This is a genomic window from Spirosoma radiotolerans (genome assembly GCF_000974425.1).
GTDB lineage: Bacteria > Bacteroidota > Bacteroidia > Cytophagales > Spirosomataceae > Spirosoma > Spirosoma radiotolerans.
The window spans coordinates 5713944-5771614 of sequence record NZ_CP010429.1 but is presented as its reverse complement, the minus strand read 5'-3'; the positions used below and the strand labels follow the sequence as shown (position 1 = coordinate 5771614).

Here is a 57671-nt window from a genome sequence, read left to right as displayed (position 1 = left end):
TGGCAAAGCTTTCGCTTTCGCCCGTAGCCAGCAGCGTAATGGTTTGGGCAGGCAGATTTACTTCCAGCTCAGTTTTAGGGTCGGCGTCTATAGCTGCAAAGATCTTCTCCAGAAATTCGGGGCTAACCTTCACCGGCAGGATACCGACATTGATGGAATTATTCTGAAAAATGTCCGCAAAGAAGCTCGATACAACACACCGGAAGCCATAATCATAAATAGCCCAGGCTGCGTGCTCACGGCTCGATCCGCTGCCGAAATTTTTTCCACCAACCAGGATTTTGCCCGAGTAAGTTGGGTTATTCAGGACGAAATCGGCTTTGGGCGTATTGTCATTGTTATACCGCCAGTCGCGGAAAAGATTGTCACCGAATCCCTTGCGCTCAGTGGCTTTCAGAAAACGGGCAGGGATAATTTGATCGGTGTCGACGTTCTCATTAGGCATGGGAACGGCACTGCTACGAAGTATAGTGAATTTGTCGTAAGCCATAGTAGGTTTGTAGTTTGTAGTTTATGGTTCGTAGTTGCTGACGCAGATTAGTTGATGCGTCAGCAACTACGAACCATAAACTACAAACTGTTTAGATGAACTGTCTTGGATCGGTTACTACACCTGTAACGGCGGCTGCTGCCGCGACCAGTGGACTTGCCAGCAAGGTACGCGCTCCTGGTCCCTGACGACCTTCGAAGTTACGGTTTGAGGTAGAAACGGCATATTTGCCCGCTGGAACCTTGTCGTCATTCATGGCCAGACAAGCCGAACAGCCCGGCTGACGCAGTTCGAAACCGGCTTGGGTCAAGATATCGAGAATGCCTTCTTCCTGAATTTGCTTCTCGACAATGTGTGATCCCGGTACTAGCCAGGCTGTTATGTTATCGGCCTTTTTACGCCCTTTCACAATCGATGCAAACGCGCGGAAATCTTCAATCCGGCCATTGGTGCAACTGCCGAGGAACACGAAGTCGACCGGTTTGCCAATCATGCTTTCGCTCTCCTGGAAACCCATGTATTGCAGCGATTTCTTGTAGCTGGCAGAGCCATCTTTCACGCTGTCGGCGGTTGGGATCTGGTGAGTTACACCGGTGCCCAGCCCTGGGTTTGTGCCGTAGGTAATTTGGGGTTCAATATCAGCAGCATCGAAGGTAAGGTCCAGGTCAAACGTAGCACCTTCATCTGTTTTGAGCGATAGCCAGTAAGGGACCAGTTTGTCCCATTGCTCGCCTTTGGGCGATAGGTCGCGGCCTTTCAAATAGTTGAGCGTCGTTTCGTCGGGGGCAATCATACCACCGCGCGCACCCATTTCTATGGTCATGTTACAAACCGTCATCCGGCCTTCCATAGTCATGTTCTCGAACACTTCACCGGCGTATTCCACAAAGTAGCCCGTGGCTCCACTGGCCGATGTTTGCGAGATGATGTACAGGATTACGTCTTTAGGCAGTACAGCTTTACCGGGCTTACCATTGACAGTAATCCGCATTTTCTTTGGTTTTGGCTGCATAATACATTGCGTGGCCAGCACCATTTCAACTTCCGACGTACCAATACCAAAGGCAATGGCGCCGAACGCACCGTGCGTCGAGGTGTGCGAATCGCCACAAACGATGGTCATGCCGGGTAATGTGATGCCGTTTTCGGGACCTACGACGTGTACAATACCATTTTTAATGTGGCCGAGACCCCAGTGCGAGATACCATACTGAGTGGCATTTCGCTCTAATGCCGCCAGCTGATTGGCCGACAGCGGGTCGGCTACTGGCAAATGCTGGTTGATCGTCGGGGTGTTGTGGTCGGCAGTGGCAAATGTCCGGTCGGGATACAATACCGATGCGCCCCGGTTTTCCAAGCCCAGAAAAGCCACCGGACTTGTTACTTCATGAATGAAATGACGGTCGATAAACAACACATCGGGGCCATCTTTAACCTGCCGGATGACGTGCGCATCCCAAACTTTATCGAACAGGGTTTTTGGAGTACTCATAACTATGGAGGATAACTATTCGCGGTAATTTCTTTGCTGCTTTCCGGCTATCACGAGGATAGGGAAAGGTGGCTACAAAATTGCCAAATGTTATTCAATAGCGAATCCCGTCATTCGTCCAGTAAATAGCGATTTTAGCCCAAATGTATAAGTTGGGTGTAAAACCGTATTAGCAGGCTAGTTGACAATATAGATGAAGCGATTAGTTTATGAATTGCGTGCGAGTGTGTAATGTAGGATGACAATCCCGCAGTTGAACGAGGTTGCTTTTATAAGAGTGAGATTCTGTTTTTTGTCGAGTTCGCTGAAAATTGGCATTCCATTGCCGATAGCGACCAGATTAACGAATGAGTGAAACTCATTGACTAGGCCATATTTGATTCGCGACGACACGAACGTTCCACCGCCATAGGCAATAATATCCTGATCATCCTGCACTTTTAATTTGTTGATTTCGTGGACGATATTGCCTTTAGCCAAAACGGTATTTTCCCAGTCTGGCTCATCGATTGTTCTTGTGAAAACAACCTTGCTTATTTCATTAATCTTCGTTGCTCCTTCTGTTTGAGGCTTAGCAGCCCAATGTGGGATACGTTCGATCTTAGTCGTGATTCTTAATTATCATAATCTATTCAACCCCTTGTCTGCCCCACGCAATGAAAATGGCAAGGAGGGCGAAGAAGACGTTAATACCAATTTGAGAGATTTCACCTCGTGCTATGTGAAATAGGCTGGCAGCCACCATCAGAACTAGTATTCCACAAGCAGCATAAACAGTGATTCGGGGCCGCACGCGAAGCAACATCGGCAAAACCAGCCCGACACTGGCCAATAAATCCAGAATACCTGTCAATTTAACCAGTGTAGTATGTTCTGCTGTCCAAGGCCACATAACGGCTAATTGGTCGACAGATTGGATTAGCTTCATACTTGCCGCCCAGATTAAACTGATGGCCAAAACAATCTGAGCTGCCCACAGGGCAACATTTAACAGGGTTGATTGCTTTTGTTCGCTTGTCATATCAATATCATTTGTAGCAAAAATATCTACATTCGCTAGCCAAATGATATTACTTCCTGCTTGGATAGCGCTATCCAAGCAGGAAGTAATGCAAACCATAATAAAAAATGCTGACGACAGGTGGTTGCCCCAAAACGATGCTTTCTATTAAAGATGCCCTTGAAGCGGTTGAGGGAAGATGGAAGTTGCTTATCTTATTTTCGTTGTCAGAAAGTCCTAAACGATTCAAGCAGCTAGCAAGAGAAGTCAGCGGAATAACGGACAAAACGCTTTCCAGAGAACTAAAAAATCTGGAAGCGAATAAACTTGTCCTGCGACAGGTACACGATACGTTTCCACCTACCGTTGAGTATTCCATTACGCCACACGGTATGTCGCTAGAAAAAGTGATCGAGGAACTTCATTATTGGGGCCTGGCGCATCGAAAGGAAGTTATAAGACAATAACTTATTTGCTTGGTTAATGCCTTCGAGATTTATGCGGCTGTTTGCCAGGATTGCCGCTCCTGTTTTGTAGCTTGTTGAGTTAAGTCGATTCGAAAAATTGGTGCAGGTTCTACGATCGTAAAGGCGCAGTTTTCCGCCCCTTTCCTAAACCGGATTGCTCTGGTTTTATCGTCTATGGCTGTCCAGATGCTATACATGCCTGATTCATACAGTTGTAGCAATTCGGATAATAACGACTAAGGAAAGTCGTATATCCTGACTCAATCGCTTGAATGATCGTTCATCCGGTTGGCATATCTGGCCTCATACCATTCGCTTTGGTGTAGCGCCGTATTGCTGCTTATACGCTTTGATGAAATGAGACACACTCTCATAACCGATTTCCATACTAACTTCTGATACGTTCTTGTCGGTATTGCGCAACAGAAAATGAGCGTGCTCCAGGCGTTTCTGGCGTATCCAGTGGCCGGGGGATGTATGAAAATGGTTTTCAAACTCTCGCTTGAAGGCGGATAAACTTCGTCCCGACAATTTCGATAACTCACTCATAGATAAAGGTTTGAGGAAGTACGTGTTCATCAGGTAATCGAGATCTGTTTTCTGGCCCTGATAAATATGAAGGAGTGTGGCCCGTAAGTGGCCTGATGTGTCCAGTTCGAGCAAATGCAACAATAACTCCTGAAATTTCAGGCGAAGCAACTCATTTAAAAAGGGCGTTTTAGCGCCAAAGTAAGGCAGTAATGAGTTTATGAAGGTGGTGAACGTAGGCGACGATGAAAACGACAGAATAAGGTCTGCCGGTGGGGGAGCAGGCAGTGCCTGAAACAGAGACAGGTGCTGGCTAACAAATTCTTTGAGGAGTTTCTCATTGACGAAGAACACCAGACTTCGATAGCTGTTGTCTATGGATTCGTTCATCGAATAGCAACCCCGCTGGAAAAACAGAATCTGCCCTTTGTGTACGTGCAGTTCCTGCGTGGGTGAGCTAAATTTTTTCTCGCCCTCCAATACCACAATGACGGCATGTTCTTCAAAGAAAACCTCGTTCCGTTCAGGATATACGTCACTGCGGTAAGCCACGAACTTCATCTCCGACGCGTCGGGTCGCCGAATGTTCAGGGACTCAAACTGATTGGGCTGGATGGATGAGGGGACGCGGAGCATGACTTAGTATCGCTTAGTTAGCTCCTGCTCAATAATTAGATCAATCCATTCTTTATTGGGCGAAACTTCCTGCTGGATTGCATCCCACATTAATTCATTGTCAATTCCCCAATAATGATGAATTAATTTATCGCGCATTCCAGCAAAACCTTTCCAGTCAAACTCCAGATGATTATAACGGATTTCATCCGGCACATTTTTGCAAGCTTCCCCAATAATCTTGCAACTTCTGACAAATGCTTTAGATAGAAATGGATGACTCAGGAACTCCTCGTAGGTAACTCCTTGTGAATATTTCAAAATGTAAGCCAATTCGTCTCGTATGTGCTGTAAGAACTCAATGGGTGAAGGGGGCATATTCAATCTCTTTTTCAGCCTCACGTTTAACAAATGCAGCCATTCCTTCCCAAGTAAGAAGTTCTACTTCCCGGCCCATTACTTTCTCCAGGTAATAAACCATATTAATGAAATTTCGGAATGTCTTCTTCCCTTCCGGAAACTCCACCACAAAATCAATATCGCTCTTTTCGGTTTGCTCTCCCCGGACAAAAGACCCAAATAGACCTAGTCTGGCAGCACCAAATAGCTTTAGCGCCGATTGGTGCGACTGGATACGCTCGAAGGCTTGCGGTTTATTTTGAACGGCTGTTATCATAGTTTCTGTTATACCAAGTTACACCAAAAACTGAAATAAGTCAGGTTGATCGTTGAGGTATTCGAATACGATGTTTTGCGCCTGCATGCGCTGGATGAGCGGCCCAAAATCTTCGCGGTGCTTTAGTTCAATTCCGACTACGGCGGGGCCTGTTTCGCGGTTTGTTTTCTTGGCGTATTCGAACCGACTAATGTCGTCATCGGGGCCGAGTACGTTCAGGAAGTCGCGAAAAGCACCGGCCCGTTGCGGGAATCGGATAATGAAATAATGCTTTAGCCCTTCGTATAGAAGCGAGCGTTCCTTGATTTCCTCCGTCCGGGTAATGTCGTTATTGCCACCGCCAACCAGACACACGACATTTTTTCCTTTGATTTCATCTTTCAGGAAGTCCAGCGCGGCAATGGATAAGGCGCCTGCCGGTTCAGCTACAATGGCTTCTTCATTGTAAAGTTGTAAAATAGTTGTGCACACCTTTCCTTCCGGAACCAGTAGAACACGGTCGAGATTTTTCCGGCAAATCTCAAACGTTGTATCGCCAACACGCTTCACGGCGGCTCCGTCAACAAATTTGTCAATGTGATCGAGCGTGACGACGTGGCCTTCGTCAATGGCCACTTTCATAGATGGCGAACCGGCGGGTTCTACGCCAATGAGTTTGGTTTTTGGGCTTAGCTGTTTGAACACGGCCGAAACGCCCGATGCCAAACCACCTCCGCCAATGGCCATGATCAGGTAGTCGATCTTAAAGTTAGAGTCTTTAAAAATCTCCAGCCCTACAGTACCCTGTCCTTCCATCACTTGCACATCATCGAATGGATGCACGAATACGCTGTCGTGGGTATCGACAAATTCCATCGCTGCGTGATAGGCATCGTCGTAGGTATCGCCAACGAGAACCACTTTTACGAACTCCTTACCAAATAATTTGACTTGCTTAACCTTCTGATTGGGGGTCGTAGTGGGCATGAAAATGGTGCCATGAACGGCCATTTTTCGGCACGCATAGGCTAATCCCTGGGCATGGTTACCTGCGCTCGCGCAGACAACGCCGTTGACCAGCGATTCCGCGGTCATACTGGCCATTTTGTTATAAGCACCCCGAATTTTATACGAGCGCACAACCTGCAGATCTTCCCGTTTGAGGAAAATAGTGGCTCCGTACCGGTCCGACAGGTTAATGTTCTCCTGAAGCGGAGTATGCGTGGCTACGCCCCGAAGCCGTTCGGCGGCCAGATATATATTGTCGAGGTCAGGAAAGGTAAATTTCTTGTCGTCTACTACTGTGCTCATAACGTAAAGTTAAGCAAAATGATACGAACACGGCTGTGACCGATCAGGCAGATCAGAACGGATAAAAAATAAATTCTGATCCGTATGAATTTGCCTGATCGGCCACAGCCGTGTTCGTATCGATACTAGCTCCGCTCTGGGCGCAGCGACCGGACGGCTTTACCAGCCTGCCACATTTCTGAATCGCGCAGTTCGGCTAGTTCGATTTCCAGCTTTTCGCGGTAGTCGGGTTGCGAGTTGCGGGTGATGCTTATTTCGGCCTGCTCCTGCGATTTTACCGAGTTGTATAATTTTTCGAACACGGGTTTTGTCGCATCGTGGAACGGTTTCCACCAGTCGAGGGCACCGCGCTGGGCGGTTGTCGAACAGTTGGCGTACATCCAGTCCATGCCATTTTCGGCGACGAGTGGCATCAGCGACTGCGTCAGTTCTTCAACCGTTTCGTTGAATGCTTCGGAAGGGCTGTGGCCATTGGCCCGCAGAACTTCATACTGAGCCGCAAAAATGCCCTGAATAGCACCCATCAGCGTACCCCGTTCGCCGGTTAAGTCAGACGTTACTTCTTTGTAAAAATCGGTTTCAAACAAATAACCTGAACCCACGCCGATACCCATGGCAATGGCTTTGGTCCGGGCATTGCCGGAAGCATCCTGGTAAATGGCAAAGCTGGAGTTCAGCCCTTTGCCTTCTACGAACAACCGGCGCAGCGATGTTCCTGACCCTTTCGGTGCCACCAGGAATACATCGACGTCGGTAGGAGGAACGATACCGGTTTTCTCTTTGTATGTTACGCCAAATCCGTGCGAGAAATACAGCGATTTACCAGGCTTAAGGGCGGCTTTCACCGTTGGCCATAGCTCGATCTGAGCGGCATCGGAGAGCAGGAAGCAAATGATCGTGCCTTTTTCTAACGCTTCTTCAATTTCGAACAAGGTTTCGCCAGGTACCCAGCCATCGGCAATGGCCTTATCGTACGTTTTGCCTTTACGCTGTCCAACGATAACGTTAAAGCCATTGTCGCGCATATTCAACGACTGGCCGGGGCCTTGTACGCCATAGCCAATTACGGCAATAGTTTCATTGGCCAGCACCTCACGGGCTTTCTCTAACGGAAATTCTTCCCGCGTTACAACTTGTTCCTCAACTCCTCCGAAATTAATCGTTGCCATGTTTAATTGGTTTTGTACTCGTATTGTGTGATTGGTTATAAATAGTAGGCCCATTCGGACTCAGGCAGGTACTCGACCAGCCCTTTTTCTGTTTTGCCAACGGCCACCCGACCGGAGCGAACAAACTCCAGAATATCGTATTGCTTGATATAGGCGAAAAACTCGAAAATCTCGGTGTCATTACCTGTTTTCTCGATAACAACGTAATCCAGTCCCCAATAAACGACCCAAGCCTTATACTCCTTATTGATGGTTTCAACATCCAGCGACTTACTGCCTAGTGGTGTCGAAATCTTGAACAAAGCAATTTCGTTGTAAACAATCTCATCGTTGAGATAACCGAAGACGGCCATCACTTCGACGATCTTACGGATCTGACGGACTAATTTTTCGACCTCCTCGCGGGATTCATGTTTGATGACGATGGTGAATCGGGATACGCCTTTTCGCTCCGTTTCGGACACCGTCAGGCTTTCGATGTTGATGCGCCGACGGGTGAAAATGATGGTGATGCGATTAAGCAGCCCGATGGTATTTTCCGTGAATATGCAGATCGTGTAGGTAGTCATTTTATTTAAGTCTAATCTGCGAAACACTGGCGCCAGCGGGAACCATCGGAAATACGTTCTCTTCTTTTTCGACAATTACTTCGAGCAGAAATGGCCCATCGTGAGCCAGCAGTGTGTCGAGGGCGTCGGAAAGATTTGATCGTTCGTCACAGGTTTGTCCATCCATACCAAAACCACGGGCTATGGTAATGAAATCGGGATTTTGCAGCTCAACGAACGAATAGCGCCGTTCGTGAAAAAGCTGCTGCCATTGGCGGACCATTCCCAAGAAGTTGTTGTTTAAAATGATGGCCTTCACCGGCTGTTTGTTCTGGACAATGGTGCCCAGTTCCTGCAAGGTCATCTGAAAACAACCGTCGCCAATAACGGCCACGACCTGCCGGTCAGGAGCGCCCACTTGCGCCCCGAAGGCCGCTGGTAATGCAAAGCCCATTGTACCCATTCCACCCGAAGTAACCAGGCTGTTGGGGCGCCGAAACTGGTAATATCGGGAGGCCATCATCTGATGCTGACCTACATCGGTCACCAAAATAGCTTCACCTTTGGTTTTTTTCGACAGCATATCGATCACCTCGGCCATTCTGATCTTACCACCCGTATTGGTCAATTCAGGAACCGTAATGGTTTCATTCTCGATGGCGTCATACTTACGAAACTCATTCCGCCAAACGGTATGATCGTTGGGTTTTACAAGCGGTAGTAGCGCTTTTATAACTTCTTTGGCATCGCCAACAACCGGCGCGTCGGCCCGAATGATCTTGTCGATTTCGGAGGGGTCAATCTCGATATGGACGACTTTTGCCTGCTTAATGTATTTGCTGGCATCACCCGTTACCCGGTCGTCGAAGCGCATACCGATGGCGATAATTACATCGGCCTGGTCGGTCATTACATTCGGACCGTAGTTGCCATGCATACCCAGCCAGCCAACGTAAAGTGGGTGATTGGTTGGAATAGTCGACTGGCCCAGCAGGGTCGTTGCGACTGGAATTCCTGTCTTCTCGGCCAACTCGCGCAGTTCGTCTTCCGCTTTGGCGATCTGAACACCATGCCCGACAAGTATGTAGGGGCGTTTGGCCGAGTTGATCAGGGCAGCCGCTGCTTCGACTTGCTCCTGTTTAGGGATGCGCCGTGGCCGGTAGCTCACCAGGCTCTGGCAGCGTTCGTACACGTAAGGTTTTGTCATTAGCTCCAACTGAGCACTCTTGGTCATGTCGATCAGGACAGGACCCGGCCGGCCCGACTGGGCAATGTAGAACGCTTTGGCCAGTATTTCGGGAACCTCATCGGCATCCGTAATCTGATAATTCCATTTAGTGATTGGCATGGTCACGCCCATGACATCGGCTTCCTGGAATGCATCGGTACCTAATAGTTTCTTGCCAACCTGACCAACCAGGCAAACCAGGGGCGTAGAGTCAATCAAGGCGTCGGCAATGGCTGTTACCAGATTGGTTGCTCCCGGACCAGACGTGACCAGGCAGACACCCGCGCGGCCCGTTACGCGGGCATAGCCCTGTGCCGCATGACCAGCGCCCTGCTCGTGGCGTACCAGAATGTGGTTTATCTGGTCCTGATAGTCGTAAAGCGCATCGTATACGGGCATGATGGCTCCACCAGGATACCCAAAAATGGTATCGACGCCTTCGGCCAGCAAGGCTTTCATCAGGGCATGCGAGCCGTTGATGTATGTAGGGGCCACAGTATCAATGGCCGCAACGGATGCGGCAGGAACTGTTTCCGGTTTAATACTGGCAATTGCTTCCATGATGTATGGTCAATTTAAAAGTTGTATTCAGTTTGTTGATTTACTGTTGGTAATAGACTTAAATCCTGCTGTCCATTAGCGGACTGAAAATGGATTCTATGCTTCGTCCGTTACACAGCCTTCACTTGCCGATTTCACATTACGGATGTATTTACCCAGCACGCCTTTCGTGAATGGAGGAGCGGGTTGCTGCCATTCGCTTTTGCGCTGTGCCATCTCTTCATCCGAAATATGAAGCGTCAGTTCGCGGGTAGTGGCGTCGATGGTGATCCGGTCGCCGTTGTGGACCAGGGCAATTGGCCCGCCGTCGAAGGCTTCGGGTGTAACGTGACCTACCACGAAGCCATGGGTACCACCCGAAAAACGTCCATCGGTAATGAGCGCTACTTTATCGCCAAGGCCCGCGCCCATAATGGCCGAGGTTGGCTTAAGCATTTCGCTCATACCGGGGCCACCCTTCGGACCCGCGTTGCGAATAACCACTACCTGACCCGGCAGGATTTCGCCCTTTTGGAGTGCGTCGATCACTTCACTTTCATGTTCGCACACTTTAGCGGTACCATCGAAATGCAAACCCTCTTTACCCGTGATTTTAGCCACTGATCCTGTTGGGGCCAGGTTTCCACGAAGAATCTGAATATGGCCGGTTGGCTTGATCGGATTACTCAACGGCCGTACAATATGTTGGGTGTCAAAATTGAGATCGGGCGCTTCCTCCAGATTTTCGGCAACGGTTTTCCCCGTTACGGTCAGGCAATCACCATGCAGCATCCCATTTTGGTAAAGGTATTTCATAACGGCCGGTACACCCCCAATTTCGAGCATATCCTCCATATAATACTTACCGCTTGGCTTCAGGTCGGCCAGAAAAGGAACCTTGTCACTGATGGCCTGAATTTCATCCAGGGTAAGTGTAATACCTGCCGCCCGGGCAATAGCCAGAAAGTGCAGTACGGCGTTGGTAGAGCCGCCTAAGGCCATCACCACCGTGAGTGCGTTTTCGAGCGATTTGCGTGTAATAATATCGGCTGGTGTGATGTTACGTTCAAGCAGCAGGCGCATGGCTGCCCCAATTTTCTTGCACTCTTCCTGCTTGCCTGCGTGTGTGGCCGGATAGCTGCTGCTGAAGGGCAAACTCAAGCCCATCGCTTCAATACTACTAGCCATTGTGTTGGCGGTGTACATACCACCACAAGCACCGGCACCCGGAATAGAATTCTTGATAACGCCCTCGTAATCTTCGTCAGATATATTCCCAGCGTATTTCTTGCCCAGCGCTTCAAAAGCCGAAACGATATCTAATTTCTGCCCTTTATAGTGGCCCGAACGAATGGTGCCACCGTAGACCATGATACTTGGCCGGTCAAGGCGGGCCATCGCCATTACGGCACCTGGCAGGTTCTTATCACAACCTACAACAGTCACAACGCCATCGTACCACTGAGCCGCTACGACTGATTCAATTGAGTCGGCAATTAAATCCCGGCTGGGTAGTGAATAGCGCATGCCGTCGTTGCCATTGGTCATGCCGTCAGATACACCAATCGTATTAAAGATCAGCCCGACCAGCCCGCTAGCCTGAATACCCTGCTTTACATAAACCGATAAGCCGTTCAAGTGCATATTACAGGTGTTCCCTTCATACCCGGTACTGGCAATGCCAATTTGGGGCTTCTGCATATCGTCCTCACTTAAGCCAACTCCGTAGAGCATCGCTTTGGCGGCTGGATTACTTATTTCCTGTGTGAGAGTACGACTAAAGCGGTTTAGTTCGGTTGTAAGCTGCTCGGTGATCATATTTAACATTTAGCGAAATTTCGCTGATAGTGTAATAACGCCGTAAATAAAACCGATGTTTCTGGAAAAGGCAAGAAAAAACGCATTATTTGTTTGAGAGAATCGGCCTGTGTTAATTTTGAGGTATGACAACTGAAACAACTTCCCATTACGACCATCTGGAGCGAATGTCGGTTCACGACTTGCTGGTGAATATTAATCAAGAAGATAAGACTGTACCGTTGGCCGTCGAACAGGCGATTCCGCAAATTGAAGCACTGGTAACTCAGATCGTTGATCGCATGCGTAAAGGCGGACGGCTCATTTATATCGGTGCGGGTACAAGTGGTCGACTGGGGGTTGTCGATGCGTCGGAGTGCCCACCAACATATGGTGTTCCACATGATCTGGTGATTGGGCTGATGGCCGGTGGCGATGGCGCCATTCGGAAAGCCGTTGAATATGCGGAGGATGATGCAGAACAGGCCTGGAAAGACATCGCCCCGTATCAACCCGATTCAACAGATACGGTGATTGGCATTGCTGCTTCGGGCCGGACTCCGTATGTAATAGGTGGATTGAATGAGGCTCGGAAAGCGGGTCTGCTCACAGGCTGTATCGTTTGTAATGCCGGGTCGGCGGTGGCACAGGCTGCTGAGTTTCCGGTAGAGGTGGTTACAGGACCGGAATTTGTGACGGGCAGTACTCGAATGAAAGCTGGAACAGCTCAGAAATTAGTCCTGAATATGATTTCGACCTCCGTAATGATTCAGTTAGGACGCGTGAAAGGCAACAAAATGGTTGATATGATGCTGACGAATATTAAGCTACAGGATCGGGCGGCCAAGATGGTTATGAGTGAAATTGGTGTTGATCGGGAACAGGCCGAAGCTTTATTAGCCAAATTCGGGAATGTCCGGGGCGCTATTGACGGCTTTACTCAAGCTGGAAAATAGGTAACGGTAAGCTTTCAGACCAGTAAGCCATATGTACTGGTCATGCCTCTTCAGTAAAACGTGGTGCGTTGATCGAGATACCCGCACGACTCGTTCGTTCTTTTGTCTGGGCAAGGGTTGTCAACAGTTTTCCTATTTCTGCTATACAACGAATCAACGAAAAGCAACCCACCATTGGCGTAGCTTTGGCGGCTAGTAAGGGCTGGGCGTGCTGGTCAAGGGCCAGATGCCAGCCAGTTTGTTTGGTGTCGGGAAAGTGCTGGAAGGTGTAATCGTGTATCCGCTTGAACCATTTCAGGCAGTCGGGGTGGCGGGTATGTTCGTACCCTTTAAGCAGGGCTGTCAGCGCTTCAACCTGAACCCAGGCCCATTTTTGCTGCCAATCAGGAAAAATAAAAGGTTGCTGTTTAACGTCGATATATGGATTCAGGCCTGCGTTGGCTTCATCCCATGCCTGCTCACAAAGGCGCAGACACCAGGTGACGACTTGCATCGCTAACCGGCGATTGCTGTTCATAACGGACCCTGTTTTGACAGATGCGCTTTCCGTGTAGAAGTCGAACAGGTAGCAGGCCGTTTGAAAAGAGAGGCCAACGTTCAGTCGTCGGCCCTCAGGCGTGTTCATGAAGGCACCTTCGGGTAAGATAAACTCGCGAAGGGTATCCGTACGCCGATCCATAAAGCCGTGCAGGATGTCCTGTACAACGAGGTCAATCGTTTGTTTCCAGCTATCTTCAGCAAGTAAAGGCTGCATGCCCAGAACCATTTTCAGAACGGCTACCGTTTCGCTCAGATGCCGTATTGGCCGGAAACCACCAAGCATAGTAGCCTGTTCAGCCAGAACGTTGGTACGGTGTTCAAGTACATAGGAAAAGACTTGTTTCGCCAGCATAGCCCATTCATCCTGATTCGTGGCGCGGTGCATCTGTGCATACGCCATAACCGCAAAACTAGCCGGAACGAGGTCAACGGACTGGGCGACGGGACGACCGCGTCGGTCGAGCTGGGCGTAGCAGGCAAGCGAATCGTCGTGGGCGAACTGACTGAGGAAGCTGACTCCATGACTGGCGTGCTCAAGCCAGGCTGGCTGGCCATCGAGAGTGTTATAAAGCCAGGCGAAAGTCCAGGCTTGCTGAGCCTGTAAGGTCACAAATTTGTCGCCTTCTATCTGGTCGCCTGTTGCTGATAAAAGATCAATGTACCCGCCACACTGCTCATCCCGGCTGTTTTTCAGCCAAAAAGGCACAACCTGTCTTAACAAGGCCTGCTGATAAGTGGCGGATAGTTTTTGGAAATCAAGCACAGACGAATGTAGGATAGATAGTATAGGATGTATGTAGTATTTGGCTATGCACTCAAATATATCATATACTATCTATCATACATCCGATCAATATACTTTTTCTACCTCGCGCTGTTCTTTATCTTCAGGCAATATGAACTTCATTGGCTTACCCACTTTACCCGGCAACAACGCTATATCAAGAACCTGGTCGACGGTATCGGCATAGTGGAAAACCAGATCTTTAATATATGACTGGTTGATTTCCTCAATGTCTTTTCGGTTTTTCGAGCAGAGAATCAGCTCCTTGATACCTGCCCGGTTTGCCGCCAGAATTTTCTCTTTGATACCACCTACCGGCAATACTTTACCCCGTAACGTCACCTCACCAGTCATTGCCAGATACGGCTTAACTTTGCGTTGCGTATAAATAGACGTCATTGACGTAAGCATCGTAATCCCCGCCGAAGGACCGTCTTTAGGAACAGCACCGGCTGGAATGTGAATATGCAAATCGTAGTGATTAAAGATGCGGTAGTCGATACCCAGGTCGTCGGCATGGGCTTTCAGATAGGAAAGTGCCGTAATGGCCGATTCCTTCATCACGTCTCCCAATTGCCCTGACAACGTCAGTACGCCTTTGCCTCGGCTCAAACTTGACTCGATCAGTAGGATTTCTCCACCAACCTGGGTCCAGGCCAAACCCGTAACCACACCGGCAATGTCATCGTCGGCGTACAGTTCTTTATCGAAGATTTCGGCACCCAGCATTTTCGGAATATCACTCACCTTGATGGTGTGGTTGTATTCCTCCTCCATCGCAATGGATTTGGCAACCTTGCGGATGAGGGCACCAATTTTCTGTTCCAGATTCCGAACGCCCGATTCGCGGGTGTAGCCTTCAATAATGCGCAGAACGGCTTTGTCGTCGAAGACCAGATCTTTAGGCTTTAGGCCGTGATCCCGGCGTTGCTTGGGAATCAGGTACTTTTTAGCGATCTGGACTTTCTCTTCAACTGTATAACCTGCAATATCAATTATCTCCATCCGGTCGCGCAGGGCGGGGTGAATGGTATCGAGTGAGTTGGCTGTAGCAATGAACAATACCCGCGAAAGATCGAATTCCGTTTCGAGGTAATTGTCCATGAACGTTGAATTTTGTTCAGGATCAAGTACTTCGAGCAAAGCTGACGATGGATCGCCCCGGAAATCAGAGCTTACCTTGTCGATCTCATCCAGAATGAATACGGGATTGGCCGTACCACACTTCCGAATGTTCTGAATAACCTTACCAGGCATAGCGCCAATGTAGGTCTTCCGGTGACCGCGAATTTCAGCTTCGTCGTGCACGCCACCCAAAGCCATACGGCTATATTTACGACCTAATGCTTTGGCCACCGATTTCCCCAGCGAGGTTTTTCCCACGCCCGGAGGACCGTATAAGCACAGAATCGGGGCTTTCATGTCATTTTTAAGTTTCAGAACGGCGAGGTATTCAATAATCCGCTCTTTCACTTTTTCCAGGCCAAAATGGTCGGTATCCAGAATTTTCTGCGCCCGCTTCAGGTCAAAATTGTCCTTGGTATATTCGTTCCAGGGCAGATCGACCATTAGCTCGACATAGTTCATTGTTACCGGATATTCCGGTGCCATTGGATTGATACGCTGTAACTTGGTCAGCTCCTTATCAAAATGAGAACGAACTTCAGTTGGCCACTTTTTGCGGTCGGCTTTGATGCGTAACTCATCAATGTCGCGGTCGGGGTTTTCCATGCCCAGCTCATCCTGCAACACTTTCATCTGCTGACGCAGGTAGTAATCGCGCTGTTGCTGGTCAAGATCCGATGACGCTTTAGACTGTATCTCACGCTTGAGTTCGAGCAACTGTACTTCCCGAAGCATGAATTCGAGCAGAAGATTCGCCTGCTGATTTCCCTCAAGTGTCTCTAAAAGGCGTTGCTTATCGGCAACATCCGCGTTAACGTTCGATGACAGGAAGTGCAACAGGAACGTTGGGCTTTCGATATTATCAAGGGCAATGCGGGCTTCCTGCGGAATCTCCGGGTTAAGGCGCAGCATTTTGTAGGCAGCATCTTTCAGCGATTGAAGCAACGCTTTGCCTTCCTTCTTATTTACGTTCGCAAAGGAATCATCAATTTGGCGCACCTGGGCCGTCATGAACGGTTCTTCCTGCGTAAACTGCTGAATTTCAAAACGTTTTTTGCCCTGTATGATAATGGTAATGTTCCCATCAGGCAGGGTAATCATCTTTATGATATACGCTACCGTACCAAAACGGTATAGATCATCGGCCGTGGGTTCGTCTTTTTGTTGATTTAACTGCGCAACTACGCCTATAATCCGATTTCCTTTGTATGCTTTTTTAACTAACCGTATCGACTTCGACCGGCCAACTGTAACAGGAATTACCATACCCGGAAACAATACCGTATTCCGAACGGGCAGAATCGGCAAGTTGGCAGGTAATTCGTAATCATCATCTAACCCTTCTGGCGACCCAAGCGGTACAATCTCTAAATTGTCCGAATCAAAATCGGTCATCAATAAGCGGGTAGCTAAATCTTGGTCTGAATGCATAAGTACACTGCCAGCTTGGCAGCATTGAATATTTGGTGCCTGAAATATGGGAAAGGCAGGGAATACGAAGTATTTGCAAGGTCCGTGCCAATCATTACCTTGTGACGAACTGGCGGACCCGTCGTTACAATGACAAAATTAACTAATTAGGCTACTTGGTAACCCATAAATTTATTATTCGACTGAAATGTCCTGAATAGGTTGATTTTTACGGAAGACAAAGGTTTTTTTATGGCCTTGATACTGAACATTAACCATATTTACCTGATCGTCAAACATTTCCATCAACACATTTTGTTTCAGTAAGCCACCGCGAAGTGGCTCGGCGAAAGGCATCTCTAGATAAATCCAGTGAGCGTCCGTCTCAACCTCATAACCTACGTATTTTATTGGCTTCGTTTGCTTCTGCGAGTTTACATATGAAAAATGTGACTGCACATATTTTTCGATCAACGGGTCATTTTTTCCGGTTCCGCTCAGATTCACTCTACTTTTAGACGCTTCGGCAAGTGCTTTCTCGAAATCATCGGTAAAAATCCGGATACTTATTTCAAATGTCCGCTCCTTCGCGTTGTATTGCATTTGCGTTACACTGGCATGGAAATCGTGCGCCGGTCGGTTAGCCATCAGGCCAACCAGTAAAATGCCGCTGAATAATTTTTTAAGCACAGGAAGCACAAAGTTGTACCAGAACGAGTACAACGCTACCCAACCTTAGTTAAGTAGCGTTGTGCTTGTTCTGGTTAATTGGTTAAAAAACGGCCTTGAAAACGTCATTAAAGATAGCAAAAGCCATCAAGCCAAGTAGAATAACCATGCCGACTTTTTGGGCTCCTTCCAGGAAACGGTCAGATGGTTTACGACCGGAAATGATTTCGTAACTCAGAATCGTGGCGTGTCCGCCATCGAGCGCTGGAATGGGCAGCGCATTCATAAACGCAAGCGCCATGGATAGTACGCCGGTAACGGTCCAGAAACGATCCCAAAGCCAAACACCGCCAAAGAGATTCTGGGCAATACCAATTGGGCCGCTTAGTGCTTTTGAGGCAGACACTTCGCCCCGGAAGATCTTACCAAACCCTTTAATGTTGTCATACACAACCTGAAATGCCTTTTTGCTTCCAACACCCAGCGCTTCGCCGAACGTGTATTCCTGCTTCGTCAGGGGTAACAAAAACTCAGGGTAGAAGCCAATGGTACCATCGGCAGTGGTCTTTACTGTGAGCGTCGTTGGCTGACCATTCCGGTTAATACCCAGTGTCAGCGGTTTGTCCTTGAGTGGTTTCACAATCTCGGTAAACTCGTGGTAAAACCGAATGGGTTTGCCATTAACGCTCGTAATGATATCGCCTGCTTTGAGGCCCGCTTTGGTTGCGGGTTGACCCGGCACCAACTCGGCTACCTTAAACGGCTCGATGGGTTCGATAAACTGACCAGCCGCTTTCTTGTCGGCTAACTTATCAACAAAATTATTCGGGATGAAAATGTCTTCCAGCTTACCATTCCGCTCAATCGTGTATGAGCTGTTATTGCCAAGGAACACATCTGAGCTACGAATTTCATTGAAGTCGGTGATTGTCTTTCCATTGACCTTCACAATTTTATCCCCCGTTTGTAAGCCGATGCTTTTGGCCAGATCATAGGCGACAATGCCATATTTAGCGTCTTTGGCAGCCAGATACGTATTGCCGTTTTTGTAAGCAATGATCACGAAAATCAGAATTCCAACGATCACATTAACAATAATGCCACCGAGCATCACAATCAAACGCTGCCAGGCGGGTTTGGCGCGAAACTCATAGGGTTGGGGCTCTGTGTTGGTATGGGCTGTATCGAGCGATTCGTCAATCATGCCCGAAATTTTCACAAAACCACCCAGCGGAATGGCCCCGACACCGTATTCGGTTTCGCCCCGTTTGATACTCCATACTTTAGGGGGAAAGCCAATAAAATACTGCTCTACGCGCATGCCGAAGGCCTTGGCGGCCAATAAATGACCTAATTCGTGTAAGCCAACGAGAATGGATAAGCCCAGAATGAGCTGACCCGCCATTATTAAAATCTCTAAATACTTAGGTTCCATGTAGTTAATCCGCTATGGCAGACCGTTGTGATAATGCTAATGTGAGGGTTTTAAAAATACGCTTTATTTAGCGTCGGCTTTTGAGGGCGCGAAGTAAAATAATGCCGAGTACAATACCTACGATAAACCAAATCCAGTAAGTCACGTAAAGTAAAAACGTTGAGCGTGGTTGATACGATACAAACAGTTAAACCAAAGTTTTAATTCGCTCCGTAGCAAGCCGACGGGTTTCTTCGTCGGTGTAGACATAGTCATCGTAGGTCGGCTTTTCGACAAAAGTTACTTTAGTCAAACAGGACTCAATGATATCCGAAATTTCCAGAAAACTGACCTGGTCGTTCAGGAAAGCATCGACCGCTACTTCATTAGCCGCGTTAATAACGCAGGGTGCATTGCCGCCCCGTTTCAGGGCATCGAAAGCAAGCTGAAGATTTCGAAACGTTTTCAGGTCGGGCTGCTCGAACGTCAGCGACGGATAATCTATAAAGTTGAAGCGAGGAAAATCAGATTTCAGCCGATTGGGATAGCCCAGTGCAAACTGAATGGGTAAGCGCATATCGGGCAGGCCCATTTGCGCTTTAAGGCTGCCGTCTTCGAACTGCACCAGCGAATGAATAATGCTCTGCGGGTGAACGATGACGTCGATCTGCTCGGCCGTCAGGCCAAATAACCACTTGGCTTCAATGACTTCCAGCCCTTTGTTCATCAGTGTGGCCGAGTCGATGGTGATTTTGGCTCCCATCGTCCAGTTCGGATGCTTGAGCGCCTGGGCTTTCGTCACGGTCGACAAAAATTCCGGTGTCTTTCCCCGGAAAGGCCCACCCGATGCTGTCAGAATAATTTTCTCGATTGGGTTGTGAAACTCACCGACCAGGCACTGGAAAATTGCGGAATGTTCCGAGTCGACGGGGTAGATGTTGATGCCTTTTTGGGCTGCCAGTCGGGTAATGAGCTCGCCTGCCACCACCAGTGTTTCTTTGTTGGCCAGTGCAATAGCCTTCCCTGCTTCAATCGCTTTGATGGTGGGCAGTAGTCCGGCGTAACCCACCATGGCCGTCAACACCATGTCGATGGTATCCATCTGCACGACCGACGAAATGGCTTTGGCTCCGGCATAGACCTTAATGCCCAACGGGTCGAGGGCCGAGAAAACCTGATCGTAGCGATTCTCATTGCAGATAACCACAACATTCGGTTTCAGTTCAACGGCCTGCTGAATGAGCAGATCGGCATTGTTGTTGGTCGTCAGCACCTCAACCTGAAACTGGTCGGGATGGGATTTTATCACCTCAACGGCCTGGGTCCCAATAGAACCTGTAGAGCCGAGGATGGCGATATGGCGTTTTTTTATGTCAGTCATTTAGTTTTTACTAGGTCGAAATTGACTTTCACTCCTAATTCTTCTTCGATGGCACGGGTGTAATAAACTAGACTCGGTCTTGTCATTAACAAGTCATCAATATACTGTTGAGCCGTTTTGTCTGACAGAATAAGCGTTTCTTTGAGGTTCTCCAAGTAGCAACGTCGTTCAAATGCCAATCCTTCATCATCTAGTTTTAGGAGTTTGATAAGGTTAATAGCCTCTTGATCATTAAGCGAAGCAGCTAAATAGTCACCTTCAAAATAAATAATTCGCTCTTCAAAAGCCTCATCTGTTGGGTTTAAAATGGGTTGATACTGTTCCCACTTCGACGCCTTTTCACCGTTCCATTGAGCCTTAACTAAAAACCAATTCTGATAGCTATCATCAGGCGTGTCTTTTAGCGTGGGGTTAAAGTGCTCTATATCTTTTTTGTCCGAACGTCCCAAATACGTTTCCGTGTAAGCGCAGATATTGTGTTGTTCATCGCAAAGCACATTTGCCAACTTTTTATTGTCGCCCCCGACTCTGTACGTCAACTTCTCTTGCAGAATAACTGAACTGTCTGACTTATTTACTCTGCGCATATTGACCAGCGAAATTGTAGCGATTTCCTAATTCAAGCCGTTCGGCAATAAGTTGATTTTTCTTTTCCTCATCCGTTTCTGCCCTAATCTGCATCGCAAGCTGCCGATACCACTCATATTCATCAAGACCTTTCTGTAACATCAACTCAGCCATCGCGAAATCCTGACGCAAAATATCATTCGGGTCGTCACCTTCTGGTGCAACACCGGTATGATAATTTACTTCGCCATTTTCATCAAAATATAGAACGAACCGTTCGCATGGCTCAAAAGCTGATGCGATGATAGGCGAATGAGTGGCGAAGAAGAATTGTGCTTCAGGGGCAAGGGAAGTGTAATAATCTACCAGCTTTCGCTGAATATCCGGGAATAAGGAGTGTTCAGGTTCATCGAATAAAATAACTCCCTTATTAATTTGGCTTTTATAAATAGGAATAGCTGTTACCAATAGTTGCTTCGTTCCAGTACTTAAGCCATTAAAAGCCAGCTGTTTACCACCCTTCGTTTTTATTACAATTAACGCTTCAGTACCTTCTGTATCAACTTCAAGAAAAAAATCTTTCAAAACAGAATTTAGGCAATTAGTAGCGATATCAACCTTAGGATTAGGGTTTTCAGTTTGCCACTTATTTAGGCTTTCAGATAAGCGATGAGGTGAAAAACTGCCATTTTTCTGAATAAGATCAATGGCAACTTTCTTTAAGCTTTCATCATATTTTTCAATATCATTAAGTAAATAAGACCACAAATAACGTCCATCCAAAGAGTGGAAGGCCAGTGTTTTTGATTGGGCCAGTCTATCAATAGACTCTTGTCTTTTCTCATTAATGAGAAAAAGCTCATCTGTGCTAGCTAAATAGGCCCTGTTATCTTCATTTCTGTTTGCAGTAAGACTGTATGCATAACTAAGAGCAGATTCGTCTATGTACAAGCATAGCTTGCTGTAAGATTTTATAGCATCATAAATATTACTAGGTTGTGACTGAATCCAATCCAAACTGCTACCGGCAATATCTTTGTCATTATTTGTATATAAATCGGAAGGACTACGAAGAAACTCGGATCCAAAACGGATTGCTTGATCGGAGATTTTTGCATGTACAGAAACATTGGCTCTGAATGTATCATAATGACTGACTGTAGGAATCGAAAATCTATTCGTTGAGATTTGATAGCCATCATTTATAACTTGAAAAAAATCCCAAATTATTCTTAGCAACGTCGTCTTTCCCGTTCCGCTCTGCCCGATAAAACACACCTTCTCTAATGGCTGGCCAGCTTTTGGATGGTCATTTGGATAGGTAAAGTCAAATTTTATATTCTTGAACTGGCGGTATTCGCCAATGTCTATTCCGGTTATCTTCATCGCTTACGCCGTTTGTCCTATCTCCAATAATCCTTCGGCAATCTTCCGATCATTTGCCAGACGCGGTACTTTGTTCTGGCCGCCCAACTTGCCCTGCGACTTCATGTACCGCTGAAAGGCGCCACGGGGCAAGCTTGTCAGTTTTAACGGTTGCAGAATCGAACCCGTAATCAAGTCGTCATAATATACGTTTAGCTCGATCAGGCGGTTGTCTACAGCCTGGGCGAATGCACGCATATCGTGCGGGGGTGTGGCAAACTCCACCAGCCATTCATGATACGGCAGGCCTTCTCTAGGACTTACCATGGGCGCTACGGTAAACTCAACCACTTCGGTTTCGGGGTGTTTCTGCATGGCAAATTGCAACGCCTTCTCCACTTCTTCACCAATGACGTGTTCGCCGAAAGCCGAAATAAAGTGTTTGATACGCCCCGTTACCAGAAGCCGATACGGCTCTCTGGAGACAAACTTGACGGTGTCGCCCAGCGAGTAGCCCCATAACCCGGCGTTATTATTGATAATCACCGCGTAATTTTTACCAAGCTCCACCTCATCGATGGTTAATCGGCGCGGATTTTCAGTAAAGTACTCGTCGGCAGCAATGAACTCGAAAAAGATGCCACTGTCTACCAACAGGAGTAATCCTTCTTCCGTCTGGCTATCCTGAAACGCGATAAATCCTTCCGATGCCGGATAGGTCTCGATGGAGTCAACACGCTTGCCGATGCTGTCGAATAACTTGGCGCGGTAGGGCTCGAAATTGACGCCACCATACACGAACACCGAAAAATCGGGGAAGACATCTTTAATCAACTTGCCCGTTCGCTCCTGAATCCGGTCGAAGTACATCTGCACCCAGGGCGGAATGCCCGAAATAAGCGACATCGGCTGGGTCAGGGTTTCATCGATGATGCGTTCGAGTTTGGTTTCCCAGTCGTCGATGACATTGGTTTCGTAACTGGGCAACTGATTGGTGCGCAGATAAGCCGGAACATGGTGATTGGCAATGCCCGAAAGGCGCCCAATGTTGATGCCCGCTTTCTGAGTCAGTTCGGGACTGCCCGATAAAAAAATTAATTTTTTGTCCAGAAAGGCCCCGTTTCCCGTTTCGTTAATGTAATTCAGCAGCGCATCGCGGGCCGAATCAATATGGTTTGGAATCGAATCCTGCGTGATTGGAATATATTTGGTGCCGGATGTTGTGCCGGATGTTTTGGCAAAATAGAGCGGCTTTCCTTTCCAGAGCACATCGGTTCCACCGCTTAAAATCTGCTCGATATACGGTTTCAATTCTTCGTAATCGCGAACAGGGACCGCCTGCCGGAAGTCCGCAACCGTTCGCACATCCTTTAGATGATGATCCTGACCGAAAACAGTGGCCCGGCCGCCTTCCATCAGGCGCTGAAACCAGCGTTGCTGAGCCTCGGCAGGCTGATACATCCAGGCTTGCTGCCGCTCTACTACAAACTTGGCTAATGGCTTACTGACGACTGAACGAATTCCCATAATGGCACAAAGGTAAGGCTTAATCACAAGGATGAATGAGGAACGAAAAAGGATGAATAATCAACTTTATCGTTTATTGCCAGGATGATTCATAATTCATTATTCATCATTCTGATTATTAATCTATATTTTTGCACACTTTTCAATAAAACTGTATTTGTAATAAGGCGTTCTGCGTCAACCTATAATGGGACTTTTTAATTTTTTAACCAGCGACATTGCTATTGACCTGGGCACGGCGAATACCCTGATCATTCACAAAGATCGAATTGTGGTAGATGAGCCTTCGATTATCGCAATGGACAAAGTCAGTGGCAAGGTACTGGCCATTGGCCATAAGGCCATGCAGATGCACGAAAAGACCAATGAGAACATCAAGACAATTCGCCCGTTGAAAGACGGTGTCATTGCCGATTTTACGGCCGCCGAACTGATGATTCGGGGCATGATAAAAATGATCGATACGGGCAGCAAGCTGTTTTCTCCCTCGCACCGAATGGTTATTTGCATTCCATCGGGCATTACCGAAGTAGAGAAGCGGGCTGTAAAAGACTCCGCTGAGCATGCTGGTGCGAAAGAGGTATATATGGTACATGAGCCCATTGCCGCAGCCATCGGCATTGGCATAGACATTACTCAGCCCAACGGTACGATGATCGTCGATATTGGCGGAGGGACCACCGAAATTGCGGTGATTGCCCTGTCGGGTATTGTTTGTGAACAATCTATCCGGATTGCTGGTGATGTGTTTACCCGCGATATTGTCGATTACATGCGTCGGGAACACAACCTGCTCATCGGCGAACGGTCGGCTGAACAAATCAAGATGGAAGTTGGCTCAGCGTTACCTGAACTTGACAACCCACCGGCTGATTATGAAATCCGGGGCCGCGATCTGATGACGGGTATCCCGAAAGAAATTAAGGTTACCTACAGCGAAATCGCCTACGCGCTCGATAAATCCATTTCGAAAATAGAAGAGGCTACCATGAAAGCCCTCGAAATTTCGCCACCGGAATTGTCTGCCGATATTTATACCAATGGCATTCACCTAACGGGGGGCGGAGCCCTGCTGCATGGCCTCGATAAACGGCTGGGGGCTAAAACCAAATTACCCATTCACGTGGCCGACGATCCGCTCAAAGCGGTTGTGAAAGGTACGGGTGAGGTGATTAAGAATCTGGAAATGTACAGATCGGTATTGATTAGCTAATTGGGTAACTGTCGGTTGGTCATTGCCGAAGAATCCGTGCGTTGTAGGTATAGTTTTCATCTACAACGCACGGATTCTTCGGCAATGACCAACCGACTGCGTTGCTTTTTAACATAATGGGAGAGTTAGTCGATTTTTTTGTTCGAAGCCGGAACTTCATTCTGTTTGTGTTGCTGGAAGTACTTTGTTTTTACTTCATTATCAATACCAGCAACTATTGGAGTGTTACGTACTTCAACACGTCGAACCTGTATGCGGCTAAAGTATTGGCCCTGTCAAACGCGGCTAATGAATACACTCACCTTCGTCAGGTTAACTCCGATCTGGCGCTGGAGAATCAACAGCTGAATGCCCAATTGACAAAACTACTCCAGAGTAAGCCAACCGCCCCGGCAGAATATCAGGCTGATTCAGCTTTTGCCGACCGGTTTAAGTTTGTCGTAGCGAAGGTGGTTAACAACACCACGCAATTTGCCAATAATTACATCACAATTGACAAAGGAACAGACGATGGGATTCGACCAGGCATGGGTGTAATCTCACCGACAGGTATTGTAGGTAAAGTGAAGTCCTGCAATCGACGCTTTTCGGTTATCACATCCATCCTGCATTCTGAATATCTGGTGTCCTCTCAATTGGTAAAATTAGGGGAAACCGGCACGGCGAAATGGGATGGTATTGATCCACACCTGATCAAACTGGATGATATTTCGTTGACAAAACCCGTCAGTAAAGGCGATTCTGTTGTAACATCACAATATAATTCGACTTTTCCGCCTGGTATTCTGGTGGGGCGAGTTCGTACAGTTGGCGTTCAGCCCAACCAAACGTTTCATGATATTACGCTTAATCTGGCTACTAACTTCAGCAACTTGTCTTTTGTATATGTCGTCGAAAATCGCCTTCAGGCCGAGCAGGAGCAGTTAGAAAAACAAATAGAAACGGAAAAATAAGCTTGTGGTTTGTGGTTTGTTATAACGTTTATCAGACGTAATGAACTATCCGGGCCGGCAGGCTGAGCTATAAAATGACCCTGCGCGAAATTCTGTCTACGTCACTTTTATTTTTATTATACCTGGTCCTGCAAATTCTGCTGGTGCGAAATCTGGTTCTGTTCGATTATGCCTTCTGCTTTATCTACATAGCCTGCATTCTGCTCTTGCCAAATGAAATGGGCCTGACCTGGCTGTTGTTGATTGCCTTTGTGACGGGTATTATTGTCGACACGTTTTACAATACATTGGGAATGCACGCAGCCGCTTCTGTGTTAATGGCTTATTGTCGGCCATTGATTGTTCGTTCACAGATTGACGTTCCCGGTTTAGAGACACGGATTGAGTTTTCGCTTCGGGAACTGGGCGTCGGGGCTTTTTTTCGGTATGTGTTCGTGTTGACGCTCATTCATCATACGGCCCTCTTTTTTATCGAAGCGAGTAGCCTTACGTTGCTTGTCCCAACCCTGATTCGGGTGGCCGCCAGTACCTTGTTTACCACCGTGAGTATTGTTCTGATTCAGTTTTTTACGAGAAATTAAGTGTCCGTCCACACAAGAAAACATGTCTGAAACGCTCATACTTCCTCAAACACAGGATCGGCAGGCCATTTACGATAGCCTGATTCCTCAACTGGCCGCGCTCGTAGAGGGCGAACCGGACCTGATTGCCAACCTGGCTAATATGGCTGCTGCGCTTAAAGAGGCCTTCGGGTTTTTCTGGGTTGGCTTTTACCTTAAAAAAGATAACCAACTCGTGTTGGGACCCTTTCAGGGGCCAATTGCCTGCACTCGGATAGCCTTTGATAAAGGCGTTTGTGGAGCCGCCTATTCGCGTCAGGAAACGATTCTAGTGCCTGATGTCGAGCAGTTTCCGGGGCATATTGCCTGTAGTTCGGCATCCAGATCGGAAGTCGTCGTTCCTGTGTTTGATCGGGCTGGCAACGTAACGATGGTGCTGGATGTTGACAGTGATCAATTGAACGACTTCAGCGAAGTTGATGTCAGAGAGCTAGAAAAAATTGCAGGGCTAATCATGACGTTTTGAGGAGCAGTACGTGGTTTCTGAGTGCAGTCTGTATGCGTTAAGATGCTGTTAAAGTTTAGCCTGCACTTAAACCATCGATGTGATTAGCCGTCTTAGGTTTGGACTTAACAACAAGAACCATGCTTAAGAAAATCGCTTTGAGTGGCTTATTGCTCTCTCTGTTTTCATTTCCATTGTTAGCGCAGCAAACCGCTACACCCGATGCTCCCACCCAGACTAATACGCGCCGGATGGGTAAAAACGGGGCCATGCAACGGCACCAAATGGGTGATCCAGCTACCCGTGCTAAAAAAATGACTGACCGTATGACGCAGCAACTGGGACTCGATCAGGGCACGTCGCAAAAAGTGTACGATGTCACCCTGGCACGCGCTCAGAAAGTAGATGCCATTCAGGCCAGCTCCGATGATAATAAAGCCAAAGCGCAGGCGCTAAAAGCTAACGCTGACGATTTCAAGGCTAAATTGAAAGGCATTCTGACGCCTGACCAGTTCGCCAAGCTTGAATCCATGAAAGGAAAAGGCGGGATGCGGCACGGACGGAGTGGTCCAGACAATGGCGATCAGGAGAAAGACCAGAAATAAGCCAGATCAAAATAGAGTCTCTACAAAAACGGGGCTGAAAATCGACATTAACGAACGTTGATTTTCAGCCCCGTTTTTGTAGAGACAAGACAGAGTTCACTTTACAGTAAAGTTTATATATATTCTCCTTTTGGTCTAAAACTGGTCAATCGCTCAATGGCACCTCCCGTATCCCGTCGGCTATTTATTAAACAAACTGCGCTCGTAGGAGCAACAAGTATGGCCGTTCCGACACTGCTGTCGGCTAAATCAGGCATCTATAATCCTGAGCCAACAGTGATCGGCCATAACGGCTTCCAGTATCGGGTCGTGCCAGGTTGGGGCGTATTGGATGCGGGCAAGAATCCCGTCAATGATTGCCACGAAATGGTACAGGATGCCAAAGGGCGCATTATCCTGTTGACCAATGAGACGAAAAACAATATTCTTATCTACGACAAATCGGGCAAGCTACTCGAAACCTGGGGGCATAGTTATCCGGGCGGACATGGGCTGACCTTGGGTGGCGAAGGAAATGATCAGTACCTGCTCATTTGTGATACCGACCGGCATCAGGTTATAAAAACCGATCTGAAAGGGCGTGAGTTAATGAAGCTGGACTATCCGAAAGAAACCGGCAAATACGACTATCCATCTCAGTATAAACCGACCGAAACAGCTATTAATCCGGCTAATGGAGATATTTATGTGGTAGACGGGTACGGTTTGAACTACGTGACCCAATACGATAAAACGGGTAAGATTATTCGGTACTGGGGCGGCAAAGGCGAAGGAAACGATACATTCGATTGCTGCCACGGTATTGTTGTCGACCGTCGGGTAGCGGCCAATCCGACCCTGCTCATTACCGACCGTCGACACAACGCGCTGAAACGGTTTACACTCGATGGCAAATACGTGTCGACCATTGCTTTGCCGGGTTCGTATATCTGCCGACCGGTGATTCATGGCGACAATATTTACGGGGCTGTGTTTCGGAGCACTTCCGATGCCTACCCTGACTCGGGCTACATTCAGATTCTGGACAAAAATGATCGGGTGATTTCAACTCCCGGCGGCTCTGCACCGATCTACCAGGATAATAAACTTGCCGAGCAGCGTAAAGACCTTAAAAACTCACCTTTTCTACACCCACATGATGTATTGGTGGACGAAGACGACAGCGTTTATGTGGCTCAGTGGGCGTCTAAAAAAACATATCCCATTAAACTAGCGCGTGTTGCCTGATAGATTGGCCTGACTTATGCATGAATTAATTTTATTGCAAGCTAAGCCGTCGTCCCCCGCCGATTGGGTGTTGTTCTGGGGACATTTTCACCCCCTCATCGTTCACCTGCCTATCGGCTTTTTGCTCATTGCCGGTCTACTTGAACTGGACCGACTAATCCGGCACAACTCCGTCAGTCCGCATACGATCACGTTAATTCTGTTCTGCTCGGCAGTGAGTGCGACCCTGGCCTGTGTGTTTGGCTATATGTTGTCGTTAGGGGGTGGCTACGAAGTCGAAACGCTGAACAACCACATGTGGGAAGGCATTGGTGTGGCGGTGTTTGCCTGGCTGGCTTGGGCCGTAAAGTCCGAAAATCTGGGTCGTATTGTGCCCTTTGCCTCCCTCATGTATCTGCCTGCGCTGGGCGTATCGTTGCTGTTGCTGCTGGCCGCCGGGCATTTAGGGGGCAATCTGACGCATGGTGAAGACTACTTAACCCAGTACATGCCGGAAACCATGCGAACCTTGGCTGGTGTACAACCCAAGCAGAAAGAGATGACATTTCAGCCCATTACGGATGTCAATCAGGCAATGGTTTATCAGCAAATCGTGAACCCTATTCTGCACAGTCGGTGCGTACAATGCCATAACGCAGGAAAAGCAAAAGCTGGATTGCGGCTGGATACGCCCGAAATGATCAAGAAAGGGTATGAAGACGGGCCGGTGTTTGTGGCGGGCAAGAGTAAGACGAGCGAGTTGGTAAAGGTTTGTCTGTTGCCTGAGGATGATGATCATCATATGCCTCCTAAAGGTAAAACCCAGTTAAAGGAGAGCGATATTGCGTTGCTGACCTGGTGGATTGATCAGGGAGCGCCCTTCGACAAAAAAGTAGCTGATCTTACTGTAAATGAGGCTATCCGGCCGGTGCTGGCGTCTTTGGCCGGTGGTGGGCCGCTCGAAGTTGGAGGAACACAGGTTGCCTCGGGGCCTGCTCCCGAGTCGCCAGTGCTGACCATGAAAGTACCAGCCGCTGATCCCAAGGTTGTCGAGGAGCTGAAAAAGCTAAATTTGCTAGTATTACCCCTGTCAAAAGAGCAAAACCAACTGGAAGTCAGTGCCGTAAACGCCCGTACGTTCAACGATGCTCAGGCTGCTGCGTTGCCAAAACTGAGCAATCAAATTGTGTGGCTCAAGCTGGGTGATACCGAAATTTCGGATGCGGCCCTGGCATCGATTGCCAAATTGAAGAATTTACAAAAGCTCCATCTGGAAGAAACAAAGGTGACCGACGCGGGCCTGAAACAACTAAAGCAGCTAGCCAATCTGGAGTATTTGAACCTGTATGGCACCGCTATTACCGACGCTGGATTAGTCGAACTGGCCGGGCTAAAAAATCTTAAAACGATTTATCTCTGGCAAACTAAAGTGACCGAACAAGGCATTGCCAGCTTGAAAACGGCTTTACCCAAACTAGAAGTCGTTGGTGGAATCAATGAACAGGCTATTGCCGAATTTGCAAAAGTGGCCCCATCCGAATCGAAAGGGAGTGAGCCGAAAAAGAACTAGTTGAACGCTTTTGGTAAACGAACCATATTTTCCAGATATTGACTTCTGCAACGGGCAATCCACCGATACAACATCCAGGATTATGAAATCTGAACTCGTCAAATTCATACTTTTCACGGTTTGCTTTAGCCTACTAACCTCGTTCTATAGCACAGATGCTCAACCTGCCATAACCAGGCAAGTGCTTGACTACCAGGAATTGAAAGGATTGCTGTTGAGGCACAAGACAACGGTTGAGAGTATGCTCAGCATGAAGCGGTTTAAACTCGCTTCGAACAAAGAGAGACCCGAAAGCACGATCTACGAGTATAAAAAAGAGAGCGATAGTACCCAAATTCTTATCCGGATTCGCAAAAATGATGGGCTTGTTAGTGAGATCGCCTGGGACGAAAGGCGATCAACAATTGGGGACTTAACTCATGACGCTGTTTACGACGGGTTTGTGCCAGTAGCTGGGAATAGCCGCTACTATAACCGATTTCAAAAGATGGCACTATTAGTTAATTATACACTGACTCATGAAGACAATAATGTCCCCTGTATCCTCAGAGCAGTTGAGTAAAGCGCTCAAACAGTTTTTAGACGAATAGTAAATACGATTCTTCAAAGTATACTGGTAAAAATTATATTAAAATTAAATTTTATCCTACAAGAACTCAATTTGCTCTTCTCGCTGTTTACAGAGAACCCCTATATCGCCGGTAAAGAGCAACTCATTTAACAGCAAAATAGTCTATCAACAAGATAAGATAGTACGATTTTTCTATATTCCCCGAGGTTATTTTTGTGAATCCGTTTCACCATCAAGCCAATCGTTGGTATGCGCGCCTGGTCAGACATGCAAGTTCGATACGTTCTTCTCAGCGCAACGGTGAGCCTTTTCGGTGCGTCTATTTGGTTAACAGCCTGTCATAGTTCCGTTGAAAAACCGGCTGATGTTGTTGCGGTTGAAGCAAGCCTGCCCGAAAAAGTTGATTATAACTTACATGTAAAGCCCATTCTGTCCGACCGCTGTTTTGCCTGTCATGGGCCGGATAAAGCTAAGCAACAGGCAGGTCTGCGGCTAGATACGCCCGAAGGCGCCTATCAAGCATTGGCAAAAAGTGGCCATAAAGCGATTGTTCCCGGCAATTTAGCCAAGAGTGAACTGGTTAGCCGCATCATCAGCACTGATCCCGAGGAGATGATGCCGACTCCTAAATCAAATCTTACCCTAACCGCCGAAGAGAAGGCGATACTGATCCGCTGGGTTGAGCAGGGCGCGGAGTATAAAGAACACTGGTCGCTTATTGCACCAGTCACGCCCAAGATTCCGAAGGTGACCGACGAAAAGTGGGCCATCAACGATATTGACCGGTTTATTCTGGCGAAACAGGAAGCCAAAAAATTAGGGCACGCTCCCGAAGCCGATAAAACTACACTGCTCCGCCGGGTGAGCCTTGATCTGACGGGCCTGCCACCAACGCCCGCTGAGGTGGATGCATTCCTGGCCGATAAATCGCCAAACGCCTACGAAAAAGTGGTGAACCGGCTCCTGAGTAGTCCGCATTATGGGGAGCGGCAAGCCGTTGAATGGCTCGATGTGGCTCGTTATGCGGATACTGATGGCTACCAGGACGATGGCCTGCGCACCATGTGGCCCTACCGTGACTGGGTTATTCGGGCGTATAACCGGAACCTGTCTTTCGATCGGTTCATTACCTGGCAGTTGGCCGGGGATCTGTTGCCCAATCTGGCCACATCGAAAGATAAACGCGATAAACTTATTGCCACGGCTTTTAATCGCAATCACCAGCAAAGTCAGGAAGGTGGCATTGTGGACGAAGAATACCGGACCGAGTATGTTGCCGACCGGACCAACACGTTTGGAAAAGCCATGTTGGGCCTGACGGTTGAGTGTGCCCGCTGCCACGATCATAAATACGACCCGATTAGCCAAAAGGATTATTACTCACTTTTTGCCTTTTTCAACAGCAATAACGATCGGGGCCAGATTCCTTACAACGGGGAAGCTGCGCCGACCATCACGCTGACGAAACCCGAAACAGAAGCCAAACTCCGCTTCATTCGCGAACAATTGACGCCTATTCAGCAGCAACTCAATCCTAATCGTCCCGATTACCAGCAACGGTTTGGGCAGTGGCTAGCCAAAAATCCTACTGTAACGTCAATTGACTCCGGGCTACTGGCGCACTACACATTCGATGAAGCCGACCGGGCTGATATCGGCGCTTACGTGAAAGCAAAAAACGAGGAGCGCAAACGGGAAGACGAAAAGAAAAAAGTAGCTGAGGAAGCTAACCGTAAAAAAGAAGGCATCGCTAAACTTGGCAAGTCCAACGATAAGAAGCCTGAAAAGAAAGAACCGGTTAAACGTAAAACGAAGGAGGATCTCTGGAAAGACCCGCGTAATGCCTTCGCTAATACGGTGAATGACACGTTGCCCGCCCGGTTGGGGGGCGATCCCGACAAAGTGCCGTATGCGGTGCCTGGCCGTTTTGGCAAAGCACGCTACCTGGCTGGTGACAGCTTTATTGAGTTGCCTGGCAACTTCGGAGCCTTCGAGCAGAATGAGCCATTCACTATCAGCAGCTGGTTTAATTTGGCGAAGCCAAACATGGCGTTGACGCTTATGGGGCGCACGACCGGCCCGATGGATGGCCAGCGCGGCTACCAGCTCGATTTATTGGGGGATGGGCGGTTGAAACTAACCTTTAACCATGTATGGCCCGCCAATGCCATTGACATTGAATCCGTCGATAAAGTGCCGGTGCATCAGTGGTTCCAGGTTGCCTTTGCCTACGATGGAACGGGCCAGGCAAAAGGCATCGCATTGTATCTGAACGGGCGGCCCATTCGGACAAAGGTGATTACCGATAACCTGATGCACAGTATGGTGTTTGGTAAAGATCGAACGCACTGGGCGCAGCACAACTTTTACGTAGGCCGGATGCATGATTATTTCTATAAAGATTTTGCGGTCGATGAACTTCGGATTTATAATCGTTGCCTGACACCCCTGGAAATGCCCGGTCTGGCTGGTCAACCCGATGCGCTCCGGGCGGCTCTACAGACACCCGTTGCGAACCGGACCCCTGCCCAGCGAACCGGATTATACACCTATTACGTCAGGACGCAGGACCCCGCTTACCACGATGCCTACGCCAAAGCCATGGAACTGCGGGGTGAGCAAATCAAGCTCTATACCAACTCCGATCAGGTAATGGTTATGCAGGAGCGGTCAGTGCCGCGCGAAACTCACCTCCTGAAGCGGGGTGCTTACGATGCTCCCGGCGAAGTTGTTACGCCGGCTGTTTTGCACAGCCTCAATCCCTTGCCTGAGGGTATGCCCAAAAATCGGCTTGGTCTGGCTAAGTGGTTACTGGCGCCCGAAAATCCGCTGTTCAGTCGGGTAATGGTGAACCGGATGTGGCAACAGTATTTTGGACAGGGACTCGCCAAAAATAGCGATGACTTTGGAAATCAGGGCGCTTTGCCAAGCCACCCGGAATTGCTTGATTACCTAGCCATAAAATTCCGCAACATGGGCGACCTAAAATCGGGCGGGCAATGGAATACGAAAGCCATGCATAAGATGATCGTTATGTCGGCCACCTATCGCCAGGCATCGAGCGTGCCTGAGAACGTACGGGAAATCGATCCGGATAATACATTCCTGACCCGTGGACCAAGCTATCGAATGTCGGCCGAGCAAGTGCGCGACAACGCCCTCGCAGCCAGCGGATTGCTCACCCAGCGTGTTGGTGGTCCAAGTGTGCGGCCTTACCAACCGGCAGGCATCTGGGAGGCTTTAGCTACACGAAATGCCGTAAAGTATGTTCAAAGTCAAGGCGATAGCCTCTACCGCCGTTCCATGTACACGATCTGGAAACGCTCATCGCCCGCGCCGATGATGTTAAATTTCGATGCGGCCGAACGGCATACCTGTGTGGTGAAACGGCAGAAAACCAGTACGCCCCTCCAGGCACTGGTTACCCTGAATGACCCACAGTTTGTGGAAGCTGCCCGAGTGCTGGCGCAACATCTACTGCCAGTCACCAATGCTTCGGCGGGTATTACGGCTGTCTTTAAAGCGGTTGTCAGCCGTCCGGCGCGGCCCGAAGAATTAACGCTGGTGAACCAACTCTATACCGAAGAACTGGCTGACTTTAAAAAGAATCCCAAACGGGCAAACGAACTCCTGTCGGTGGGTGAATACCCTGTCGATAAGCATATAAACCGGGCTGAGTTAGCTGCCTGGACCGTAGTAGCCAGCACGATCATGAATTTCGACGAAGCGATCATTAAACGATAGGGCAGAGGACAATGGATATTCAGGATGAAATACATGACCAATTCAGCCGCCGGACGTTTCTGGGGCAATCCAGTGCGGGGCTGGGCGCTATTGCGTTAGCCTCGCTGCTCAATCCAACAAAGCTGTTTGGTGGTTCGTCCGCGCCCGGAGAGAACCCCGCCGTGGGTAAGCCGCACTTCCCTCCGAAAGTGAAGCGGGTTATTTACCTATTTCAAAGTGGAGCACCTTCGCAATTGGAGTTGTTCGATTACAAGCCGAAACTCGAAACCATGTGGGGGCAGGATTTACCCGCTTCCGTACGCAATGGTCAACGCCTGACGGGCATGAGTGCGGGACAGAGCCGTTTTCCGCTGGCTGCGTCGAAATATAAATTTGCGCAGTATGGACCTGGCCAGATGTGGCTTAGTGAATTGTTGCCGCATACAGCCCGCATTGCTGGTGACCTAACGTTTGTTCGCTCCCTGCATACCGAGGCCATCAATCATGATCCAGCCGTCACCTTCTTCCAAACAGGAAGCCAACAGGCCGGACGACCCAGTTTTGGCTCGTGGATCAGCTACGGTCTAGGTTCCGATAATCAGAATCTGCCTGCTTTTGTGGTGCTCCTTTCCAAAGGACGCGATGGCGATCAGCCGTTGTATGCCAAGCTCTGGAGCAATGGGTTTCTGCCATCCGTGCATCAGGGGGTGGTATTTCGGTCGGGGCCAGATCCAGTCTATTACCTCAATAATCCGCCGGGTGTCGACAAAACCAGCCGTCGGCGAATGCTCGATTACCTGACCAAACTGCATCAGGAGCAATATAAGCACGTGCTCGACCCGGAAATCAATAACCGAATGGCTCAGTACGAAATGGCCTATCGAATGCAGACTTCGGTACCCGAAACACTCGATATTTCGAAAGAACCCGATTATATTTTCGATATGTATGGGCCCGACAGCCGTAAACCCGGTACGTTTGCCGCCAACTGCCTTTTGGCCCGTAAGCTGGTCGAAAAAGACGTAAAGTTTGTGCAACTCTACCATCAGGGATGGGATCAGCACGGCAATTTACCGAACGATATTAAGACGCAGGCAAAGAGTGTCGACCAGCCATCGGCGGCCCTGATCATGGACCTCAAGCAGCGCGGTTTGCTTGACGACACGCTCGTGATCTGGGGCGGTGAGTTTGGCCGTGGCGCCTACTCACAGGGAAAACTTACCCGCGATAACTACGGCCGTGATCATCATCCCCGTGCCTTCTCCGTCTGGATGGCCGGTGCCGGGGTCAAAAAAGGTATGGTATACGGTGAAACCGATGATTTTGGTTACAATGTCGTCCGTGATCCTGTTCATGTTCATGATTTTCAGGCAACTATTCTGCACCTTCTGGGCGTGGACCACGAGAAACTGACCTTTAAAAGCCAGGGTCGCCGGTACCGGTTAACGGACGTACATGGCCAAGTAGTTAAGCCACTGCTGGCCTAGTAGCGGGGTAGTTTTTGGTAATTGGACAAGTGGGCCTATGAGGTTTTTCAACCTTGTAGGCCTTACTTTTGTCAGTAATCGATATGCTACAACAATTTGATACCTGGATACGAGCCATAGTCCGCTGGTGTGGCTATGTTCCAAACCGCGATTTATCGGGTTGGGTACTACTCACCATAGCTATACTGCTGGGCCTGCTGGTCGATCTGGTTATTACCCAGGTCATCCGATTTATTGTTCGGCGCCGGCCGTTTCAAACGCTGGGTTATCTTAAGGTGTATGTGCGGTGGGCGTTCTGGGTTTTTGTGCCTTCTCTGTTCTTTCTACTGGCGACCAATGTCCAATCGGCGCGGTTTATACGTCGGCATCCCGTAGCCGATAAAACGGCAGAAGTATTGTTTCTCATTACCAGTACCTGGCTGGTCATTCAACTGCTAAAAGTAGGCGAATTGCTCCTTGTCCGGCAATACGATACGGTGCAGGATGTTAATTTATCGCACCGTAAATTCGTCACACAGGTTCGCTTTTTTCGCCGGGTGCTGGCCGCAGGTATTGTCATTATCAGTGCATCACTGCTGTTGATTTCCTTTCAGGGGAGTCGGAAAGTAGGGCTAAGCGTATTGACGTCGGCTGGGGTCGTCTCGGTATTAATCGGTTTTGCCGCCCAGAAAACGCTGGCCAACCTGATGGCGGGTATTCAAATTGCTTTCAATCAGCAAATTCGGTTGGGCGATGCGGTGGTGGTTGAAAAAGAATGGGGGCGAATCGAAGAAATCAACCTCACCAGCGTTATTGTTCGCATCTGGGATCGACGACGGCTTATTTTACCCATTACATATTTTGTTGAGACACCGTTTGAAAACTGGACCCGCTCCGATGCATCCATTGTTGGGACGATTTTCCTGTATCTGGATTATAACGTTCCCGTCGAAAAGATTCGGGAGAAGGCGCGGGAGCTGGCTGAAAACGATCCCCTCTGGACTGGCGATACGTTTGCCGTGCAGGTAACCGATACACAACCTACCTGCATCGTCATCCGTGTTCTGGTATCAGCGCCCGATGCGCCATCGGCTTTTGATTTACGTTGCCACATGCGCGAGCAGCTGATTGCGTTTATCCGTGATGAATATCCACATAGCCTGCCGCAAACGCGTCTGATGCTGGCCGAAGAACTAAAGCCAAAGGAGGAATAAAGCAAATGGGGTGGCAGTTTTGAAACTGCCACCCCATTTGCTTTATTCCTCCCAACCAAAGGACCGCTCAATGGCTTTTTGCCAGCCGCGCATCAGTTTTTTACGCTGAACATCGTCCATCGTTGACTCATATGTTTTGGCAACGCCCCAGTTCTGGCGGAGGTCATCCAGGTTTTGCCAATACCCTACGGCGAGGCCCGCAGCGTAGGCGGCTCCAAGCGCTGTTGTTTCTGTCATTTGTGGACAAACCACAGGCCCATTCAAGACATCGGCCTGGAATTGCATCAGTAATGAATTGACGACCATGCCGCCATCAACACGCAGGGATTTCAATGATACACCCGCGTCCTGCTCCATGGCCCGGACGACGTCAACAGTCTGGTAAGCGGTTGCTTCCAGTACGGCCCGTGCCAGATGACCTTTAGTCACGAAGCGCGTCAGGCCCGCGATAACGCCCCGTGCATCGGCTTTCCAGTGCGGAGCGTAGAGACCCGAAAAGGCAGGTACAAAGTAAGCGCCCCCATTGTCATCGACCGAACGGGCCAGGGTTTCAATATCTGTACTCTTCTTGATAATACCCAGATTGTCGCGTAACCACTGTACCAGCGCCCCGGTGATGGCCACGCTACCTTCTAGCGCGTAATGAACCGGTTCGTTCCGAAATTGGTAGGCCACCGTTGTCAGCAGGCCGCATGTGGAGGTACGCAGTTCGGTGCCGGTATTCATGAGCAGGAAGCAACCCGTGCCATAGGTATTTTTGGCCTGGCCTGGCTCGTAGCATGTTTGCCCAACAAGGGCCGCCTGCTGATCGCCCAGAATACCCGCTATCGGCACGCCCGGCAGTACTTCCGATGATACGGTTCCGTACACTTCGCTGCTGGGCCGTATTTGGGGCAACATTGCGCGCGGCACGGTGAAATCTTCCAACAGGCTATCGTCCCAGTCAAGCGTTTGGAGGTTCATAAGCTGCGTACGGCTGGCGTTGGTAACATCGGTCAGGTGTAGACCACCCGTTACACCACCCGTCAGATTCCAAACCACAAACGTATCCATATTGCCAAAGATCGCTTCGCCCCGTTCGGCGTCGTCCCGCAAACCCGGCACGTGATCCAGCAGCCATTTGAGCTTTAGTCCACTGAAATACGTGGCCAACGGTAAGCCTGTTTGCGCCCGAAAGCGATCCTGCCCGTGGCCATTTCCCGAAAATTCCGTAACCAGATCCGCCGTGCGCATGTCCTGCCAAACGATGGCATTGTAGTAAGGTTTGCCTGTTCGGCGGTTCCAGACAACGGTGGTTTCCCGCTGATTGGTAATGCCGACAGCAGCAATATCCTGCACCGAAAGTTTTCCTTTGATACGGGCCAGTGCGATCACTTCGAGGGTATTTCGCCAGATCTCTTCCGGGTCGTGCTCCACCCAGCCGGGTTGCGGATACAGTTGTTTATGCTCTTTTTGAGCCAGGGAGACAATCTTACCTTGTCGGTCAAACACAATGCAACGGGTACTGGTCGTTCCCTGATCAATGGCGGCTATGTAGGAGGGCATAGGAGTCTGAAAATGCAAAGAGAGAAAGAAATAGTAAGTAGCCAGGCAAAAAATATAACCACAGAGGCACAAAGAGCACTGAGCTATAACTGACTAACAATTAGTATTTTGTTGTGCTATAATAGTTGAGTCTGCGATTAATCCACTTGCTATCACAACGTAAACCAGCGAATCAATAACCCACCAATGGTGGCCCCTGCCAGCGAACCAACCACAGGCACCCAGGCATAACTCCAGTCCGACGACCCTTTGCCGGTAATGGGCAGTAGGGCATGAGCCAGACGGGGACTAAAATCGCGGGCGGGGCTCATGGCGTAGCCCGTGGTGCCGCCTAATGACAGACCCACACTCCAGACTAAAATACCAACCAGATAAGGGCCGACACCCACGGCCAGTTCGCCCAGGTGCTTGGATGAAATACCCGCCAGACCCAAAATCAGTACGAGGGTGGCCATGGCTTCACTCAGGAGGTTGGAACCAGGTTGGCGAATGGCTGGTCCTGTAGCGAAACAGGCCAGTTTGGCGGCCGGATCTGGTGTGGCGGCCCAGTGGGGGAGGTAATGAAGCCAAACCAGCGTTGCCCCCAGAAAAGCCCCAATCAGTTGCGCCGTGATATAAGGCACCAAGTGGCTGAAGTCGTTTGTGGCTACGGCAAAGGCAACTGTAACGGCAGGGTTCAGGTGGGCATCAACGCTTCCAAAGGCTTTAGCGACGAAAACGCCCATTGTTACGGCAAACGCCCAGCCTGCCGTAATGACAATCCAGCCCGATGATTCACCTTTTGTTTGTTTCAGCACAACGTTGGCTACTACCCCGTTGCCCAGCAGAAGCAGGACCATAGTGCCAATTAATTCACCAAGAAAAGGAGACGTTTGCATAAGCAGGCATTCGTAGGGGACTAACGGTCATCAGTCAATTAAAGAAGTGCACAGAAAAAGTCTGTTTTCTGATTGACCGACACTCGTTAGTTACCGACTTGATTCAGGGTTTAGGAATAGTTTGTGCGAATTAAGTCATATTTTTGGCCCTATTCCAAACCGAGTCTTAAATTCATTGGTTCATCCACTGCTCAACGACTCGTTTTATTCTCGTTCGTTACTTCTTCGCTATGAAAAGCATCACATTCGACCAGACTGGAAAACCAACCGATATTCTGAAGCTTACCGAGTTATCGACGCCTGAGCCGGGCCCTAACGAGGTTCGGGTTAAGGTTATAGCCGCGCCGATCAATCCTTCGGATATTATGTTCGTGCAGAATCTCTACGGAATTAGGCCTCAGTTGCCGTCGGGGGCGGGTTTTGAGGGCGTCGGTATTGTGGAGGCAGTAGGGGAGGGCGTTCAGATGAGAACGGGCATTCGCGTTAGCTTCACCAGTATCGGTACCTGGTCGGAGTACGCGATTGCACACCACCGGAGCCTGATTCCCGTACCGGATGCCATGTCCGACGAAGTGGCTGCCCAGTTGTTCGTCAACCCGTTTACGGCCTATGCCATGGTGCAGGACTCGGGTGTGCCCGAAGGCGGTTGGCTCATGCTGACAGCCGCCGGATCGGCCTTTGGTAAGCTGGTTATTCAGCTTTGTGCCATGCGAGGCATTAAAACAATTGGCACGGTTCGGCGCGATGAGATGAACGACGAATTGAAAGCGCTTGGCCTAACCGAAGTGATTAACACCGAGAGCGAAAATCTGGCGGCCCGAGTCAAGCAGATTACCGATGGGGTTGGCGTGGCTTGCATCCTCGACGCGGTTGGTGGCCATACCGCTACAGAAGCGATCAAGTGTTTGGCCCGAGGAGGCAAGATGCTCATTTACGGGTTGATGAGTTTGCAGGATCCCGTTTTGAATGCCGGTCTTTTAATTTTTAGAGAGTTAACCGTTAAGGGATTCTGGCTTACGGATTGGATGCGTCGGGTGGATAGCCAGACCCGCATGGACGTGGCTCAGAACGTGATTGGTCTGCTGACATCGGGTAAAATACAAATGCCCGTGGAAGCTACGTATCCGCTTCATGAAATTACTGAAGCGGTCGAGCATGCGGATCGACCGGGCCGCCGGGGAAAGATTCTGTTAAAACCCTGATCGTTACGGGGGCGAGGCTTTCGTTTGACCGGGTTGTAACCCGGTCAAACGAAAGTGCTACGTTGACTAATTTTCTAACACGATTTCAGGTGGCTTGCGTATCTTTGACAACATTATACGCCCCGGTGCGTTTGTTTCAATAACGATTACAGGTTTACCCTCATACACTTACCCGACTCGTTCGTATGCTCTTGCTCCAGGTTCCGGCTATTGACACTACGGCCACCTCCTTGTCGGCCACAACGGCTGCTCAACCCCAAACGCTGCAACTATTTGATTTGGTAGCCAAAGGTGGCTGGGTCATGATTCCCATCGCATTTCTGCTATTTTCCGCCCTCTACCTGATTTTTGAACGGTTTTTTGTGATTCGGTCGCAAAGCCGGTACGACGCCAATTTCATCGATAATATTCGGGATATGGTGGCGCAGGGAAACATCAAATCGGCCGAATCGTTTGCCAAAAACCAGCGAACGGCTATGGGACGTGTGTTCGAAAAGGCCATTGGCCGTATTGGGTCACCCATTCGCGAAATTGAAAGCACCATCGAAACCGTTGGTCAGATCGAACTCTCGCGTTTGGAGCGCAACATGGGCTATCTGGGCGTTATTGCCGGTATTGCGCCTATGTTGGGTTTTATCGGGACCATCTCCGGGATCATTCGTATTTTCTACGATATATCACTCTCCGATAACATTAGCGTCGGTATCATTGCCGGGGGATTATACGAGAAAATGATCACCTCGGGTTCCGGCCTTATTGTCGGTGTTATTGCCTATACAGGCTATCACCTGCTCAATATGATGATTGAGCGGTTTACCCTCGCGCTGGAAGTGAATGCGTTCGAGTTTATCGAAGTCCTTCAGAAACCAACGAACGAACCTGCCCGGATGCGGTAGGTCAGTTTATGGTTCGTAGTTTGTTGTTATCGACTACAAACCACAAACGTCAACTCTCTTATGAAACTCCGACGTAAAAATAAATTTGCCGCCGAAGTAGCCACTTCTTCGTTGAACGACATCATGTTTTTCCTGTTGTTGTTCTTCCTAATAATATCGACGGTGGCCAACCCAAACGTCATTAAACTGCTATTGCCCAAGGCCGCATCAACGCAGCAACTGAGCAAAAAGCAGGTAACCCTATCTGTTGACGCCGACAAAAAATATTATATTGACAAAAAGCCAGTCGACCCGGCGAACCTGGAGAACGAGCTTAAAACAATGATGGTCGGTATTGCCGAACCAACCGTTGTGGTGCGTTTCGACAAAACGCTAACCGTCCAGGACTTGGTCGATGTATTGCAAACGGGGGCGAAACTCAATATTAAGATGGTGATGGCCACCTCGAAATAGGCCCTGGATTTTTAGGATTTAAACGATGCAGATGATTTTGAGCCGATGCAGATGTTGCGTCGGCTTTTTTATGGGTTACTCAACTATTTTCGTCTTGGAAGTACCACATAAGAACCCGTTTATGTAAGATGAAAGCAGACCCAGCAAGGCATTAGTTGGATCGAGGAACGGAGAATGATGTAAAAATCGTGGCTTTTTAGCCATGATTCCATACCTGCTTAAAAGCCAAACCTGTTTACCTTTGTGGTCAAACCCTGGAAAACCGGTTTGGTTATGACGCATCAACTTGTACTCAGAAAGCCGCTGGCCTTTTTCGACCTCGAAACAACTGGCATCAACATTGCAAAAGATCGCATTATTGATATTTGCATCATTAAAGCGTTGCCGGGGGGTGAGGTAATCGTTAAGAACCAGCGGGTTCATCCGGGTATGCCAATCCCACTGGAGTCGAGTCTAATTCATGGTATCTATGACGACGATGTTCAGGATGCGCCCCCATTTAAGGCCGTAGCCCGAACATTGGCTCAGTTTCTGGATGGTTGTGACCTGGCAGGCTTCAACTGCAATCGGTTCGACGTACCCTTACTGGTTGAGGAATTTTTGCGGGCTAATGTTGATTTCGATATGAAAAATCGCCGGATGGTGGATTCTCAGCGTATTTTTCACCTGATGGAGCCACGTAATTTGTCGGCAGCCTATCGGTTTTATTGCAACAAAGAGTTGGTTGGTGCTCACGGGGCGGAGGCCGACACCATTGCTACGCTCGAAGTCCTCGATGCCCAGGTACAACGGTATATGGGCATGGTGGCGAAATCAGATAGTGGTCAGGATGTGGTGTTCGAAAATGACATCGACATGCTCCATAGCCTGACGGCCAATAAAAATATTGACCTGGCAGGCCGTATGATTATCAACGAAAAAGGTGAAGAAGTCTTTAACTTCGGCAAACACAAAGGGGCTCCGGTGCTTGAGGTGTTAAAAAAGGAGCCTTCGTTTTACGACTGGATTCTAAAAGGGGATTTCCCGCTCGATACCAAACGACGTCTGACCGAAATTCGGTTACGGATGTTCAGCAACGCCAAGCGTTAATGTGAATTTTTTAGACAGGATGACAAGAAACGTCACAAAAGACGCCGTTTTTGCCTTAGTTTTACAATAAGCCCGCGTAGAGACGGAAAACACCATTACACCAATTCCGAATAATCTTTACCTTTGCGGAACTTTGTATTAACCGGCAAGCCATGCAACCCACGCAGGACGTCCTCATTCCGGAAGTCATTCAACAAATACCGCTCACGTACTACCTGATTCTCAGTACCGCGCTCTTCGTTATCGGCATTATAGGGGTACTGACCCGGCGCAATGCCATCATTATCTTCATGTCCATTGAGTTAATGCTCAATGCCGTCAATTTATTACTCATTGCGTTTTCGTCGTATCGCTCCGATTCTTCGGGGCAGGTATTCGTCTTTTTTATCATGGCCGTTGCGGCCGCCGAGGTATCGGTGGGGCTCGCTATTATTGTTATGATTTACCGAAATACCCGCTCGATCGACGTGGGATTGCTCAATAAACTGAAATGGTAAAAACAGATTTATGGGTTACGGTTTCTGTTTACAGTTACGCGAAGCGGTCTTGCTGCCCAGCGAACTTGTCATTGCTGAACCGTAAACTGTAAACAGAAAACCATAAACAGACCTCATGAAAATAGAATTACTCAGTGCGTTAATTCCGCTCTTTCCGTTACTTGGCTTTCTGATCAATGGTCTCGGCTTCCGTCGGGTACCCAAAGGGTTAGCCGGCGTGCTGGCCACAGCGGCTGTACTTGCCTCCTTCCTGCTGTCCATCTATCTGTTCAGTTCATTTTCTGGCGATTCTCAGCCACTGGTCGCTACGCTCTTCGACTGGATCAGCGTCGGTGATTTACACATCAACTTCTCGTTCCAGATCGATCAACTCTCGTTGCTGATGCTCCTCGTGGTAACGGGCGTTGGATCGCTAATTCATCTGTATAGCATTGGCTACATGAGTCACGATGAAGGGTTTGGCAAGTTCATGGCCTTCCTGAATCTCTTCATTTTCTTTATGCTGTTGCTGGTGATGGGGTCAAACTACGTCATCATGTTCATTGGCTGGGAAGGGGTAGGGCTTTGCTCGTACCTGCTCATCGGCTTCTGGAACAAGAACATCAGCTACAACAATGCGGCCCGCAAAGCTTTCGTCATGAACCGCATTGGCGATTTAGGCTTCCTGTTGGGCATATTCATGCTCATCAACACGTTCGGCACAGTCGAATATCTGGACGTTTTTAAGCAGGCGACGAGTTTAGAAATGAATGATAGCACAGTGCTGATCATTACGTTGCTGTTGTTCGTTGGAGCCATGGGAAAATCAGCGCAGATTCCACTCTATACCTGGCTACCGGACGCCATGGCTGGCCCGACACCTGTATCGGCGCTGATCCACGCGGCTACCATGGTCACCGCGGGTATTTATATGGTTGTCCGATCAAACGTGCTCTACACCCTTTCGCCGTTAACGCTCGAAATCATTGGCGGTATTGCTATTGCTACGGCGCTACTGGCGGCTTCTATCGGCCTGCTGCAAAACGATATCAAAAAAGTGCTGGCCTATTCGACGGTTTCGCAACTAGGCTATATGTTCCTTGGCCTGAGCGCAACGGCTTATACAGCGGGGATGTTTCATGTTATTACCCACGCGTTCTTCAAAGCTCTGCTGTTCCTGGGTGCCGGTAGTGTGATCCACGCCATGTCCGACGAGCAGGATATTCGCAAGATGGGTGGGCTGCGGAAGGCATTGCCCATTACGTTCGTTACCTTCCTGGTTGGCACAATCGCTATTTCTGGCTTACCGCCCTTCGCGGGATTCTTCTCGAAAGATGAAATTCTGGCTCACGTATTCGAGCACAACAAACTGCTGTGGGCGCTGGGCGTTCTAGGTTCCGGCCTGACATCTTTTTACATGTTCCGCCTGCTGTTTCTGACTTTCTTTGGTGAATTCCGGGGAACAGAAGAGCAACGTCATCATCTGCATGAGTCGCCCATTTCGATGACACTGCCATTGATGGTACTGGCGGTACTATCGGCAATCGGTGGCGGGCTCAATCTGCCGGGAAATGGCTGGCTGAGTCATTTTATGGCACCCATTTTTGAGGGGTCGAGATTGGTAAATCCTGAAGCGTTTGCCGAATCGACGATAGAACACAGCACGGAATATGCTCTCATGGCCGTTTCGGCGGGTGTTGCGTTACTGGCTCTTGTGATTGCTTATGTCATGTACATCAGCCGTCAGGCCGTTCCTGCGCCCGAATCCGCCGAACGTTCGTTGCCAGAGCAAGTGGTATACAATAAATATTACGTCGATGAATTATACGAAGCGATTATTATTCGGCCCATTCGTGGGTTGGGCGATACGCTTTATAGTTTTGGCGAAGGACTTGTCGATGGTATCGTGACCGGTATCGGTTGGCTCGTTCAAAAAACTTCAGCGCAGTTGCGGTTGCTGCAAAGCGGTTCCATTGGCTTTTATGTGCTGGCCATGGTCGTGAGCATTGTAGCCATTTTTGCTCTACGGTTCTTTATTCGGTTATAAGCCGGTTCTCAATTTTAATTGCGGCTGACTGGCCGGAAAGCTAAAACTGGATACCGAAAACTTGTTCAAAATGCTTACTCTATTTCTTATTCTTTACCCTGCCATAGCGGCCACCCTGATTTTTCTGATTGGGGGAGAGCGAATAAAACAGGTAGCGTTGATCGCTGCGCTGATTGAACTAGCGCTGGCTGTCTATTCCTTTTTCATCTTTAAACCCGATGCCAGTTCTCAGTTTGGGTTCGATTATCCGTGGATCGAGTCGTTGGGTATTCGACTAAGCGCGGGTATCGACGGCATAAGTGTCTTGCTGGTGTTGCTGACTGGGCTGCTGGTTCCGTTCATTATCCTCTCGACCTTTGACCGGACCTATAAACAACCCGCCACGTTCTACGCGCTGATGCTGTTTATGCAGGCGGCTTTAATGGGCGTGTTCACGGCTCGCGATGGCTTTTTATTTTACTTTTTCTTCGAAGCGGCTCTGATCCCGATTTACTTTCTGGCGGCTATGTGGGGCGGAGAAAACCGGATTCCCGTTACCTTCAAATTTTTCGTTTATACCATCTTCGGGAGCCTGTTTATGCTCATTGCGCTGGTGTATTTGTACTATCAAACACCAGCAGTCAATGGATCGGCCCACTCATCGGCCATCGCTGATTTTTACAAGCTACAACTGACACCGCAGGCACAAAACTGGATTTTCTGGGCGTTCTTCATTGCCTTTGCCATCAAAATGCCCGTCTTTCCTTTTCATACCTGGCAGCCTGATACCTACGTTGAATCGCCAACGCCTGCTACTATGCTTCTGGCGGGTATTATGCTCAAAATGGGTGTTTATGGTCTCATCCGGTTTATCCTGCCTATTGTTCCTCTCGGTGTTGAAAACTGGGGTAGAACAGCCATTGTGCTAGCTGTTATTGGCATTATTTACGGAGCGATCATTGCCATTCGCCAGCGCGATATGAAGCGACTGATTGCTTATTCGTCGTTTTCGCACGTTGGCCTGATGGCGGCCGGGGTGTTCTCCCAAACCGAAACCGGAATGCAGGGGGCTCTGGTACAAATGCTGGCTCATGGTATCAATGTCGTTGGCTTGTTCTTTGTCGCCGACATTATCTTTTCCCGAACCAGCACCCGTCAGCTCGACCAGCTCGGGGGTATTACACAGTCGACGCCTAAGCTGACCGTGTACTTCCTGATTATGTTGCTGGGAAGTGTGGCTTTACCGCTTACAAACGGATTTATCGGTGAGTTTTTGCTGCTGCACGGCGTCTTCACCTACAACCATTACCTGGGTTTAGCAGCTGGGTTCACCATCATCTTTGGTGCGGTATACATGCTTCGAATGTTTCAGAAGAGTATGTTCGGCCCCACATCGCCCCGTACAGAATCGTTTGCCGATCTGACCACCACAGAAAGCTGGGTGTTTATCCCGCTGGTTGTGCTCGTTTTCTGGATCGGTGTTTACCCACATACATTCCTTAACGTAACCGAACCTGCCGTGGCGAACCTGATGAAATACATCGGTACAACGTCAGTTTCCATGAAATAAGAACGTTTCCGGTGAGTGGATTACGGTCAGCACAACGTCAGCGCGTAATCTATGAACCGAAAACCCGGCGGGTAACCGCGTAAACTGTAAACCTATGTTTCCAATTGTTCTGTTATCGGTTTTTGGTATAGTCCTGCTGTTTCTTGGCTTCATAAAGTCGAGAGCCATCCTGTTACCTGCCACGCTCCTGTTTTTACTCATCACCTTAGCCGTCAACTTTCTCGACTGGAATAAGACCTACTTGTATTTCAACGATATGTTGCGGACCAACAACCTGGCTATGGTGTTTACGGCCATTGTGTTGTTGTCAGCTTTTCTGGTCGTTGCCCTGTCGAGTAGTTTGATTGACGGCGAAGAATCGCAACCCGCCGAATATTACGCCATCATTCTGTTTTCCCTAGTTGGCGCCGTCATGATGGTCAGCTTCGAAAACCTAACGATGCTGTTCGTTGGCGTAGAGATTCTATCGGTTGCCATGTATGTGTTAACGGGTAGCGACAAGCGCAATCTGCGTTCGAACGAAGCTGCCCTGAAGTATTTTTTGATGGGTTCTTTCACCACAGGTATTATGTTGTTTGGGATGGCCCTTCTATATGGGGCTACCGGCTCATTTACCATTGCTGGTATTGGTGCCTATGCGGCTCATCCGCAGGTAGGGCTTTCGCTGTTGCTGTATGTGGGGTTGCTTATGTTGCTCATCGGATTGCTCTTCAAAGTATCGGCGGCCCCTTTTCATTTCTGGACACCAGACGTGTATGACGGAGCACCAACAATTTTCACTGCCTTCATGTCTACGGTGGTGAAGACAGCAGGTTTTGCAGCCTTGTTCCGTCTATTGTCTGTTTCGTTTGTTGGGGTCTACAATTTCTGGTGGATTATTCTGGCGGTCATCACGGCGATTACCCTTGTGATTAGTAACGTTACGGCGGTTTACCAGAATAGCTTCAAGCGGATGATGTCTTACTCCAGCATCTCACATGCCGGTTATCTGCTAATTGGCTTAGCGGCTTTAGGCGCCCTCACCAAACAGGCTATCGTCTTTTATTCACTTGCCTATTCAGTCGCCACGATTTCTGCGTTTGGCATCTTGTTGTTAATCGCGCAGCAACGCAGTACGCAAACGATTACCGGTGAAGGCGTGATACGGGAAAACTACGATTCCTTCAACGGGCTTGCCAAGCAGAATCCATTTTTGGGATTTGCCATGACGGTGTCGATGCTATCGCTGGCCGGTATTCCTTTGACGGCTGGTTTTTGGGGCAAATTCTATCTGTTTTCGACCGCTGTCGAACGGGGGCAGATATGGCTACTGGTGATAGCGGTACTCATGTCGGCGGTTGGTATCTACTATTATTTTCGCGTTATCATTGCCATGTATTTCCGGGATGGGGCTACTGAACCTATCCGAATTGCTCCTTTTTATCGGTACGTATTACTGGCTGCCAGCATTCTGACAATTGGATTAGGCATTGCACCGGGCCTATTACAGGGACTTTTCTAATAAATATGTAACTGTTAGGCAGGCCATAGCCTAGAAAATAACTTATTGTTTGCTATCGAGTTTGTAAGTTTGAGCTGTTATTCAGTGTAAAGGCAAACAAATTCGACTATTTGTCCAGTAAAGCAGTGAACGTGAGCATTATTGACCAGCCGAAATATAAAAACTACAAAAGTTTTTTCTCGTTTTTCTTGACGGCTCTGCTTGGTGCATCTGTTAATTTCTTCAGCCAGATTCTCTATCGCAAATCATTCGATTACTCTACTAGTGTTTTTCTCGGCTATTTAACGGCTACTGTGGTTAGTTTCGTACCGACTAAACTCTTCGCGTTTTCGGCCAAGCAAACGGGCAACACAGGGCGCGAGATGATTAAGTTTGGCATCATTGCTCTGGTTGCCTGGGGCGTTCAGGTGGGTGTCGCCGTCGCTACGCTCGAGTGGATCGCCAACCCTTACTTTCCAAATGCAACTACCTTCTGGCGCGAGAAAGGCTCTCACGTTGTGGGTATGGGATTTAGCTTTCTAGCTAATTATTTTGGCCATAAGTTACTAACCTTTCGTAGTACAGGCATGTACGACAGAATCCGATTCCGTACTCCAAAAGAGGAAGAAAAGCAATATTGACTAAAGTAGTTTCTTCAATTAAGTGAATTGTAAATAGTAATATTCTAGTGATACTTGCTGTTTGTAGCGTATGAGTTGACTACAATTTTGGATTTACCAGGAAAAAACTATATTTGTGTCTGGAAACCTAAAAAATCACTGAAGGAATGAAAAAAGTATTCGCTTTATTGTTCGTTGGCAGCATGCTAACATTCGCAGCTTGTCAGAGCAAACCTAAAACAGAAGAAACAACTACCGATTCGACGGCTGTCATGTCAACTGACACCACCACGATGGCTACGGATTCTGCTTCGACCATGTCGACGGATTCAGCGTCAACGATGGCTGCTGACACCACGAAGAAATAAGTTCTTCTCGTCAAGATTTAAAAAAAGCCTTATTTTTATAAGGCTTTTTTGTTTTTATACCTTGGCAGATCCATTCACGGTTTATTTTCCTCCAACTGCTGCGGCCTATTGCCAGGCGCTTTGGCAGGAATATAAATTTCACTTTCGGGTTGTTAAACCGCGGCAGACCCGGCTCGGCGATTTTAGAGTATTGCCCAATCACCAGATTCAGATTACGGTCAATGCAAATCTCAACCCGTACGCTTTTGTGATCACATACGTTCACGAGGTAGCCCATGCCGACGTCAATCTGCGGTATAAAAGGCGCGTGCAACCCCACGGCAAAGCCTGGCAAACCGCGTTTCAGCGACTAATGCAACCGCTTCTAACAGAGGTTGTGTTTCCACCAGCCATCCTGTGGCCCCTTCAGCAATACATGGCTAAACCCGCAGCGACAACCTACGCCAACCCAGCGTTGATGATCGCGTTGCGCCAGGAGGATGCTCTCGTGCGGGACACAGTTGGAGAGAAAAAAATACTCTTGAGTAATGTGCCTGAAGGACAGGTATTTGAGTTTGCAAAAAAGACGTATGTTCGGGGTACGCTCCGCCGGACTCGTGTCGTTTGTAAAGAAGTATCTACGGGGAGGTCATATGCCATTCTGGCTCATGCGTGGGTTGCCCCCGTGAAAAATGAAGAATGACAAATGAAAACTAGCCAAAAAGTAGATGACATGTTGATCAGGCGATATTGGCTGTTCTATTTATTATTCACTTTTCATTCTTCATTTTTTACTCATTCCTTAAAGGCGCAGTCTGTTCTGCGTACGGGCATCTGGGTGAAAATTGGTGTGACCCAGTCGGGCGTTTATCGACTTAGTCAATCGCAACTCGCTCAGCTCAACCCAGCTTTTGCGACGGCTGACCCTAAACGCTTACGCTTGTACGGCAATGGCGGGGGGATGCTTCCCCAGCCCAATGCCCGCCCGCGTCTCGCCGACTTGACTGAGAATGCCATTCAGGTAGTGGGTGAAGCCGACGGCCGATTCGACGCGGGCGATGCGCTTCTGTTCTTTGGCCAAAGTCCGCACGTGATTCGATATGACTCCACGGCCCGCTGTTTTACCCATCAACTAAACGCCTATTCGGATACGACATTTTACTTTCTGACCATTGGCGATTCACCCGGCTTACGCATCGTCGATAGATCGGCGGGAGCCCTTGCGGCTACACCCACGGTTACCACCTTCGATGATTATCAGTTTCATGAACAGGATCTACTAAAACTTCCATCGGTTCGTTCAGGTCGGGAGTGGTTGGGTGAGTACATGACGAACGATACGACGCAGACCGTTTCCTTCGATGTGGCCGGAGCTGTGCCAACTGTGCCGTTACGCATAACGGCTTCGGCAGTAGCCGGCGCTACGTCACCAACGCAGTTTCAAGTGCAGGTTAATAAACAAGTGGCCGGCATAATGCCCATGTCGGTAATAGGCGGGTATGAATACGATTACCGGGCCGTTTCCCGGACAGATACATTTTTAACTAAATTGACAACGGCTGTTAGCTCTATTCAGCTGGCAATTACCTTCCAGAGAAAGGATCAGCCATCCGCGCAGGGGTATCTCAATTTCCTATCGGTACAGACCCAGCGTGAACTTCGGCAATATGACAACTCCATGTGGGTACGTCGGTTATCCGTTGGGCAAGTGGCGGTTCGGCAGGCCGCTTCCAGTTTGCGCGTTTGGGATGTAACGAATCCGCTTGTTCCCGCTAATCAGCTCTATACACTGTCGACCACACAGGGGGCCAGTTGGCTAACAACACGAACCAGTGATTATTTTCTATTTACTGAAGCTCAGTTTTTAGCACCCGTATCACTGGTAACAGTTGCGAATCAGGACATTCATGCACAGGCTGCCCCCGATCTGCTCATTGTAACACCAGCCGCCTGGCGTGAACAGGCCGAACGGTTAGCGCAGTTCAGGCGTGAACATGACCAGCTTTCGGTGCTAATCGTGACAACCCAGCAGGCATTCAATGAATTTGGATCTGGTCAGCCCGACCCAACTGCCATCCGGGATATGGCGAGGTATTTTTATCAGAAGCAACCCGCGAAGTTTCGGTATCTGCTGCTTTTTGGCGACGCAACGTTCAATTATCGCAACATAGGCGGATTGATCAGCTCAACACAGTTGGCGAACATGGTGCCCGTTTATGAAAGCCGGGAGTCATTGCATCCGGTTTTGAGTTACTCGTCGGATGATTACTTTGGGTTTATGGGGGCCGATGAAGGCGAATGGCCGGAAACCACGAAAGGCGACTATACAATGGATATTGGGGTTGGTCGATTGCCGGTAAAATCGGTTGATGAAGCTAGTACAGTGGTCGACAAACTGATCCGGTATAGTGCTGACCCAACTCTGTCGGGCGACTGGCGAACCCGGATAATGCTGATTGCTGATGATGGCGATTATAATATTCATGAGCAGCACGCTAACCAATTGGCGAGCAGCGTAGAGAAAAACGATCCCGCTTACCGACCCCAACGTGTCTTTTTGGATGATTATCCGCAGGAAATCACGAGCGATGGTCAGAAAGCCCCCCTTGTGAATCAGCTAATTGACCAGTCAATTGCCGATGGGCAACTCATCATCAATTATAGTGGACATGGCGGTAATTTAGTGCTTGCCGATGAGCAGATTGTAACGCTTAAGGATATTCTGTCCTGGAAAAACCGGAGATTACCGCTATTCGTCACTGCCACCTGCCAATTCGGGCGTTATGATGATCCGAATGAAAATTCAGGCGCTGAATTAACGCTGCTGAGCCGAACAGGTGGCGCCATTGGCTTATTGACCACTACCCGGCCTGTATACGCCAATACGAATTTATTACTGAATCAGGCTTTTTATGATGCTGCTTTTAAACCTGTCAATGGGCAAATGCCCCGCCTGGGTGAGATTATGCAGAGTACAAAAAATAACAGTTTGAGTGGGCCTGTAAACCGCAATTTTGCTCTTCTGGGCGACCCTTCCATGCGGCTGGCCTACCCACAAGCCAAGGCTGTGCTCACAAAGGTGAACGGAAAAGCCATTACGGATACCCGGCCGGATACATTGCGGGCGTTAGAAACCGTCGAATTGTCGGGCGAAATTCAGCAACTGGAGAAACGGCTTGCTAGTTTCACCGGCCTCCTCCGATTGACGCTCTATGATAAAAAAATAACGAAAACGACATTGGGCTCCGAAGCGGGGAGTCCAAAAATGAGCTACCAAACGTTTTCGGCCCCAATCTTCACAGGGCAGGTGGCTGTACAGCAAGGGCAGTTTACGGTACGGTTTACCATGCCTAAAGACATTAATTATACCGTTGGTTTGGGAAAGTTATACCTGTATGCCGTGCAGGCTGATAGCGTACTCGATGCGGCTGGTAGTTACGACAGTCTGCTCATTGGTAGTAGCGTTCTTGCGGATACGATTGACAGTCAGCCGCCTACTGTAGCGATGTCGGTGGTTGGTGGTGTACCTGACGGCGAATTGGTTCGGGTAGCCGGACCAGACGTGACCCTGCGAATTGGGTTGGCCGATAACCGGGGGATCAACATAGCTCGTTCTGGCCTGGGGCATGAACTTACGGCTCAATTAAACGCCCAACCAGTGGTGGTGCTGAACGAAAGTTATGTAGCAACTGGAACCGACGGACGCCAGGGGGAGGTGTTATACACGTTCCGGGATATAGCACCAGGAACGTATACGATTCGGGTCAAAGCCTGGGATATTAACAATAATTCGGCAGAGGGCTCGTTGACCATAGTAGTTTCGGCACGTCCGGGATTGGAAGTGACTATATTGCGGGCCAGTCCCAACCCGGTTAATTCACAAACCACCTTAACTGCCGAACTAAATCGCTCAGCAGAACCACTTGACTGGACATCGGGCATCTATGATTTAACTGGCCGATTGCTGTATCAGCAAACAGGGCAGTGTACCGATTGCGACGCTAATCTGGTTGTTGGCACCTGGGACGGGTTAACCAAAACGGGGGCGCCCCTGGCTAATGGCTTATATATTGTTCATTGTCAAGTTCGTTCGGCGGTTGATGGCACCATTGCCAACGCGACCTGCCGCTTAGTACTAGCCAAATGAATTCACAGACTTGAAGTTATCTCTTTTTCTAATTCAACCTTTCATCGTAATTTTGACCACACAGTACTGCCATTCTCACCATCATCGGTTGCTGTCGTTGACAAACTCACTTTATATGAAGCGCAATTTTTCCCGTGTTCTTCTCGGCGTTTGCAGTTTTCTTCCGTTCGTCGTTTCTGCTCAATCCACAACACCTACCCCTGCTCCAGTTACTAATCTTAACGGCCAGCTAAATATTCCTACTTCATCGGTGCCCTTTCTTAATTTCACCCCCGATGCCCGCTCGGGTGCGCTGGGTGATGCTGGTGTAGCCCTTGGTGATGTAGATGCCAATGCTATCTTTTGGAATCCATCAAAGTTAGTTTTTGCCAAACAGGATAAAGGAGCTTCAATTTCGTACACCCCGTGGCTACGCAACTTGATTGGCGATATGTATTATACCTATCTGAGTGGTTACTCAAAAGTGGGTAAAAACTCCGTAGTGGGTGGTTCGCTCATGTATTTCGACTTGGGAACGGTCGATTTTACAACAGCAACGGGTGTAGCAGCGGGTACATTCAATTCGCGGGAATACGCCATCACCGCTACATTTGCACAGCGTCTTTCCGAAAACTTTTCACTTGCTGTTGATCTCAAATACCTAAGCTCCAATCTGGCCGCTGGTAGTAGCAACCCAGGTCTGAAACCCGGCTCAACGGCCGCAGCCGACATCAGCGCGTATTATCAGAATGAAGCGCGCGATAATGCAACTGGTAAAGGAATTGGCTGGGCTTTTGGTGGTATGATCTCTAATCTGGGCGGTCGTATTAATTACGGTGGAACTCAGAGCTACTTTATTCCGACGAACCTGCGTTTAGGAACCCGGCTCACCATCTTTGCCGACCAGTACAACAAATTCAACTTCGTGGTGGATGCCAATAAATTAATGGTGCCAACACCTAACTTTCAGACGGTTAACGGTGTGATAACCAACGTAAATGCAAATAAGAACTATTTTAGCTCTGTCTTTGGTTCGTTTGCTGATGCGCCCGGTGGCTTTAGCGAAGAGCTGAAAGAAGTTACAATCTCGACTGGTGTCGAATATTGGTACAACGATCAGTTTGCGGCACGGGTTGGTTATTTTAACGAGTCGAATGCAAAAGGCGGTCGTAAATACGTAACAACCGGCATTGGTTTGAAACTACAGCAGCGCTTTGGTGTCGACTTTTCGTATCTGCTACCGGTTAAACAGGGTAGCGCACTGTCTGAAACCTTCCGGATTTCGTTATTGCTGAGCCTGAATAAAGGTAGCCGCATTGATGGCGATGATGAAGCTTATTCAAACGACTCCAACTAAATAAAAGAGCGAAGGAGCAAAAGAGTGAAAGGGTGAATCGAGCCGGATGGTTTTCACTCTTTCACTCTTTTGCTCCTTCGCTCTTTTGGCACTTATGACTCTCGATAGAACTCAGCCGCCTGCTTTTCAGGCTATTCAGCAAATACAATTACCCGCCGTTCAGTCTCACCGTTTGGACAATGGCATTCCGCTGCATCTTATTTCTGTTGCGCACCAGCCGGTTTTGCGGCTGGAGTGCGTGTTCAATGCCGGGACCTGGTACGAGCAAGTGCCAGGTAGCGCGTTTTTTACGATGAAGATGTTGTCGGAAGGAACGCCTTCTCGCTCATCAGCGCAAATTAATGAATACATTGACCGGTACGGCGCGTTTCTGGAACTGAACTCAGGCCCCGATCGGGCTAGTGTGGTAGTCTACTGCCTGACGAAGTTTCTACCCGATTTACTGCCGTTGCTTCGCGAGATGCTGACCGAACCGGCTTTTCCGCAAAAAGAGCTGGATGATCTGCGGAACATTACCCTTCAGAATCTGCGCGTTAACTACGAGAAAAATGCCTACCTCGCAGGAGTCCTTTTTCGGGAAACGCTCTTTGGCGCCGATCACCCCTATGGCCGGAGTCAGCGCCCGGAGGCTGTTGAAAAGTTGACCCGGCAAAGTGTTGTCGACTTTTTCGAGCGCGTTGTTCGTAATCGACCGTTTCAGATCGTGCTGGCCGGACAGGCCACAGAGAATGAGGTCGTCGCCATTAACCGTGAATTGGGCCAGTTGACTATTCGCACGGATACGCTGCCATCGGCTGATGGGCAAATAGAAGCCGATGAACAGTTAACCGTACTGGCTGAAAAACCCGACAGTATCCAGTCATCCATACGCATGGGCCGCCGGCTGTTTACCCGGTCGCACCCGGACTTCTTCAAAATGCTCGTTACCAATGAGGTTTTAGGCGGTTATTTTGGGTCGAGGCTTATGAAAAATATTCGGGAAGAGAAAGGCTTTACTTATGGTATCTCGTCGAATATGCCCTCGTTCCGGCGGGATGGGTATTTTCTGATTGGTACCGATGTTAATAAAGAAAATACGCAGCAGACGCTGGACGAGATTCGAAAAGAGATTCATATTCTGCAAACGGAGCCCGTATTGCCGGATGAATTAGAGACCGTTCAGAACTACATGGCTGGTGAGTTTGTCGGTTCTCTTAACACGCCTTTCGAAATTGCGGATCGATACAAGGTGATATTACTAGACGATATGCCTGCTGATTTCCTGACAACTTATATTCAAAAGGTACGGGCCGTGTCGCCCAGTGATATTATGGAGATGGCTACCCGCTATTTGGCTTCTGATAGCCTGCGCGAGGTGGTTGTTGGCGGAAAATAGGGCTTTATAAACTAATTTTCGGAAATTTATTTACTAGTACAGTTGTTTCGTAGGTTAAAAAGGTTGACCGTCTAGTAACAATACCTTAATTTTGACCTCACATTTCAGGGTCGATTGCGTCAAATCGGTCAATCCGTTTATCCAACAACAACTTATTTTATCTGTTGATGAATATTTTTCTCATTAGCATTACAGTGGTCGTGGCCTATTTACTGGGCTCAATACCTACGGCTGTTTGGTACGGACAGGGCTTCTTTGGTCTCGACATCCGTAAATTCGGCAGTGGTAATGCTGGCGCTACCAATACGTTCAGAGTATTGGGTAAACGGGCTGGCACAATTGTGATGCTTGTGGATGTACTCAAAGGCTATACGGCCGCTATTCTGTCCTCGTTGCTGTGGTACGCCGATGTTATTACGGATAAAGAAATTCTGACATTCAAAATTGTCTTCGGACTGGTGGCCGTAATAGGCCATTTATACCCTGTTTTTGCTGATTTCAAGGGTGGTAAGGGTGTGGCTACGCTGCTGGGAATGGTGCTGGCTACACATCCTGAAATGGCAGTTGTTTGCATTGGCATCTTTTTGCTGGTTGTTATCGCATCCCAGTATGTATCGTTGGGCTCAATTATGGCGGCACTTGCTTTCCCCGTTTTGCTGTTGCTCCGCATCTTTGGCCAAAAGGAAAGCCCCCTACTTATTGTTTTTGGATTCATTGTTTTTCTGTTGGTTGTGCTCACCCACCAGAAAAATATTGGCCGGTTACTGCGTGGTCAGGAAACGCGCACGGTCCTGATTCGTTTGCGCAAAAAGCGATAAAGACCAAAACGATTTCCAACAACATCAACGCCCCGACGTTGCGCAAAAAGTGCGTAACTTCGGGGCGAACTTTTAATAATGTATAATATAGGATGTATAATAGAGTCGCTTTTTATATATCGTACATCCTATATCCTACAGTTTGATAAGCATGACGACTTACCTTGAAGCCAACAAACAGCGGTTTTTAGACGAATTGCTGGAACTGCTCCGCATTCCGTCAGTTTCGGCCGATTCTAAATTTAAAGG

The 57671-nt window shown here is 48.7% G+C and carries 51 protein-coding genes (2 of these 51 cut by a window edge); 29 read left to right on the top strand and 22 right to left on the bottom strand.

Features of this window, described 5'->3' with window-relative positions; all coding sequences use genetic code 11:
* From leuD to SD10_RS23390, 4 genes are all read right to left on the bottom strand, one after another.
* Positions 1–490, bottom strand: partial view of a 3-isopropylmalate dehydratase small subunit gene (leuD, locus tag SD10_RS23405; protein WP_046577213.1) — the 5' portion only. The gene continues 107 nt to the left of window position 1, outside the view; only the first 490 of its 597 coding nucleotides appear in the window; it begins with the start codon at positions 488–490; its stop codon lies beyond the left edge, outside the window.
* A gap of 91 nt (positions 491–581) precedes the next feature.
* Positions 582–1982 (bottom strand): 3-isopropylmalate dehydratase large subunit, encoded by a 1401-nt coding sequence (leuC, locus tag SD10_RS23400; protein WP_046577212.1) that lies wholly within the window; start codon positions 1980–1982, stop codon positions 582–584.
* A gap of 207 nt (positions 1983–2189) precedes the next feature.
* Positions 2190–2519, bottom strand: a complete 330-nt coding sequence (locus SD10_RS23395) for a dihydrofolate reductase family protein (protein ID WP_262507430.1) — start codon at positions 2517–2519, stop codon at positions 2190–2192.
* A 91-nt stretch (positions 2520–2610) separates the two neighbouring features.
* Positions 2611–3081 carry a DoxX family protein gene (locus SD10_RS23390; protein ID WP_227699053.1) on the bottom strand — a complete coding sequence of 157 codons (471 nt, stop codon included), beginning with the start codon at positions 3079–3081 and terminating at the stop codon, positions 2611–2613.
* A 29-nt stretch (positions 3082–3110) separates the two neighbouring features.
* Between SD10_RS23390 and SD10_RS23385 the strand changes: the two genes are divergently transcribed.
* The gene (locus SD10_RS23385) at positions 3111–3449 is read left to right on the top strand and encodes a winged helix-turn-helix transcriptional regulator (protein ID WP_046577210.1); all 339 of its coding nucleotides are present in this window, start codon (positions 3111–3113) and stop codon (positions 3447–3449) included.
* A 303-nt stretch (positions 3450–3752) separates the two neighbouring features.
* Here SD10_RS23385 and SD10_RS23380 read toward each other — a convergent pair whose 3' ends face one another.
* The 8 genes from SD10_RS23380 to ilvD all read right to left on the bottom strand — a co-directional run bounded on the left by SD10_RS23380 (position 3753) and on the right by ilvD (position 11861).
* A complete protein-coding gene (locus tag SD10_RS23380; RefSeq protein WP_046577208.1) occupies positions 3753–4613 on the bottom strand; it encodes a helix-turn-helix transcriptional regulator in 861 nt (286 codons plus the stop codon).
* 3 nt (positions 4614–4616) lie between these two features.
* A complete protein-coding gene (locus SD10_RS23375; protein WP_046577206.1) occupies positions 4617–4970 on the bottom strand; it encodes a HepT-like ribonuclease domain-containing protein in 354 nt (117 codons plus the stop codon).
* Positions 4951–5268, bottom strand: coding sequence for a nucleotidyltransferase family protein (locus SD10_RS23370; protein WP_046577204.1), 318 nt, complete (start codon positions 5266–5268; stop codon positions 4951–4953). Before SD10_RS23370 ends, SD10_RS23375 begins: the two co-directional genes overlap by 20 nt.
* 18 nt (positions 5269–5286) lie before the next feature.
* Entirely contained in the window at positions 5287–6558 is a 1272-nt protein-coding gene (gene ilvA / locus SD10_RS23365) for a threonine ammonia-lyase (RefSeq protein WP_046577202.1), read from the bottom strand.
* A gap of 125 nt (positions 6559–6683) precedes the next feature.
* On the bottom strand, positions 6684–7727 hold the full coding sequence (gene ilvC, locus SD10_RS23360; RefSeq protein WP_046577200.1) for a ketol-acid reductoisomerase: 1044 nt from the start codon (positions 7725–7727) through the stop codon (positions 6684–6686).
* A gap of 35 nt (positions 7728–7762) precedes the next feature.
* Positions 7763–8296, bottom strand: a complete 534-nt coding sequence (gene ilvN / locus SD10_RS23355) for an acetolactate synthase small subunit (RefSeq protein WP_046577199.1) — start codon at positions 8294–8296, stop codon at positions 7763–7765.
* A 1-nt stretch (position 8297) separates the two neighbouring features.
* Positions 8298–10064, bottom strand: a complete 1767-nt coding sequence (gene ilvB, locus SD10_RS23350; protein ID WP_148562495.1) for a biosynthetic-type acetolactate synthase large subunit — start codon at positions 10062–10064, stop codon at positions 8298–8300.
* A 96-nt stretch (positions 10065–10160) separates the two neighbouring features.
* Positions 10161–11861, bottom strand: a complete 1701-nt coding sequence (gene ilvD, locus SD10_RS23345) for a dihydroxy-acid dehydratase (RefSeq protein WP_046577197.1) — start codon at positions 11859–11861, stop codon at positions 10161–10163.
* A gap of 125 nt (positions 11862–11986) precedes the next feature.
* On the opposite strand from ilvD, the gene murQ reads away from it, so the two are divergent.
* Positions 11987–12796, top strand: coding sequence for an N-acetylmuramic acid 6-phosphate etherase (gene murQ / locus SD10_RS23340; RefSeq protein WP_046577196.1), 810 nt, complete (start codon positions 11987–11989; stop codon positions 12794–12796).
* A gap of 40 nt (positions 12797–12836) precedes the next feature.
* Here murQ and SD10_RS23335 read toward each other — a convergent pair whose 3' ends face one another.
* The 8 genes from SD10_RS23335 to SD10_RS23300 all read right to left on the bottom strand — a co-directional run bounded on the left by SD10_RS23335 (position 12837) and on the right by SD10_RS23300 (position 23578).
* Positions 12837–14099: an AGE family epimerase/isomerase gene (locus tag SD10_RS23335; protein ID WP_046577194.1), complete on the bottom strand. Its 1263-nt coding sequence runs from the start codon at positions 14097–14099 to the stop codon at positions 12837–12839.
* A gap of 87 nt (positions 14100–14186) precedes the next feature.
* The gene (gene lon, locus SD10_RS23330; RefSeq protein WP_046577193.1) at positions 14187–16676 is read right to left on the bottom strand and encodes an endopeptidase La; all 2490 of its coding nucleotides are present in this window, start codon (positions 16674–16676) and stop codon (positions 14187–14189) included.
* Between the two features lie 174 nt (positions 16677–16850).
* Positions 16851–17345 carry a DUF6702 family protein gene (locus SD10_RS23325; RefSeq protein ID WP_227699052.1) on the bottom strand — a complete coding sequence of 165 codons (495 nt, stop codon included), beginning with the start codon at positions 17343–17345 and terminating at the stop codon, positions 16851–16853.
* Between the two features lie 82 nt (positions 17346–17427).
* Positions 17428–18759 (bottom strand): RIP metalloprotease RseP, encoded by a 1332-nt coding sequence (gene rseP / locus SD10_RS23320; protein ID WP_046577192.1) that lies wholly within the window; start codon positions 18757–18759, stop codon positions 17428–17430.
* A 187-nt stretch (positions 18760–18946) separates the two neighbouring features.
* Positions 18947–20119: a 1-deoxy-D-xylulose-5-phosphate reductoisomerase gene (locus SD10_RS23315; protein WP_046577190.1), complete on the bottom strand. Its 1173-nt coding sequence runs from the start codon at positions 20117–20119 to the stop codon at positions 18947–18949.
* Positions 20116–20706 carry a hypothetical protein gene (locus SD10_RS23310; protein ID WP_046577188.1) on the bottom strand — a complete coding sequence of 197 codons (591 nt, stop codon included), beginning with the start codon at positions 20704–20706 and terminating at the stop codon, positions 20116–20118. Before SD10_RS23310 ends, SD10_RS23315 begins: the two co-directional genes overlap by 4 nt.
* On the bottom strand, positions 20690–22072 hold the full coding sequence (locus SD10_RS23305) for an AAA family ATPase (protein WP_046577185.1): 1383 nt from the start codon (positions 22070–22072) through the stop codon (positions 20690–20692). The genes SD10_RS23310 and SD10_RS23305 overlap by 17 nt, the downstream gene beginning before the upstream one ends.
* Before the next feature lie 3 nt (positions 22073–22075).
* Positions 22076–23578, bottom strand: a complete 1503-nt coding sequence (locus SD10_RS23300) for a GH3 auxin-responsive promoter family protein (RefSeq protein WP_046577183.1) — start codon at positions 23576–23578, stop codon at positions 22076–22078.
* 187 nt (positions 23579–23765) lie between these two features.
* Here SD10_RS23300 and SD10_RS23295 point away from each other — a divergent pair, with 187 nt between their 5' ends.
* From SD10_RS23295 to SD10_RS23245, 11 genes are all read left to right on the top strand, one after another.
* Entirely contained in the window at positions 23766–24791 is a 1026-nt protein-coding gene (locus SD10_RS23295; protein ID WP_018619308.1) for a rod shape-determining protein, read from the top strand.
* A 116-nt stretch (positions 24792–24907) separates the two neighbouring features.
* A complete protein-coding gene (gene mreC, locus SD10_RS23290; RefSeq protein WP_046577180.1) occupies positions 24908–25744 on the top strand; it encodes a rod shape-determining protein MreC in 837 nt (278 codons plus the stop codon).
* Positions 25745–25818: 74 nt separating this feature from the next.
* Positions 25819–26325: a hypothetical protein gene (locus tag SD10_RS23285; protein WP_046577178.1), complete on the top strand. Its 507-nt coding sequence runs from the start codon at positions 25819–25821 to the stop codon at positions 26323–26325.
* A 22-nt stretch (positions 26326–26347) separates the two neighbouring features.
* A complete protein-coding gene (locus SD10_RS23280; protein ID WP_046577177.1) occupies positions 26348–26830 on the top strand; it encodes a GAF domain-containing protein in 483 nt (160 codons plus the stop codon).
* 119 nt (positions 26831–26949) lie between these two features.
* Positions 26950–27414, top strand: a complete 465-nt coding sequence (locus SD10_RS23275) for a hypothetical protein (protein ID WP_046577176.1) — start codon at positions 26950–26952, stop codon at positions 27412–27414.
* 156 nt (positions 27415–27570) lie between these two features.
* Complete coding sequence (locus SD10_RS23270) at positions 27571–28641, top strand: NHL repeat-containing protein (RefSeq protein ID WP_046577175.1); 1071 nt, start codon at positions 27571–27573, stop codon at positions 28639–28641.
* Positions 28642–28657: 16 nt separating this feature from the next.
* Positions 28658–30190: a c-type cytochrome domain-containing protein gene (locus tag SD10_RS23265; RefSeq protein ID WP_046577169.1), complete on the top strand. Its 1533-nt coding sequence runs from the start codon at positions 28658–28660 to the stop codon at positions 30188–30190.
* Positions 30191–30272: 82 nt separating this feature from the next.
* A complete protein-coding gene (locus tag SD10_RS23260; RefSeq protein ID WP_046577167.1) occupies positions 30273–30752 on the top strand; it encodes a hypothetical protein in 480 nt (159 codons plus the stop codon).
* 258 nt (positions 30753–31010) lie between these two features.
* Positions 31011–34505: a DUF1553 domain-containing protein gene (locus SD10_RS23255; RefSeq protein ID WP_046577164.1), complete on the top strand. Its 3495-nt coding sequence runs from the start codon at positions 31011–31013 to the stop codon at positions 34503–34505.
* Positions 34506–34516: 11 nt separating this feature from the next.
* The gene (locus SD10_RS23250) at positions 34517–35971 is read left to right on the top strand and encodes a DUF1501 domain-containing protein (protein WP_046577162.1); all 1455 of its coding nucleotides are present in this window, start codon (positions 34517–34519) and stop codon (positions 35969–35971) included.
* Positions 35972–36054: 83 nt separating this feature from the next.
* Positions 36055–37164, top strand: coding sequence for a mechanosensitive ion channel family protein (locus SD10_RS23245; RefSeq protein WP_046577161.1), 1110 nt, complete (start codon positions 36055–36057; stop codon positions 37162–37164).
* A gap of 42 nt (positions 37165–37206) precedes the next feature.
* Here the strand turns inward: SD10_RS23245 and glpK are convergent, their stop codons facing one another.
* Positions 37207–38709 carry a glycerol kinase GlpK gene (gene glpK / locus SD10_RS23240; protein ID WP_046577158.1) on the bottom strand — a complete coding sequence of 501 codons (1503 nt, stop codon included), beginning with the start codon at positions 38707–38709 and terminating at the stop codon, positions 37207–37209.
* Between the two features lie 152 nt (positions 38710–38861).
* On the bottom strand, positions 38862–39587 hold the full coding sequence (locus SD10_RS23235; protein ID WP_046577156.1) for an MIP/aquaporin family protein: 726 nt from the start codon (positions 39585–39587) through the stop codon (positions 38862–38864).
* A gap of 230 nt (positions 39588–39817) precedes the next feature.
* Here SD10_RS23235 and SD10_RS23230 point away from each other — a divergent pair, with 230 nt between their 5' ends.
* From SD10_RS23230 to SD10_RS23155, 16 genes are all read left to right on the top strand, one after another.
* Positions 39818–40789: a zinc-dependent alcohol dehydrogenase family protein gene (locus SD10_RS23230; protein WP_046577155.1), complete on the top strand. Its 972-nt coding sequence runs from the start codon at positions 39818–39820 to the stop codon at positions 40787–40789.
* A gap of 185 nt (positions 40790–40974) precedes the next feature.
* Positions 40975–41685, top strand: a complete 711-nt coding sequence (locus SD10_RS23225; RefSeq protein WP_046577152.1) for a MotA/TolQ/ExbB proton channel family protein — start codon at positions 40975–40977, stop codon at positions 41683–41685.
* A gap of 60 nt (positions 41686–41745) precedes the next feature.
* Complete coding sequence (locus SD10_RS23220; protein ID WP_046577150.1) at positions 41746–42138, top strand: ExbD/TolR family protein; 393 nt, start codon at positions 41746–41748, stop codon at positions 42136–42138.
* 273 nt (positions 42139–42411) lie between these two features.
* Positions 42412–43227, top strand: coding sequence for a 3'-5' exonuclease (locus SD10_RS23215; RefSeq protein WP_046577148.1), 816 nt, complete (start codon positions 42412–42414; stop codon positions 43225–43227).
* Positions 43228–43379: 152 nt separating this feature from the next.
* Positions 43380–43724, top strand: coding sequence for an NADH-quinone oxidoreductase subunit NuoK (nuoK, locus tag SD10_RS23210; protein ID WP_046577146.1), 345 nt, complete (start codon positions 43380–43382; stop codon positions 43722–43724).
* 115 nt (positions 43725–43839) lie between these two features.
* Positions 43840–45750: an NADH-quinone oxidoreductase subunit L gene (gene nuoL, locus SD10_RS23205; RefSeq protein WP_046577144.1), complete on the top strand. Its 1911-nt coding sequence runs from the start codon at positions 43840–43842 to the stop codon at positions 45748–45750.
* Positions 45751–45820: 70 nt separating this feature from the next.
* Positions 45821–47299 (top strand): complex I subunit 4 family protein, encoded by a 1479-nt coding sequence (locus SD10_RS23200; RefSeq protein WP_046577141.1) that lies wholly within the window; start codon positions 45821–45823, stop codon positions 47297–47299.
* A gap of 94 nt (positions 47300–47393) precedes the next feature.
* Positions 47394–48800: an NADH-quinone oxidoreductase subunit N gene (locus SD10_RS23195; protein ID WP_046577139.1), complete on the top strand. Its 1407-nt coding sequence runs from the start codon at positions 47394–47396 to the stop codon at positions 48798–48800.
* Between the two features lie 110 nt (positions 48801–48910).
* Positions 48911–49420, top strand: a complete 510-nt coding sequence (locus tag SD10_RS23190; RefSeq protein ID WP_046577137.1) for a GtrA family protein — start codon at positions 48911–48913, stop codon at positions 49418–49420.
* 146 nt (positions 49421–49566) lie between these two features.
* Positions 49567–49767, top strand: coding sequence for a hypothetical protein (locus SD10_RS23185; protein WP_046577136.1), 201 nt, complete (start codon positions 49567–49569; stop codon positions 49765–49767).
* A gap of 61 nt (positions 49768–49828) precedes the next feature.
* Positions 49829–50449: a SprT family zinc-dependent metalloprotease gene (locus tag SD10_RS23180; RefSeq protein ID WP_046577134.1), complete on the top strand. Its 621-nt coding sequence runs from the start codon at positions 49829–49831 to the stop codon at positions 50447–50449.
* A 3-nt stretch (positions 50450–50452) separates the two neighbouring features.
* Complete coding sequence (gene porU / locus SD10_RS23175) at positions 50453–53893, top strand: type IX secretion system sortase PorU (protein WP_046577132.1); 3441 nt, start codon at positions 50453–50455, stop codon at positions 53891–53893.
* Positions 53894–54008: 115 nt separating this feature from the next.
* Positions 54009–55229, top strand: coding sequence for a type IX secretion system outer membrane channel protein PorV (gene porV / locus SD10_RS23170; protein WP_046577130.1), 1221 nt, complete (start codon positions 54009–54011; stop codon positions 55227–55229).
* A gap of 94 nt (positions 55230–55323) precedes the next feature.
* Complete coding sequence (locus SD10_RS23165; protein WP_046577128.1) at positions 55324–56604, top strand: M16 family metallopeptidase; 1281 nt, start codon at positions 55324–55326, stop codon at positions 56602–56604.
* Positions 56605–56771: 167 nt separating this feature from the next.
* Positions 56772–57422, top strand: a complete 651-nt coding sequence (gene plsY, locus SD10_RS23160; RefSeq protein ID WP_046577126.1) for a glycerol-3-phosphate 1-O-acyltransferase PlsY — start codon at positions 56772–56774, stop codon at positions 57420–57422.
* 151 nt (positions 57423–57573) lie between these two features.
* On the top strand, positions 57574–57671 hold the 5' portion of the coding sequence (locus SD10_RS23155) for a dipeptidase (RefSeq protein WP_046577124.1). The gene runs 1264 nt beyond the window's last position; only the first 98 of its 1362 coding nucleotides appear in the window; it begins with the start codon at positions 57574–57576; the stop codon falls past the right edge of the window.

Excerpts from the sequence above, each read along its gene's own strand:
- SD10_RS23375 (WP_046577206.1), bottom strand. The coding sequence starts at position 4,970 with ATGCCCCCTTCACCCATTGAGTTCTTACAGCACATACGAGACGAATTG.
- SD10_RS23285 (WP_046577178.1), top strand. The coding sequence starts at position 25,819 with ATGACCCTGCGCGAAATTCTGTCTACGTCACTTTTATTTTTATTATAC.
- SD10_RS23270 (WP_046577175.1), top strand. The coding sequence starts at position 27,571 with ATGGCACCTCCCGTATCCCGTCGGCTATTTATTAAACAAACTGCGCTC.
- SD10_RS23245 (WP_046577161.1), top strand. The coding sequence starts at position 36,055 with ATGCTACAACAATTTGATACCTGGATACGAGCCATAGTCCGCTGGTGT.
- SD10_RS23265 (WP_046577169.1), top strand. The coding sequence starts at position 28,658 with ATGCATGAATTAATTTTATTGCAAGCTAAGCCGTCGTCCCCCGCCGAT.
- SD10_RS23230 (WP_046577155.1), top strand. The coding sequence starts at position 39,818 with ATGAAAAGCATCACATTCGACCAGACTGGAAAACCAACCGATATTCTG.
- nuoK (WP_046577146.1), top strand. The coding sequence starts at position 43,380 with ATGCAACCCACGCAGGACGTCCTCATTCCGGAAGTCATTCAACAAATA.
- nuoL (WP_046577144.1), top strand. The coding sequence starts at position 43,840 with ATGAAAATAGAATTACTCAGTGCGTTAATTCCGCTCTTTCCGTTACTT.
- SD10_RS23185 (WP_046577136.1), top strand. The coding sequence starts at position 49,567 with ATGAAAAAAGTATTCGCTTTATTGTTCGTTGGCAGCATGCTAACATTC.
- porV (WP_046577130.1), top strand. The coding sequence starts at position 54,009 with ATGAAGCGCAATTTTTCCCGTGTTCTTCTCGGCGTTTGCAGTTTTCTT.
- SD10_RS23380 (WP_046577208.1), bottom strand. The coding sequence starts at position 4,613 with ATGCTCCGCGTCCCCTCATCCATCCAGCCCAATCAGTTTGAGTCCCTG.
- SD10_RS23280 (WP_046577177.1), top strand. The coding sequence starts at position 26,348 with ATGTCTGAAACGCTCATACTTCCTCAAACACAGGATCGGCAGGCCATT.
- lon (WP_046577193.1), bottom strand. The coding sequence starts at position 16,676 with ATGCATTCAGACCAAGATTTAGCTACCCGCTTATTGATGACCGATTTT.
- SD10_RS23310 (WP_046577188.1), bottom strand. The coding sequence starts at position 20,706 with ATGCGCAGAGTAAATAAGTCAGACAGTTCAGTTATTCTGCAAGAGAAG.
- ilvN (WP_046577199.1), bottom strand. The coding sequence starts at position 8,296 with ATGACTACCTACACGATCTGCATATTCACGGAAAATACCATCGGGCTG.
- SD10_RS23220 (WP_046577150.1), top strand. The coding sequence starts at position 41,746 with ATGAAACTCCGACGTAAAAATAAATTTGCCGCCGAAGTAGCCACTTCT.
- SD10_RS23315 (WP_046577190.1), bottom strand. The coding sequence starts at position 20,119 with ATGACTGACATAAAAAAACGCCATATCGCCATCCTCGGCTCTACAGGT.
- SD10_RS23385 (WP_046577210.1), top strand. The coding sequence starts at position 3,111 with ATGCTGACGACAGGTGGTTGCCCCAAAACGATGCTTTCTATTAAAGAT.
- leuC (WP_046577212.1), bottom strand. The coding sequence starts at position 1,982 with ATGAGTACTCCAAAAACCCTGTTCGATAAAGTTTGGGATGCGCACGTC.
- ilvD (WP_046577197.1), bottom strand. The coding sequence starts at position 11,861 with ATGATCACCGAGCAGCTTACAACCGAACTAAACCGCTTTAGTCGTACT.
- SD10_RS23195 (WP_046577139.1), top strand. The coding sequence starts at position 47,394 with ATGTTTCCAATTGTTCTGTTATCGGTTTTTGGTATAGTCCTGCTGTTT.
- SD10_RS23260 (WP_046577167.1), top strand. The coding sequence starts at position 30,273 with ATGAAATCTGAACTCGTCAAATTCATACTTTTCACGGTTTGCTTTAGC.
- glpK (WP_046577158.1), bottom strand. The coding sequence starts at position 38,709 with ATGCCCTCCTACATAGCCGCCATTGATCAGGGAACGACCAGTACCCGT.
- SD10_RS23215 (WP_046577148.1), top strand. The coding sequence starts at position 42,412 with ATGACGCATCAACTTGTACTCAGAAAGCCGCTGGCCTTTTTCGACCTC.
- SD10_RS23275 (WP_046577176.1), top strand. The coding sequence starts at position 26,950 with ATGCTTAAGAAAATCGCTTTGAGTGGCTTATTGCTCTCTCTGTTTTCA.
- ilvC (WP_046577200.1), bottom strand. The coding sequence starts at position 7,727 with ATGGCAACGATTAATTTCGGAGGAGTTGAGGAACAAGTTGTAACGCGG.
- ilvB (WP_148562495.1), bottom strand. The coding sequence starts at position 10,064 with ATGGAAGCAATTGCCAGTATTAAACCGGAAACAGTTCCTGCCGCATCC.
- SD10_RS23165 (WP_046577128.1), top strand. The coding sequence starts at position 55,324 with ATGACTCTCGATAGAACTCAGCCGCCTGCTTTTCAGGCTATTCAGCAA.
- SD10_RS23250 (WP_046577162.1), top strand. The coding sequence starts at position 34,517 with ATGGATATTCAGGATGAAATACATGACCAATTCAGCCGCCGGACGTTT.
- SD10_RS23305 (WP_046577185.1), bottom strand. The coding sequence starts at position 22,072 with ATGAAGATAACCGGAATAGACATTGGCGAATACCGCCAGTTCAAGAAT.
- plsY (WP_046577126.1), top strand. The coding sequence starts at position 56,772 with ATGAATATTTTTCTCATTAGCATTACAGTGGTCGTGGCCTATTTACTG.
- mreC (WP_046577180.1), top strand. The coding sequence starts at position 24,908 with ATGGGAGAGTTAGTCGATTTTTTTGTTCGAAGCCGGAACTTCATTCTG.
- SD10_RS23225 (WP_046577152.1), top strand. The coding sequence starts at position 40,975 with ATGCTCTTGCTCCAGGTTCCGGCTATTGACACTACGGCCACCTCCTTG.
- SD10_RS23235 (WP_046577156.1), bottom strand. The coding sequence starts at position 39,587 with ATGCAAACGTCTCCTTTTCTTGGTGAATTAATTGGCACTATGGTCCTG.
- SD10_RS23370 (WP_046577204.1), bottom strand. The coding sequence starts at position 5,268 with ATGATAACAGCCGTTCAAAATAAACCGCAAGCCTTCGAGCGTATCCAG.
- rseP (WP_046577192.1), bottom strand. The coding sequence starts at position 18,759 with ATGGAACCTAAGTATTTAGAGATTTTAATAATGGCGGGTCAGCTCATT.
- ilvA (WP_046577202.1), bottom strand. The coding sequence starts at position 6,558 with ATGAGCACAGTAGTAGACGACAAGAAATTTACCTTTCCTGACCTCGAC.
- SD10_RS23300 (WP_046577183.1), bottom strand. The coding sequence starts at position 23,578 with ATGGGAATTCGTTCAGTCGTCAGTAAGCCATTAGCCAAGTTTGTAGTA.
- porU (WP_046577132.1), top strand. The coding sequence starts at position 50,453 with ATGAAAACTAGCCAAAAAGTAGATGACATGTTGATCAGGCGATATTGG.
- murQ (WP_046577196.1), top strand. The coding sequence starts at position 11,987 with ATGACAACTGAAACAACTTCCCATTACGACCATCTGGAGCGAATGTCG.
- SD10_RS23200 (WP_046577141.1), top strand. The coding sequence starts at position 45,821 with ATGCTTACTCTATTTCTTATTCTTTACCCTGCCATAGCGGCCACCCTG.
- SD10_RS23255 (WP_046577164.1), top strand. The coding sequence starts at position 31,011 with ATGCGCGCCTGGTCAGACATGCAAGTTCGATACGTTCTTCTCAGCGCA.
- SD10_RS23295 (WP_018619308.1), top strand. The coding sequence starts at position 23,766 with ATGGGACTTTTTAATTTTTTAACCAGCGACATTGCTATTGACCTGGGC.